Annotated in this window: 39 protein-coding genes; 14 read left to right on the top strand and 25 right to left on the bottom strand. The window is 41.3% G+C overall.

Annotation, left to right across the window (positions count from 1 at the left end):
- Window positions 1-24: 24 nt before the first annotated feature.
- From DPG01_RS13765 to DPG01_RS13755, 3 genes are all read right to left on the bottom strand, one after another.
- Window positions 25-765 carry an SDR family NAD(P)-dependent oxidoreductase gene (locus DPG01_RS13765; RefSeq protein ID WP_086210908.1) on the bottom strand — a complete coding sequence of 247 codons (741 nt, stop codon included), beginning with the start codon at window positions 763-765 and terminating at the stop codon, window positions 25-27.
- Window positions 766-783: 18 nt separating this feature from the next.
- Entirely contained in the window at window positions 784-1077 is a 294-nt protein-coding gene (locus DPG01_RS13760) for a YciI family protein (RefSeq protein ID WP_110975479.1), read from the bottom strand.
- Between the two features lie 84 nt (window positions 1078-1161).
- The gene (locus DPG01_RS13755) at window positions 1162-1719 is read right to left on the bottom strand and encodes an NAD(P)H-dependent oxidoreductase (RefSeq protein ID WP_110975478.1); all 558 of its coding nucleotides are present in this window, start codon (window positions 1717-1719) and stop codon (window positions 1162-1164) included.
- Between the two features lie 183 nt (window positions 1720-1902).
- Here DPG01_RS13755 and DPG01_RS13750 point away from each other — a divergent pair, with 183 nt between their 5' ends.
- Window positions 1903-2802: a LysR family transcriptional regulator gene (locus tag DPG01_RS13750; RefSeq protein WP_110975477.1), complete on the top strand. Its 900-nt coding sequence runs from the start codon at window positions 1903-1905 to the stop codon at window positions 2800-2802.
- Window positions 2803-2853: 51 nt separating this feature from the next.
- On the opposite strand, the gene DPG01_RS13745 is transcribed toward DPG01_RS13750, so the two are convergent.
- Window positions 2854-3273: a MerR family transcriptional regulator gene (locus DPG01_RS13745; RefSeq protein WP_110975476.1), complete on the bottom strand. Its 420-nt coding sequence runs from the start codon at window positions 3271-3273 to the stop codon at window positions 2854-2856.
- A gap of 205 nt (window positions 3274-3478) precedes the next feature.
- On the bottom strand, window positions 3479-4720 hold the full coding sequence (locus tag DPG01_RS13740; protein ID WP_110975481.1) for an NADH:flavin oxidoreductase/NADH oxidase family protein: 1242 nt from the start codon (window positions 4718-4720) through the stop codon (window positions 3479-3481).
- A 586-nt stretch (window positions 4721-5306) separates the two neighbouring features.
- On the opposite strand from DPG01_RS13740, the gene DPG01_RS13735 reads away from it, so the two are divergent.
- Window positions 5307-6560: a saccharopine dehydrogenase family protein gene (locus DPG01_RS13735; RefSeq protein ID WP_416346133.1), complete on the top strand. Its 1254-nt coding sequence runs from the start codon at window positions 5307-5309 to the stop codon at window positions 6558-6560.
- Between the two features lie 218 nt (window positions 6561-6778).
- Here the strand turns inward: DPG01_RS13735 and DPG01_RS13730 are convergent, their stop codons facing one another.
- The 7 genes from DPG01_RS13730 to DPG01_RS13700 all read right to left on the bottom strand — a co-directional run bounded on the left by DPG01_RS13730 (window position 6779) and on the right by DPG01_RS13700 (window position 15209).
- Complete coding sequence (locus DPG01_RS13730; protein WP_086210914.1) at window positions 6779-6892, bottom strand: hypothetical protein; 114 nt, start codon at window positions 6890-6892, stop codon at window positions 6779-6781.
- 204 nt (window positions 6893-7096) lie between these two features.
- Complete coding sequence (locus DPG01_RS13725; protein ID WP_110975474.1) at window positions 7097-10243, bottom strand: efflux RND transporter permease subunit; 3147 nt, start codon at window positions 10241-10243, stop codon at window positions 7097-7099.
- Complete coding sequence (locus DPG01_RS13720) at window positions 10233-11468, bottom strand: efflux RND transporter periplasmic adaptor subunit (protein WP_110975473.1); 1236 nt, start codon at window positions 11466-11468, stop codon at window positions 10233-10235. The genes DPG01_RS13725 and DPG01_RS13720 overlap by 11 nt, the downstream gene beginning before the upstream one ends.
- Window position 11469: 1 nt before the next feature.
- Window positions 11470-12792: a TolC family protein gene (locus DPG01_RS13715; RefSeq protein WP_110975472.1), complete on the bottom strand. Its 1323-nt coding sequence runs from the start codon at window positions 12790-12792 to the stop codon at window positions 11470-11472.
- A 47-nt stretch (window positions 12793-12839) separates the two neighbouring features.
- On the bottom strand, window positions 12840-13268 hold the full coding sequence (locus tag DPG01_RS13710; protein ID WP_004693170.1) for a cation efflux protein, CzcI-like: 429 nt from the start codon (window positions 13266-13268) through the stop codon (window positions 12840-12842).
- Window positions 13269-13333: 65 nt separating this feature from the next.
- Window positions 13334-14242: a cation diffusion facilitator family transporter gene (locus DPG01_RS13705; RefSeq protein WP_004693172.1), complete on the bottom strand. Its 909-nt coding sequence runs from the start codon at window positions 14240-14242 to the stop codon at window positions 13334-13336.
- A 130-nt stretch (window positions 14243-14372) separates the two neighbouring features.
- Window positions 14373-15209 (bottom strand): SDR family NAD(P)-dependent oxidoreductase, encoded by an 837-nt coding sequence (locus DPG01_RS13700; RefSeq protein WP_110975471.1) that lies wholly within the window; start codon window positions 15207-15209, stop codon window positions 14373-14375.
- Window positions 15210-15520: 311 nt separating this feature from the next.
- On the opposite strand from DPG01_RS13700, the gene DPG01_RS18785 reads away from it, so the two are divergent.
- Window positions 15521-15679 (top strand): hypothetical protein, encoded by a 159-nt coding sequence (locus DPG01_RS18785; protein WP_162900279.1) that lies wholly within the window; start codon window positions 15521-15523, stop codon window positions 15677-15679.
- A 203-nt stretch (window positions 15680-15882) separates the two neighbouring features.
- Here the strand turns inward: DPG01_RS18785 and DPG01_RS13695 are convergent, their stop codons facing one another.
- The 10 genes from DPG01_RS13695 to DPG01_RS13650 form a co-directional block, all read right to left on the bottom strand.
- Window positions 15883-16770: a DMT family transporter gene (locus tag DPG01_RS13695; RefSeq protein WP_110975470.1), complete on the bottom strand. Its 888-nt coding sequence runs from the start codon at window positions 16768-16770 to the stop codon at window positions 15883-15885.
- 107 nt (window positions 16771-16877) lie between these two features.
- Window positions 16878-18251 (bottom strand): amidohydrolase family protein, encoded by a 1374-nt coding sequence (locus DPG01_RS13690; RefSeq protein WP_086210921.1) that lies wholly within the window; start codon window positions 18249-18251, stop codon window positions 16878-16880.
- Window positions 18252-18272: 21 nt separating this feature from the next.
- Window positions 18273-19193 (bottom strand): ABC transporter permease, encoded by a 921-nt coding sequence (locus DPG01_RS13685; protein ID WP_110975469.1) that lies wholly within the window; start codon window positions 19191-19193, stop codon window positions 18273-18275.
- A gap of 21 nt (window positions 19194-19214) precedes the next feature.
- Window positions 19215-20315 carry an ABC transporter permease gene (locus tag DPG01_RS13680; protein ID WP_110975468.1) on the bottom strand — a complete coding sequence of 367 codons (1101 nt, stop codon included), beginning with the start codon at window positions 20313-20315 and terminating at the stop codon, window positions 19215-19217.
- Window positions 20316-20338: 23 nt separating this feature from the next.
- Entirely contained in the window at window positions 20339-21901 is a 1563-nt protein-coding gene (locus DPG01_RS13675; RefSeq protein ID WP_228147031.1) for an ABC transporter ATP-binding protein, read from the bottom strand.
- 124 nt (window positions 21902-22025) lie between these two features.
- Window positions 22026-23048: a BMP family ABC transporter substrate-binding protein gene (locus DPG01_RS13670; RefSeq protein ID WP_228147032.1), complete on the bottom strand. Its 1023-nt coding sequence runs from the start codon at window positions 23046-23048 to the stop codon at window positions 22026-22028.
- A 339-nt stretch (window positions 23049-23387) separates the two neighbouring features.
- Entirely contained in the window at window positions 23388-24368 is a 981-nt protein-coding gene (locus DPG01_RS13665) for an isopenicillin N synthase family dioxygenase (protein WP_110975466.1), read from the bottom strand.
- A 76-nt stretch (window positions 24369-24444) separates the two neighbouring features.
- Window positions 24445-25494, bottom strand: coding sequence for a BMP family ABC transporter substrate-binding protein (locus tag DPG01_RS13660; protein ID WP_228157007.1), 1050 nt, complete (start codon window positions 25492-25494; stop codon window positions 24445-24447).
- Between the two features lie 138 nt (window positions 25495-25632).
- Window positions 25633-26118 carry a nucleoside deaminase gene (locus DPG01_RS13655; protein WP_110975464.1) on the bottom strand — a complete coding sequence of 162 codons (486 nt, stop codon included), beginning with the start codon at window positions 26116-26118 and terminating at the stop codon, window positions 25633-25635.
- Window positions 26119-26142: 24 nt separating this feature from the next.
- A complete protein-coding gene (locus DPG01_RS13650) occupies window positions 26143-27198 on the bottom strand; it encodes an aromatic ring-hydroxylating oxygenase subunit alpha (RefSeq protein WP_110975463.1) in 1056 nt (351 codons plus the stop codon).
- Between the two features lie 306 nt (window positions 27199-27504).
- On the opposite strand from DPG01_RS13650, the gene DPG01_RS13645 reads away from it, so the two are divergent.
- Entirely contained in the window at window positions 27505-28428 is a 924-nt protein-coding gene (locus tag DPG01_RS13645) for a LysR family transcriptional regulator (protein WP_086210942.1), read from the top strand.
- A 76-nt stretch (window positions 28429-28504) separates the two neighbouring features.
- The gene (locus DPG01_RS13640) at window positions 28505-29857 is read left to right on the top strand and encodes an 8-oxoguanine deaminase (RefSeq protein WP_110975462.1); all 1353 of its coding nucleotides are present in this window, start codon (window positions 28505-28507) and stop codon (window positions 29855-29857) included.
- Between the two features lie 78 nt (window positions 29858-29935).
- Here the strand turns inward: DPG01_RS13640 and DPG01_RS13635 are convergent, their stop codons facing one another.
- The 3 genes from DPG01_RS13635 to DPG01_RS13625 form a co-directional block, all read right to left on the bottom strand.
- Entirely contained in the window at window positions 29936-31213 is a 1278-nt protein-coding gene (locus DPG01_RS13635; protein WP_110975461.1) for a DcaP family trimeric outer membrane transporter, read from the bottom strand.
- 238 nt (window positions 31214-31451) lie between these two features.
- Window positions 31452-32819, bottom strand: coding sequence for an MFS transporter (locus DPG01_RS13630; protein WP_110975460.1), 1368 nt, complete (start codon window positions 32817-32819; stop codon window positions 31452-31454).
- 282 nt (window positions 32820-33101) lie between these two features.
- The gene (locus DPG01_RS13625) at window positions 33102-34016 is read right to left on the bottom strand and encodes a LysR family transcriptional regulator (protein ID WP_086210932.1); all 915 of its coding nucleotides are present in this window, start codon (window positions 34014-34016) and stop codon (window positions 33102-33104) included.
- Window positions 34017-34131: 115 nt separating this feature from the next.
- Here DPG01_RS13625 and DPG01_RS13620 point away from each other — a divergent pair, with 115 nt between their 5' ends.
- The 9 genes from DPG01_RS13620 to DPG01_RS13580 all read left to right on the top strand — a co-directional run.
- Entirely contained in the window at window positions 34132-35241 is a 1110-nt protein-coding gene (locus tag DPG01_RS13620) for a muconate/chloromuconate family cycloisomerase (RefSeq protein ID WP_110975459.1), read from the top strand.
- Between the two features lie 29 nt (window positions 35242-35270).
- Window positions 35271-35561 (top strand): muconolactone Delta-isomerase, encoded by a 291-nt coding sequence (catC, locus tag DPG01_RS13615; protein WP_110975458.1) that lies wholly within the window; start codon window positions 35271-35273, stop codon window positions 35559-35561.
- A 143-nt stretch (window positions 35562-35704) separates the two neighbouring features.
- Entirely contained in the window at window positions 35705-36625 is a 921-nt protein-coding gene (gene catA / locus DPG01_RS13610) for a catechol 1,2-dioxygenase (protein WP_087527483.1), read from the top strand.
- A gap of 78 nt (window positions 36626-36703) precedes the next feature.
- A complete protein-coding gene (gene benA / locus DPG01_RS13605) occupies window positions 36704-38101 on the top strand; it encodes a benzoate 1,2-dioxygenase large subunit (protein ID WP_110975457.1) in 1398 nt (465 codons plus the stop codon).
- Window positions 38098-38607: a benzoate 1,2-dioxygenase small subunit gene (gene benB, locus DPG01_RS13600; protein WP_110975456.1), complete on the top strand. Its 510-nt coding sequence runs from the start codon at window positions 38098-38100 to the stop codon at window positions 38605-38607. The genes benA and benB overlap by 4 nt, the downstream gene beginning before the upstream one ends.
- Window positions 38608-38695: 88 nt before the next feature.
- The gene (gene benC, locus DPG01_RS13595; protein WP_110975480.1) at window positions 38696-39712 is read left to right on the top strand and encodes a benzoate 1,2-dioxygenase electron transfer component BenC; all 1017 of its coding nucleotides are present in this window, start codon (window positions 38696-38698) and stop codon (window positions 39710-39712) included.
- Window positions 39713-39992: 280 nt separating this feature from the next.
- Window positions 39993-40778 carry a benzoate diol dehydrogenase BenD gene (gene benD, locus DPG01_RS13590; protein ID WP_110975455.1) on the top strand — a complete coding sequence of 262 codons (786 nt, stop codon included), beginning with the start codon at window positions 39993-39995 and terminating at the stop codon, window positions 40776-40778.
- A 53-nt stretch (window positions 40779-40831) separates the two neighbouring features.
- On the top strand, window positions 40832-42064 hold the full coding sequence (gene benE, locus DPG01_RS13585; RefSeq protein ID WP_110975454.1) for a benzoate/H(+) symporter BenE: 1233 nt from the start codon (window positions 40832-40834) through the stop codon (window positions 42062-42064).
- Between the two features lie 27 nt (window positions 42065-42091).
- On the top strand, window positions 42092-42454 hold a 363-nt coding region (locus DPG01_RS13580; RefSeq protein ID WP_162622344.1), incomplete at its 3' end, for a 3-oxoacid CoA-transferase subunit A.

Genomic DNA, 42454 nt, shown 5'->3' with positions numbered 1-42454 from the left:
TTTGAGGCCAAATAAATTGATTCACTAAGCTGTAAAACCACCATCTACAGCATACTCAGCGCCAGTCACAAAACTGGCTTCATCTGATGCTAAAAATGCAACGACCGAAGCAACATCATCAGGTTGACCAAAATACCCCAACGGAATCATTTGGCTCACTTTATCAATATGGGCCTGAGATTCTTCAAAAGATAAATCCGCTTTTTCATAAATTGGGCTATCAATTGGGCCAACTGAAACAGCATTTACTCGAATTTTTTCTACAGCCAACTCTCTTGCCAAAGACTTTGTGATTGCTGAAAGTGCTGCCTTACTGGCCGAATATAGAGCCATGTTTGCAAGTGGTCGTTGGCTGACCGAAGAGCCAATATTGATGACGCTTCCTTTGGACTCCCGCAATAAATCTAAACTTTGACGAATAAACTCCACAGGACCACGAACATTGATATGAAAAATAGCATCAAAAGATAAAATATCTAAGTTTTCGATACTTGCAACGGGAGCAACACCTGCATTATTCACTAAAATATCCAAGCGACCAAAGCGGTGTTTAAGCTCAGCAATCGTGTTTGAAATGTCTTCCAAACATGCAATATCACCAACGACATAGTCAATATTTTGATGTTGACTTGTTTCAACTAAAGGCGCACGTGTTCGTCCCATAATCAAAACTTTTGCCCCTTCATTGGCTAAACGTTCAGCAATTTTTCGACCGATGCCAGAGCCTCCTCCCGTGACCAAAGCGACTTTATTCATTAGCTTCATTTTTATGTTCCATAGGTATTATTTAAAAAGATGAAAATCTTTTGCAATTTTTAATGGAGAAAACTCTTCTATTTCATAGATCGCACACCGATGTTTAACATAAGGGTCTAGTGCCACAATCCGCTCTAATTCATCTTGATTTTCAGCTTGGGCAATAATAACCCCAGCACTGTTTTTTGAGAGATTTCGACCAAAAGTCAAAAAGACTTTATTGTCAAATTGCTGATTTAAAAATTCAATGTGTTGAGCATGGTATTGCTCGCTGATCTCACCGAGATCAACAGAAACATGGATTAAATACATTTGAACCATTTCCAAAAAATTAAAGCATAAGTATCAATTTAAAGTGCTGAGTAAAATCACGCCGTAAAGACTGAATAACTGAATATTTACATCTCAATATAAGTTTTCAATTTGGCGCACTAAACGTTGTGCATGTTCCTGTGCAGCCATAGTCTGTTGCTGTAAACCATCTTCATCTCCACGCGCAAGATAGCTAACACCTGTTGTATAGACTGGTGCTTGTAGGTCTAAATTGCATAATGCAGCAAGACTGTCGAAGGGTGCCAATAGCGTTTCAAGTGAGTGTTGCATGATTGCATTTGGCGCATAAGCAACTTCGGGAGCTCCCGTGGTAAAGGACAAAATCAATTGCTTACCGCCCAATTTCGCATTTGAGCCATGAGAAAAACCATGTAGAAAAACCTGATCTAGCCATTTTTTAAGCAGCGCTGGTAATGCATACCAATGAAATGGAAATTGCCACACAATAATGTCCGCAGCTAACAGTGCTTGTTGTTCAAGCTCAATATCGAAAACTTCATCTGGGTAAAGTTCATCTAACTTACGAATTTTTGCATGAGGGAGTGCAGTTGTTACGTGATTGAGAATGGCGGTATTCGCAACCGAATCTTGTAAATTGGGATGTCCTGAAATTACGAGTATTTTTTTCATCATATTTACCTTTAGAAAATTAAGCCCACTGTTGAGACGCATACAATGCTTGTCTTAACCAGATTGCCACTTAAGCCCACATGGGGTTGAACATGGAATGAATGGTAGTCAGAAAAATTGTGATTGATAAGGTAGGTAATTGGCACTACATTAGTATCTAAAAGTTAATAGTTGTGCATTGATATGAATGGCTCAATTTATAATTATTTGGTTGTATTCCATGCTATCGTCAATGAGGGAAGTTTAGCTGCAGCTGCACGGCAGCTTGAAACTGCCCCACCTGCTGTCAGTAAGTCCTTAAAACTACTTGAGCAAACTATAGGCTTGCCCTTATTTAATCGCACCACACGTCATTTGGAGCTTACAGAAGCGGGACAACATCTGTTTCAAAACACACAAGAACCAATTAAAGCGTTAACAATCGCGCTAGAAAGTGTTCAAGACTTAAAGAGTGAACCTGCTGGTATTGTGCGAATCACAACAGCTCGTTATGCCTATCTAAGTGTTTTACAGCCCTATTTAGGTGAGTTCTATCAACGATACCCACGTATTCAACTTGAAATTGCGATTAACGATGGAACGATCAACATTTCAAAAGAGGGCTATGATCTGGGTATTCGCTTTGGAAATAAAATTGAAGAACATGTGGTAGCACGTCAAATTTTACCCAAACAAACTCAAGGATTATTCGCATCAAAACATTATCTTGAACAGCATGGAGTTCCGCAAAAACCTGTAGATTTAAAACAACATCAGTTAATCGGCTATCGTTTTACAACAGCGAATACGTTTTCTCCATTGCTTTTACAAGAAAATGGAAAAGAAATTAGTGTTGAAATGCCTGTCTCTTTCATTGCTAATGATATAGATGTCAATATGGATGCAATTCGGCAAGGAATCGGTATCGGTCGAATTTTTTTAATAAATTTAAAACAACAGCATGATCAAGAAAACTTTATTCCTGTGCTCAAGCCATACTGGAGAACATTCCCTCCTGTTTATCTCTACTATTTACAAAATAGTCAAAAGTCTAAACGTGTAAGGACGCTCATTGATTTTTTACTGGAAAAAAATACCGTATAAAAACTGCTCTCATTATCTATGCTTTCGCTTTTTTATTATTTAAGTGTTCAACTAAGCCTCACTTTCAGATTCGGCATAGTATGTATTAAGTAGTCGGTGTGCATTTTCTTCGCAGCTTAAGTCTTGGGGCTTATTTTGTATCGAATCAATCAGGATCAGTAAGTTCTTTTTATTTTCAGCCAACATTTTTTGCATTTTCACAATTTCTTGTACTTTGCCATTCAAGGTCTGAATCAATTTGTCATGATTCCAGTTCGCAATATTTGCAGGGATCAACGATTTGATCTCTTCTAAGGAAAAGCCAACTTGTTGTGCCTGCCTAATCAGATACAATTGTTTTAAATCTTCTTCTGAATATTGACGGTAACCATTCGATAAACGCTTAGGTTTAGGCAGTAACTGGATTTGCTCATAATAGCGAATTGTAGGCGTACTCAACCCACTCAGTTTCGACAACTCACTAATATTCATACGAAATACCCTCTTTATATTCAAGTGAACTTGAAGCCTGTGATATACAAAAATCAATCATATTTAAGCATGCGGTAGAGAGTATAGAAAAATATCAGTGAGTTTATTCACGGACTGATATTTCTCACGATGATGACTTTTACACCCTCTTTTAGTCAGGACATAAGCAACTATTTTATGCTATGTGACGTTTGCTCTCTTAGACTTAAACCAAAGCTTTTGCACGGCGTTGCATACGATGACGATATTGCTTAGTACGTTTGCTCATTGCAAGTTGCTGTAAAATCAATGCCCAAAATGGTGATACTTTAGGGTTTGGTTTCTTACCTTGACTCAATTTGCGTAGCTGAAACTTTACAGTTGACAAGTTGGCAACCGAAGCAAGTGCTTTGTTTTCCCACTCTATTGGTTTGAGTTCAGGGGCAAGATTTTGACCTAGTTTCCACGCATTAGGTAAATTTGGCTCTAACGCAAGCGCAGTCCCAATCCCCACCATTTCTACACCACTTTGTATGACCTGCTCAGCCACTGGCTGACGACGAATTCCCCCTGTGACCATAATCGGCATTCGAGCGATTTTACGGATTTCTGTAGCAAATTCTAAAAAGTAAGCTTCACGTGCAAGCGTTCTTCCATCACGGGCTTGGCCTTGCATTGCAGGGGCCTCATAACTACCACCTGAAAGTTCAACCAAATCCACAGCAAGCTCATTCAACATTTCAACCACTTGCTTGGCATCGTCTGCACTAAAGCCACCACGCTGAAAGTCGGCCGAGTTAAGTTTTACCGCAACTGCAAATTGATCAGACACAACTGCACGTACCGCTTTCACAATTTCGAGTAAAATTCGAGCACGGTTTTCCAATGAACCACCCCACTGATCTTGGCGTTGGTTACTGAGTGGTGATAGAAATTGACTGAGTAAATAGCCATGTGCAGCATGAATTTCCACACCCGTAAAACCTGCCTGCTCAGCCAGTTGTGCTGTACGTGCAAACCGCTGAATGACTTCTTCAATCATCACTTCTGTCATTTCAACTGGTGTTGCAAACTTATCCGACATTTTGCCTAAATCTAAAGCTACAGCAGAAGGAGCCCAAGTGTCTTGCCCCATATTCGACTGCATCTGACGTCCAGGGTGATTAATTTGCAACCAAAATTGAGCACCTTTGGCACGTCCAATATTTGCCCATTCTTTAAATAGATCAAGATGTTCGGTATCTTCAAGCACCACCCCGCCAGGTCCTGTCATTGCCCGACTATCAATCATGACATTTCCAGTAATGATCAAACCGACACCACCCTCTGCCCAAGTATGATAAAGATTAAATAAATCTTGTGATGGTGCTTGCTCTAAAGTTGCCATGTTCTCTTCCATTGCCGCTTTAGCAAGGCGGTTTGGAATCGTTGTCCCATTGGGTAGGGTTAATGCATCAAATATGTTCATCATGATCACCTCTTTTGATCTGATAACTACTTTAAGATTAAAGTTAACTTTAATGTCAAGTGATTTTTATACACGATCAAAATAAAAATGAGCAATCTTTAGGTCACTCATAGTTAAAGTGGATTTTGTATCTAGATACAAAATTTTGGATTAGCTTTGCATAATGACCAATAATTCAAAGTCAAAGATTTTAGGGTCACGGTCAACATTTCCTGAAAATACCTGAATACACGTTTAATCTCTCATTTTGATGGGTAACGAATATCTAAGAATGTAATGCCTCCCTGTCTTACTGACATCATTGGCCTCTGCTTAAAGCAGCTAAGATCCAGCACATCTATTGTTAATGGCATAGCATACTGTCAGAAAAAGAAAGGTTATATTGAAATGTCAGCACGTGAAAATCTTTTCTAATGCTGTGATTCATGTAAAAGATTGCGAATAAATAGCAATTTTATGTCTGTAAATATTTACACTTTTCCCGACTTGACATTCAAGTTCACTTAAAGCTTATAGTGTTTATAGCAAACACAGGTGTACTACTGACCTTAAGCATAATTCCATGAGGAGTTTCTCCATGACGGCAATAAAAAACAAAAAATATGATTTGGTGGTATTTGGTGCAACCAGCTTCGTTGGACAAATTTTAACAACTTACCTAAGTGACTACCTCTCAATGCAAGGTGAGTCAGGTGAACAAATTCAGTGGGCAATCGCTGGCCGGTCATCAAGCAAACTCAATGCGTTAAAAAATAAACTTGGTGAAAAAGCACAAAATTTGGACATTATGATTGCAGATGTCAATGATACTGACGCAATTCACACGCTATGTGAACAAACCCGTGTGGTTGTTTCAACCGTAGGTCCTTATGCACTTTACGGTGAACCGATGATCAAGGCCTGTGTTGAAACAGGTACAGACTATTGTGACCTTACGGGCGAAACACAATGGATTAAAAAAATGATCGACAAGTATCAAAGCCAAGCCGAACATTCTGGTGCACGGATTGTACATTGTTGCGGTTTTGATTCTGTCCCTTCTGATATGGGCGTGTATTTTTTACAACAGCAAGCACAGCAACTTTGGCATGCCCCAGCGACCAACGTCAAAATGCGAGTGAAAGTTTTAAAAGGCGGCGCTTCTGGCGGAACGGTGGCCAGTTTAATCAATGTCATACAAGAAGCCGCCGCTGATCCTGCACTACGCAAAGCTTTAGTGAACCCGTACCTCCTTGTACCACAAAATCATACGCTCAGTGCACGTCAACACTATGTAAAATCAGCTGAGTTTGACAGCGATTTTGATGCATGGATTGCCCCCTTTGTTATGTCTGCTGTTAATGAACGGGTTGTGCACCGTTCAAATGCACTTGCAAACAATGCCTATGGGGCAAACTTTAGCTATAACGAAGCCATGCTGACAGGCCAAGGTTGGAATGGTCGTGTCAAAGCTTATAGCTTGGTCGCAGGATTAGGTGCATTCATGCTTGCAGCCGTCACCAAGCCTGTCAGTAAATTGATGGAGCGCCATATGCTCCCAAAACCAGGGGAAGGCCCGACACCCGAGCAACAACGCTCTGGCCGTTTTGATTTGCGATTTATTGGCAAGTCAGATGCAGGACAAAGTCTTCGAATCAAAGTCACAGGCGACCGTGATCCAGGTTATGGGTCAACAGGAAAAATGTTGGGGCAAGCAGCATTAAGTTTAGTTTTGGATCATCATAAAAATGGCGAGAAAACGGGACGAAATGGCGGTTTTTGGACCCCTGCAACGATGTTTGATGAGCGCTATGTTGAACGCTTAAAACAGCATGCAGGTATTGGCTTTGAAGTGATTTAAGTCTTTATCAACTCATTGATAGAAAAGTATGTAAGGCGCATCATGCATTTTAAATACACAGGGTTATGTATTTAGCTGATGATGATTGAAATGCAGACTACAAATAAAAAAGAATGAAGCAACACAGGCCTCATTCTTTTTTGTTGAATCTTAAAAATATCTGTTTGAACATCATACAAAGTATTATTTGTTGCGCCTTTGCATCGTGATGTTTAGCTTTACTTTAGAACATATTCCCAAATAATGAATCCGAGAAAAAATCCAAGAAATGAATATAAAGTAATGATAAAGAATACAAACCAAGCTTTATTTTTTTTCAGTAAAAAGTTCATTTCCAATACCTCAACGCTTTATCTATATTTGTTATTCTAAGGTTTAGGCTATAAATGGACAGATACAGTTCTTTATGAAAAAAATATAACAGACTATAACAGATTTGCCATTTTTAACTCCCAAATGCGATTAGGCTGATATCAAGTAGTATAAAAAAGCATGAGGGGTATATGTGCCTCCCCATGCTTCAGTTGATTAAAGAATTAAATTTCCGTTTCTTTCTTAGCATTCATCCAACGATACAACACTGGCAATAGTACCAAGGTCAATAACGTCGAAGAAATAATTCCACCAATCACCACGGTCGCCAGTGGACGTTGAACCTCTGCCCCTGTGCCCGTGGCAAGCGCCATAGGAACAAAACCTAAAGACGCCACACAAGCGGTCATTAAAACAGGCCTTAAGCGCAAAATCGCCCCCTGCCAAACAGCTTCATGTAAGTGGTATTGCCCTCTTAACTCTTTAATGAAGGTCAGCATGACCAAACCATTTAAGACGGCAACGCCAGACAAGGCAATGAAACCAATACCCGCCGACATCGACAAGGGAATGTCTCTTAACCATAAGAAAAGCACACCACCTGTTAAAGCAAATGGAACACCCGTGAACACCAGTAGGCTTTCTTTAATGTTATGGAAAACAGCCATCAGCAAAATAAAGATCGTCAATAATGCCAGTGGAATCACAATCTGCATTCGAGCCTGTGCCGAAGCCAGATTTTCAAACTGACCACCATATTCAATCCAATAGCCACTTGGTAGTGGATACTGCTTCAGTTGAGTTTGTACCTCTGTGACAAAAGAGCCCAAATCACGCCCTTCGACATTCGCAGTGACAATCACACGACGTTTGCCATTTTCACGGCTGACTTGATTGATGCCATCCATCATTTTTACCGTGGCAATATCGGTGAGTAAAATACTGCCGCCATTTGGAAGTTGTATTGGCAGTTGCGCAATCCCACTGACACTACGGTCTTGTTCACTGAGTCGAATCACAAAGTCAAAACGGCGGTCGCCCTGTAAAATTTCACCGACATTTTGTCCGCCAATGCTTGCTGATACATAATCTTGTATGGTTTTGACACTTAGGCCATATTGCGCTGCCAAGCTTTTATCAATTTCAACATTAAGCAAAGGTAAACCCGACGTTTGTTCAACTTTGACTGCGGTACTGCCTGAAACTTGTTGAATCAATTTACTGATTTTTTCAGCTTCCGCATTTAATACTTGCATGTCATCACCAAAGATTTTGACACCGACATCACTACGTACACCCGATATTAACTCATTGAAACGCAGTTCAATTGGCTGAGAAAACTCACTGTTGTTACCGGGCAATGTCGCTAAATACGCCTGCATACGGCTACGCAGTTCATCCAATGTTTCTTTCGGGTTTGGCCACGCATCACGGGGTTTTAACATGACATAACCATCTGAAATATTTGGTGGCATTACATCGGTCGCCACTTCAGCCGTGCCTGTTCGCGCAAAAATAGCATGTATTTCAGGGAATTTCTTCAGAAGTAGCTTTTCCGTATTTTCCTGAATACGAAGTGATTCTTCTAAGCCTGTACTAGGGGAACGCAGTTGCTGTACAGCAAAGTCACCTTCACTCAGTTGCGGTGCAAACTCACTGCCGATCCGCGTTGCGAGTAAACCTGTTAATACCAATAAGCACAGTGCAAAGGTTAAAACCACTGCTTTGTACTGATAGGCACAGTCCAATACTCGCTGATATCGCTCTTTTAACCACAACATCCAACGGCTTTCAGTTTCTTTAATGTCACCTTTAACAAAAAGTGCAACAGCCGCAGGCACAAAGCTGATCGACAAAATAATGGCCGCAACCAGTGCAAGTACAACCGTCAAAGCCATTGGGTGGAACATTTTGGCTTCTACGCCAGTCAGTGCAAAAATCGGTAAATACACCACTAAAATAATCAGCTGACCAAAAATAAGTGGACGACGAGCTTGGCGCGCTGCTAAAAATACTTCTTTAAAGCGTTCCGACTGAGTTAACGGTCGTTTGAGCAGTTGTTGTGCATGGGCTAAACGGCGAATACAGTTTTCAACAATTACCACTGCGCCATCAACAATAATACCGAAATCCAATGCCCCTAAACTCATCAGGTTGGCACTGATGTTCTGTTGTGCCATGCCTGTTAAAGTAAACAGCATAGACAGTGGAATCACACAGGCTGTAATTAACGCCGCACGAATATTACCCAAGAATAAAAACAGGATCACAATCACCAAGATTGCGCCTTCAATCAAGTTCTTTTGCACCGTTTTAATGGCTTTTTCCACCAAAGTTGTGCGGTCATAAACTGTTTCGATTTTAACGCCCTGCGGTAAACTGCTTTGCACCTCTTGAATTTTGGCGTCTACAGCTTTAGACACCGTTCGACTGTTTTCACCCATCATCATCATAGCGATGCCGAGTACAGTTTCTTCGCCGTTATAGGTTGCGCCTCCTGTTCTGAGGTCATGATCAATTGAAACCTGCGCAATATCCGCGACACGAATGGGGTTCCCATTTGGGCTGGCAACCGTTGTATTTTCAATGTCTGCAAGACTGTTGAGTGTCCCTGGCACACGAACTGTGAGCTGCTGACCATTTTCCTCAATAAAACCTGCCCCACGGTTTTCATTATTTTCCTGTAAAGCGATTTGCAGTTGGCTCAAGGAAATATTCAACTGCTGCATACGGTTTAAGTCAGGAGCAACCACGTAGGTTTTGTTAAACCCGCCAATACTGTTGACCTCTGCAACCCCTGCAACACGTTGCAATTGCGGACGAACGATCCAATCTTGGATCTCCCGCAAGTCCATCGCGCTATAAGCTGTACCATCGGCTTTTTTGGCATTCGGTTCAGCTTTAATGACCCATTGATAAATTTCACCTAAACCCGTCGAAACTGGCGACATGGTTGGAGAAACATCACTGGGTAAATCCGCTTTGGCTTCTTGTACCCGCTGATTAATCTGCTGGCGTGCCCAATAGATATCTGTACCATCCTTAAATACGATGGTGACTTGGGATAGACCATAACGTGAAATAGAACGAGTCAACTGTAAATCTGGAATACCCGCCATTGCCGTTTCAATTGGATAGGTAATCCGCTGCTCAACCTCCAGTGCGGTAAAACCATTGGCTTGGGTATTAATTTGTACTTGCGTATTGGTAATATCGGGCACTGCATCAATCGGCAGTTTTTGATAGCTGTATACACCAACCGCAATCCAAGTGCAGACAAAGAGCATGACCCAAATGGCATTTTGAATAGAGAACTGAATAATTCGTTCAAACAAACCCTCAGGCTTGGGTAAATCATGATTAGTGTGCATGATCAGCCTCGCCTTTTTCGAGTTCAGATTTAAGAACAAAGCTGCCTTGACTGACATAGCGTTGTCCTGCTTTTATACCTGAAACGACTTCAATCCATTGACCATCATTTGACGCTTGTCCAAGTACAACAGGCTGTGCTTTCAAATGCACTTGCCCTTTTTGTTCAGCGTCGACCACAAATACTGACGTTTGACCTTCAATGTTTTGAATAGCACTTTTATGGACACGAAGCGCTGTTTTGGAACTGGTATTGTCTAAAAAGATATTCACCAAAACATTTGGACGTAATTCAGCCGCTTGGCTTTTTAATTTAGCGCGTACCACTAAGCGCCCCGTTTGGGCATCGGCCTGAGAGGTTAAGCTTTGGATGACGGCTTGATATTTTTGCTCAGAGGCATTTGGTTTAAACGTTACACTTTGATTGGTTTGTAATTGACTCGATAACTGTGCAGGCAGATTAAACTCAAGCCATAACTCTTTAAATTGTTCAATCACAAAAAGCTGATCGGCCAATTGTACGTTTTCACCCACCACGATATCTTTTTGGCTAATCACCCCTGAGATGGGCGCTTTAATGGCAAAACGACCATTTACACCACCTGTTGCCCCCAGTGCATTTAAACGGCTTTGCACGGATTGCACAGTAATCTGTGCCTGTCGGTAAGCATTTTCTGCCCGTTGGTAGTCTTGTTTAGCTGAAATACCCTGTGACCATAACTGCTGTTCACGCTGATAATCTTGACGTGCCAAGTCCAAACTGGCTTGAGCCATCCGTAAATTGGCTTGTTGATCAATCAGTTCGGGAACGGACAGTACAGCTAAAGTTTGTCCTTTTTGTACGTTTTGACCAAGCTCCACGTTCACCTGCTCCACATGCCCACCAAAGTTTGGCGAAATGTGGGCTTGCTGATCGGTATTCACCACAAGCTTTCCAGGTAAAACAGTGACTTGAGACACCACGCCTTGTTGAGCTGAAGCGATTTGAATGCCTTGCTCTGTCAATTGCTGCGCTGTCAGTTGAATCTCACCTTCCTCAGCATGTCCTTTTTCTGCCTCGGGCTCATCCGCATGTTCAGATTCTTCATGTTCTGCATGTGCATGTTCATCGGTGGTTTTATCTTTTGAGCTAAACCAAATTCCTATAGCAATCAGGAGCGTTACTAGAAGCAAAAGCCCAATCATCAATGACTGTGATATTTTTCCAAGTTGGTTCTTCAGTTGCATATTATTGTGCTCCGCCAAGGATGAGGTCTTGTATTTGTGCGATTGAGTTTTTACTAATTTGGCTATAAGCATCTGAACTACTGATCTGTTCATAGCTGGTGCCGAGGCTAAGCGCTTCTGCGGTCAATGCGGTCTGCCATGCTTGACGCAATAACTGTAACTGCCCAAGACGTATGCTTTGTAGTTGCGAGTTGGCTTGTTGAATGTCGGTAATAGACAGCTTTCCGGCTTTAAAACCTTGTAATGTACGTACTTGTACTTGTTCTGCCAAAGTTGTTTGTTGACTGATCGCACCGAACTGCTGTTTTAGTCCTTTGAGCTCATGCATGGCATTGGCAATATCTAAAATTTGCTGCTTTAACTCGCGCTGTTGCTGCTGATTCAACAAGCTTTGCTGACGCTGGGCCATCGGAATGCTGTATTGCTGACGGTTAAAGATATTCAGCGGAATATCCACGCCAACACCTAATGTGGTATCGCTATTTTCATTCGGTGCTTGACTCCGTTTCATGCCGACATTTAAGGTCGGATTGGGACGGGCCTGCACTTTTAAACTTTCAATGTTTAAATTGGACTGTTGAATGTTCAGGGCATATAGCTTTTCCAACCAACCTTCAGCAATATAACGCTGTACTGTGGCTTCACTTTGATCTGGCCATGGCATGGTGGTCGCATTGAGTTGAATATCGGCTTTGGTTTCGCCCCAAAGGTTTGAGAGTTGACGCTGTGCTACTTGTTCAGCCAGTATTGCTTGTTGATATAAACGTTGCATATCTAAGCTTTCGATTTGCGCACGTTCATAGTCAACCAAAGCAATACTACCCGCCTGATAGCGCTTTTTGGCACTGTCTAAATTGTGTTGACTCACTTTGAGCTGTGCGACATATAGCGATTTTTCAACTTGTGCTAAAGCCAACTGCGACCATGCAAATTTCACCACCAATTGGCTTTGTGCTGTCCACAGTTGTTGCTGTAATTGGCCTTGTTGGTGTGCTGTTTCTGCGAGTTTTTGATTGAGCTTACGCTGTCCAAAAACATCTAAAGGTTGGCTAATGGCAATACTGAGTTCACGATCGGTATTTGAACCAAAACCATCTTGATTGATATTTAAGCTAGGGTTTTGCCATAAACCACTGTTTTTGATGTTCAGCTCTGAAATGCTTTGACGCTGTTGCCCAATTTCACTTTGGTTCTGATAGCGCTCTACTTTTGCCAAAGCCTCATCTAAAGTCTTGACTGGTTCGGCAAAGCTCCATTGCATCGTACCTGTTGTTATGCCCACAGCAAGAGCTTGGCGTATAAACGCCTTGAATTGATTCGACATGTTTTTTCCCACTAATTTTTAGAAGAAGTGGTGGGAAATGTTTTAGGCTACCCCACCATTAGCGGGGAAAGTTCAGGAGGAGGATGTTGCCCCAATAAATCAGGGGCTTGATAGGCATTGTGCCAAAAAAACTGCGGACGCTCACGAACTTCAAACGCGAGCGGCATTTGATAGTTTATTTCTTTCGGAATAATCAAATGTGCCATTGAAGGCAAATGATCTTGATGGTCTTGATGGTCTTCACCCAATTCAAACTGATCATTTGCCGTTTGAGTATGGCTATCGGCACTGCTTTGCTGGTGTGCCTTATCATCAGACACACACAAGGTGGTTTGATGATGCCCAAAATGAAAATTTTGTTGCGTCACGACTTGAGTTTTTTGTTCTTCATGGACGCAAAAAGCTGCCGCCACGTTCCAAAGACTTTGGAACATGAATAAAGCAACTAAGACGCTAATCCACGTGGTAGAACGCATAATGTCGTACTGAAATAAAGTGACGCTATTGTAAAGCCTAGACTAAGTCTAAGGTCAAGTCTTTTTTAATGACTATGTTCATGTTGGTGTGGATGGCATTCATCTTCTTCAATCTGCAAAGTCACTTGCGTAATCCCATGCTCATGCCCCAATAACTCCACAGCTTGGTGGTATAAAGCTCTCTGATCTACATCAGGTGCAATCAAATGCGCTGTTAAATGCACATTCTTAGAGGTAATGGCCCAAACTTTAAGCTGGTGAATACCTTGTACACCCTCTAAAGCCAGCAAATCATTGCGTAAAGATTCGATATCAATTTCACTTGGTACACCTTCGAGCAAAATATTGATACTTTGTTTCAGTAGCACCCAAGTTCTAGGTAAGACCCAAAAGCCAATCAACACCGCAATAACGGTATCTACCCACATCCAACCTGTGAAATAAATCACCAGTGCGCCAATGATCACACCCACAGAGCCCAAGGCATCACTGAGCACTTCAAGATAAGCCCCTTTCACATTTAAGCTGTCTTGACTGCTCGACACCAAAATCTTCATTGAAATCAGGTTAATGATTAAACCCAGAACCGCAACAACCAACATACCCAAGCTTTGAATTTCAGGTGGCTGACTAAAACGCTGATAGGCTTCATATAAAATGTAAATGGCTACCACAAACAACATCATGGCATTAAACAAAGCTGCCAAGATTTCAAACCGTTGATAGCCAAAAGTACGTTTATCATCGGCAGGTTTTTGCCCAATTTTGATGGCTGCTAAAGCAATCGCTAAAGCAGCGGCATCGGTAAACATATGCGCTGCATCGGACAATAAGGCTAAGCTTTGTGTGATAAATCCTGCAACCACTTCCACAATTAAGAAGGTGAACGTCAGAGCAAGTGCAATGGTTAATTTCTTGGCATTTTTTGCAGTCACTTCAACATGGCTGTGATCATGGTTATGAGAACCACTCATGTAGGACTCCTTATCATTTTATTTAACGGAATGCTTTAGCATTGAAATCGAAGCTTTTTTTAATTTAAAAATTACTCGATTTAGTATACTCGGTTAAAACAATAAAATCATCTTTCATGTGAATACGTCTTTATTTACGGCGTTTTTTCCCTGTCAAAAAGCTCATGGCCTGCGTATAGCCTGTTGGTGTAATACGCTGTACCAGATCGATAATTTTGGCATCTGTTCCAATTAAGACACGGCGCTCATTTTTTTTCACAGCCTTTAAAATGGACTGTGCTGCCACATCTGGCGGAGTTTTAAGCATTTTGTTGAAAGAACGGCTAGCACGCTCAGGGTTCATACCTAGCGTACGAATACTGTCACTCATTCGAGCACTATTGGCGATATTGGTTCGTATACCACCTGGGTGAACACAAGTCGCACTGACACCACAGTTTTCTAGGTCTAGTTCTTGACGTAGTGCTTCGGTAAAACCACGAACAGCAAATTTTGTCGCATTATAGGCACTCTGGGTAGGCTGTGCAGTGAGTCCAAATAAGCTTGAAATATTCACAATATGCCCAGCACCACTTTTCTTTAAGTAGGGTAAAAAAGCTTTGGTTCCATACACCACACCCCAAAAATTGATTTTAAAGATCCATTCCACATCTTCATAGCTCAAGCCTTCAACAGTACTGGCTAAGGCAACACCTGCATTGTTGAAAATTAAATTGATCTGGCCAAAGTCTTGTTCACATTGTTTGGCCCAGTCCTCAACAGCTTTGCGGTCTGAAACATCTAGTTTTGTAAGTGTGACCGAAACAGGATAATCTTTGACAAGCTTTAATGTTTCTGCCAAACCTTGCTCATTGACATCACTGAGTGCCAAATGCGCACCTTGTTTGGCTAATTGAATAGCCAACTGCTGTCCGATACCAGAACCTGCCCCCGTGATCGCAGCAACTTTATTCTCAAAATTTTTCATCATGCTCTCTAGCTATCATTTTAAACTTTATGCTTAGGTCAATTAGGCTAACTCTACACATACAAAGTACCACTGCATTTAATGTACAAAAATTTAGATCATGAATGAAATGGAATTCTCTCATGGTTCAGTATGTATAAAATTCATAGTGAATATTCTTTCACTTTTGCTTAACAGGCAATAATGAAAACCATAACAGTTCTATATATTTGCCAATACGCTGTTATATTTTTTTAATCATGTTCTGTATCTGTTTCATGCTGTCTGTGCTTTGCATAATGTACACATCACCTCAGTTGAGTGCAGTAACCATGAAAGATCTAGACCCTAAAAAACCAGCAAAATATGCGGATAGTTCTATTTCGGACAAAGCATTTAAAAACATGATTATCTGGTTTGCTATTTATTGTGGACTATTTTGCTTGGGCGTTATTTTTGTTATTGGAGCAGATAAAAACTATTTGTCTTAAAGCAAAGCCATATAGTTGGAAAACATGTCTGTAGGCTAAGATGAGAGTTTCAAATCTACATTTTGACTTTATCTATACTGGTACGAGCTTAAGCTACAAATCCGTTTAAGCTCTTCACACGCAGATAGAATATGGGTTAATTCCGTATCCCATTTATTTAGTATAGCCAATGTCATTACAAATAAATGACAAAGCTTTATTGATTAAGCCCAAATCACTAGAAATGCAGCAATCACCACCAAAATAATGCCTAAATGTTCAGCTCGTGCCAATTTTTCCTTAAAGAAAAAGGCAGAGATCAACATACTAAAAATGATCTCAACTTGCCCTAATGTTTTAACAATTGGAACGGACTGCATACTCATCGCACTAAACCAGCCCAATGAAGCAAGGAAACTACATAAACTGACGCGAAATGTAAGTCCCACTCGCTGCCACATCGCCCATAAAGTAGCACGACGAAATATACCTAAGTAAATTAAGAGCAATGAACACTGTGTACCAATCACACAGATAAGAACCCACGCCGCACGGTGAATAAACGGTAAATTAGTGAGTTCTAAACTGGCTTCACGTACCAAAAGCGAGGTGATAGCAAAACATAAGCCACTACCGATACCTATACATAAGGTCTGTAATGAAAAATCGGAAAAGCCGCGACCTTTGGACATGAGGAATACTGCAAAACCGCCAATCACGACTCCTACCCAGCCTAAAATGCTCAAGTGATCAGATAAAAAGATAACTGCAACAATTGCTGCCAAAATGGCCTCACTTTTAGCAAGCCCAACACCAATTGCATAGTTTTTTTGTTTAAATAACTGAACCATTAATGCAGTTGCTGCAATTTGGCTAATTGCAGCAATAAAGATATAAGTAGCAAAACGTGGATTAAAATGAACAACTTCAACAATAGGTTGAAAATGATAAAGACTCACGATGTATATAAATGCCAAAGGTAAAGCAAAAATAAACCTTGCGAGTGTTACACCATATACATCGACAGTCGTACTGAGTTGCTTTTGGAAAGCATTTCGCCAAGCCTGCATAAATGCAGCCATAAGCGTAAAAAGAATCCATGTAACTCCCATCAAGCACCCAATATGTCATTACTTATAAAACATAATTTACCTGCTTAAAGGCAGAACATGTACTTTATTTTCATGACTTATTCTTATGTGATGAATAACTTAAGTTCTCATCCAATTTCACGTTGTAACTCATTGACAGCATTCCCACGAAGACTAAGCCAATCTTCACGTCTTTTAAACAGTAATGGCGCTGCTCGATTCACCTGATCAATTAAATGCTGTAAGTCAGCATTCATTAGCTTGCCATTTTGTACGACTGTTTGACCTGCCACCATGGTCATGACAACATCTTGACCCTGAACTGCATGTACTAAATTATGATGTAAATTGAATAATTTCCCTTCACCAATTAAAGGGGTCATTCGTGGCGTTGCTGTTTTTATTGCAATAATATCTGCCTGCTTCCCTGTTTCAATAGAACCGATGCTTTCTTGCATACCTAAAGCTTTAGCCCCAAGAGTTGTCGCCATTTTACATACAGACCATGCATCTAGTGCGGAAGCATCTAAATTTGCAAATTTTGCCAACAATGATGCTGTTTTCATCTCTTCAAACATATCTAAATTATTATTTTCTTTTTCACCATCTGTTCCCAAACCAACCGCTACCCCTTTAGCTAACATTTCTCGAATAGGTGCTGCACCTGATGCTAATTTCATATTCGATATTGGATTATGTGCCACTCCCACCTGATAGTTTTTTAAGATGTCGATTTCTGTGGAGTTAGCCCATACACAATGCGCCAATAAGCATTGCGGTGCATCGAGTAAACCAAGTTGTTCTAAGGTTTGAATGGGGCGTTTATTATAGCGTTTAAGGTTTTCTTCAACATCAAACTTACTTTCATTACTATGCGTATGAAAGCCTGTTTGGTAGTCCTGACATAAGTGTTGTATACGTTTTAATGCTTGCTCCTCTGCATAAAATAAATGCTCCAAACCCACCCAAACATTGATACGACCATTTGCACCTTGATGCCACTGCTGAATCAACACTTCATTGCTATGCAACGTTTCAAAATAATTATGATCAGGATGCTCTGCGACATAAGGCACCAGTACTGCACGAATACCTAGTTCCTTGGCAGCTTCAGCACTGCCATCCATAAACCGCCACATATCTACAATCGTTGTTGTGCCAGAAAGTAGCGCTTCCGCATAGCACAGATAAGATGCCATTTTCGCATCTTCAGGTAATAAAACCCGGTGCATTGGGTCGATAAACTGCTGTAACCAGTCCCATACAGGTAAACCTTCGGCAGTACCTCGCAGTAAACCTGAGTGACAGTGTGTATTCACAAGGCCTGGCATGAGCACAGCATCTGCATAATGTTCTACCACTAGATTAGGGAATTGAGCACGGATCTCTTCCAGTTTACCAACCTGCTGAATCAAAGTACCCTCTACTACAATGGCACCATTTTTGATGCAATCCAAATTTTGATTCATGGTGAGTACATAATCTGCACTTAATATTTTCATAGCTTTCTCAATGGATCCAATTTAAGGGGTAAATGTTTTGCCAAGTGATGCAGGTAAATTCAGCTTCAACAGTTTTTTATCTCGAGAAATCACCACCAAGACCACTATCGTTGCAACATATGGCAGCGCGGACAAAAGCTCATTGGGAATGCTTAAACCCAATGCTTGAGCATGAAACTGTAAAATTGTCACTCCACCAAAAAGATAAGCACCCAACATTAAACGTGCTGGTTTCCAAGCAGCAAAAACCACTAAAGCAATTGCAATCCACCCGCGCCCCGCAACCATGTTTTCAATCCACATTGGGGTATAAACAGTCGATAAAAATGCCCCCCCAATACCTGCCATTGCCCCACCAAATAAAACAGCACAGTAACGAATACCTAGAACGTTATAACCCATTGCATGTGCACTTTCAGGTGACTCCCCAACTGCTTTAAGTAACAGCCCTAAACGCGTCTTTGCCAAGACCCACCAAACAAATACAAAGGCCAAAATGGATAAATACACCACATAGTTTTGTTGAAATAAGATGGGGCCAATCAATGGAATATCTGACAATACATGTATATTTAAATTTTGTAGTCCAGGTAAAGCCGTACTGACATAGTTCTGTCCAATAAATGCAGAAATACCGATACCAAAAATAGTAAGGGCTAAGCCACAAGCAGATTGATTGGTACTGAGTGAGAGTGTAAAAAATGCAAAAATCAAAGACATCAACATCCCAGCCAAAGCCCCGACTAACAATGCGCTGGCTACGCTGGCCTCATACTGGGCTGCAAAAGCAAAACCCGCAATTGCTCCGACCAACATCATGCCTTCGACACCTAAGTTAATTACCCCAGTACGTTCAGCAACTAACTCCCCCAAACCAGCAAAAACCAGAGGAGTTGCAGCTGCAATCGTACCTGCCAAAATAGCGGTTACTTCTATACTCATAATGAACTTTCCTCTCTAAGTTTAAGCAACAGTTGGGTCAGTTTCTGACATCTTTGGTTTGAGCTTCTTTTTTGCAAACCGATAACGTTTTTCTATCAACACATCTGAAGCTAATAAAAAGAACAGCAATAGACCTTGGAAAATTCCTGTAATAGCAACAGATAATTGCAGTTCCATTTGCGCCATTTCACCGCCCAAATAAAGTAAAGCCATTAAAAAACCAGAGAGTACAATTCCAATAGGATTTAAACGACCTAAATAAGCCACGATGATGGCTGCATAACCATAGCCTGGTGAAATGTTTGGATTTAACTGTCCAATCGGTCCTGCAACCTCGCAAAGACCTGCGATACCCGCCATAAAACCAGATAACCCTAAACTAAGCCAGACCGCTTTTTTTGATGAAAAGCCAGCATATTTTGCAGCCATCGGTGCTTGACCACTGACTTCTAACTTATAAGCACTCATGCTTTTTTTAATAAATACCCAAAAAATAACCACAGCAAGAAAGGTAATAAAAATCGAGGCATTCACACGAGTACCTTCAATGACAAAAGGCAAAGTCGCACTTTCATTGAACATGACTGATTGTGGAAAGTTCATACCATCTGGGTCTCGCCACGGCCCATTCACCAGATATAACAAAACAAAAAGTGCAACATAGTTCATCATTAAGGTCGTAAGGGTCTCTTCTGCATTAAAATGTGTTTTCAAAAATGCAGGAATCAGTCCCCAAAATGCACCACCAATGGCCCCCATGACCACCATTAAAGGGAGGATCCACCAACCTGTATGGTCATGAAATAAAATTGCAATTCCGCCACCAAAAATAGCCCCCATAGTCAGTTGACCTTCGGCACCGATATTGAATAGTTTTGCGCGAAAGCCAATCGCTAAGCCAAGTGCGATGAGAATTAATGGGCTGGCTTTAACGGTGAGCTCACTGAGGTTATATAGTGAAGTTAGCGGTTCAACAAAAAAGATATACAGTGCGCGCGCAGGATCTACCCCAAGCATCAGAAACAGTAAGCTACTGACCACCAGCATTGCACTCAGTGCAATAACAGGTGATAACCATTTCATGACTTGAGAAGGCTTTTCTCTAGGTTCTAATAAATACATGTGACTACCTTTAGATGAAATGGTTAAGCTTGAACTTGTTGTGAATGAGCTAAATCTACAGTGTGTGCAACACTGGTAATCCCTGACATCAACAACCCAATTTGTTCTGCATTGGTACTACGGGTCTGCATAGGTTCGGATAGTTTTCCAGCAGCCAATACACAAATGTAATCACTAATTTCAAACAATTCTTCGAGCTCTTCAGAAATCACCAAAATCGCAACGCCTTGTCTAGATAAATCAATCAATGTTTGTCGAATAAACATTGATGCTCCTACGTCAACGCCCCAAGTGGGTTGAGAAATAATGAGAACTTTGGGCTGTTGTAAAATTTCTCGACCCACGATGAATTTTTGTAAGTTACCACCTGAAAGTGAGCGTGCTTCTGCTTGTGCACCAGAAGCCTTTACACTAAATTTTTCAATACATTTTTCTGCAAATAGTTTGGTTTTTTCAAAGTTAATCAGTCCAAATTTAGTCAAACCCTGCCTAAATGCAGTCAATAGCGCATTTTCAGACAGTGTCATATTGGGTACAGCACCTCGCCCTAAACGTTCTTCGGGGACAAAGCCTAAGCCCAAATCACGACGTGCACCTGCGGATATCTTGCCGACATTTTGCCCCTCTAGATAAATGCTGCCATTTGTGGTTATTTTTTCTCCAGAGATTAAAGACAAAAGTTCTGCTTGACCATTGCCCGAAATACCTGCAATACCGAGGATCTCTCCCGCTTTTAAGTTCAGGCTGATATTTTCTAGCGCAACACCGAAAGGATCATCTGTGGGTTGATTTAAACTCGAAACCTCAAACAATATTTGCTTCTCACCTAGATATTCATCGTGAATATACGTAGGTAACTCACGTCCAATCATTAAACGCGCCAGATCACTGGTACTATTTTCTTCTGGTCTAACATGGCCTGTAACTTTACCATTTCGTAAAATGGTTGCTTCATCACATAACTCTTTAATTTCATGAAGTTTATGACTGATATATAAAATAGAGACACCTTGTGAAGCGAGTAATTTCAATGTCTTAAATAATTGTTGAACCGCTTGTGGAGTAAGTACTGAGGTTGGTTCATCTAAAATAATGAGGGAGGGGCTTTGTAATAGACAGCGGATAATTTCCACACGTTGCCGTTCGCCCACTGAGAGTGAATACACTTCACGGCGCGGATCAACAGGTAAACCGTATTGTTCAGATACTGCAATGATTTTTTCATTGAGCGTTTTTATGTCAATTTTCTCATCGAGACCAAGTTGAATATTTTCTGCAACAGTTAAAGTCTCAAACAAAGAGAAATGCTGATAAACCATGCCAATGCCCAATTTTCTCGCTGTCGAAGGGCTATCTATTTTGACTTCTTTACCATTCCAAAGAATTTGGCCTTCATCGGCTTTGGTCGCACCATAAATAATTTTCATGAGTGTGCTTTTTCCAGCACCATTTTCGCCTAAGATGGCATGGATTTGACCCGCATGAACTTTGAGATGAATTTGATCATTTGCACGTAGCGAATTATAACTTTTGCAAATATTAATTAACTCTAAGCGAGTACTTGCTTGTTGAGGTTCTCTATGCATGACCTTAGTGATATGACTGTCTGGTGTATTCATGATTGTGATGCTCTTTCGAATCTCTGCATTGAATGTCCATTCAGCTCGTATCGTACTAAATGGACAAAACCGTGACGTCTCAAACGATGCGTTATTTCGGAAGTGAACCTTCTACACCTTTGACGTAATAGTTCATTTTGCTCAGCGTCGCATCATCTAAAGTTTTTCCTTTGGCAATCACCAAACTGCCATCTTGTTTATAAATCGGTCCTGAAAATGGGTGAAGTTTGCCTGAATGAATGTCATCACGTACTTTGAGTGCTGAGGCTTTAACATTGGCAGGAACAGAAGGTCCAAAATTTTCAATATTGACTGCACTTTGTTTGACGCCATACCAAGTTGCACTTGGTTTCCATGTTTTATTTGCCACTTGAGTCATGGTTGGAGTATAAATTTTTTCCCAATGCAAAACCGATGCAGCCAAGTGTGCTTTAGGGCCAAATTTACTCATATCAGAGTCCCAGCCAAAGGCAAAAACACCCTTTTGTTGAGCCGCTTGTACAACTGCTGGCGAGTCAGTGTTTTGCATTAATACATCTGCTTTTTGTGAAATTAAGGCCAGTGCAGCATCACGTTCTTTACCTGGGTTAAACCAAGAGTTCACCCAAATGACTTTCGTTTTCACTTTTGGATTAACACTTTGTGCACCCAATGTGTAAGCATTGATATTGCGCACCACTTCGGGGATTGGGAACGAGGCAACTACACCGAGCACATTCGATTTGGTTTTTTGACCAGCGACGACTCCAAGCATATACGCCCCTTCATAAGTCCGCACATCATAGACCCCTAGGTTTTTACCCTGTTTGTAGCCAGTTGCATGCATAAATACAGTATTAGGGAACTGTTTCGACACTTTCTCCATGGCATTCATATAGCCAAAAGAAGTTGCAAAAATTACTTTATTACCTTGTTGTGCCAAATTACGAATCACACGTTCTGCATCAGCCGTTTCGGGTACATTTTCGATATAAGACGTCTTATATTTTCCAGCCAAGGCTTTTTCCGCCTTGATTCGTCCTTGATCATGTGAATATGTCCAACCATGATCGCTGGTCGGGCCAATATATACAAAAGCAGCTTTATCTACAGCAAATGCCTGTGTAGTCCCCATCAACCCCAATAGACTTGTGAGTACTATTTTTATAGCTGTTTTTTTCATCGAAAATTTATTTTCTAAACATTTTGACATCATCGGCTCCTTAGGTTTTAACCTAAAAATATATTGACTCGATATAAATGGATCTTTCATACCCTCTTTCTAATAATTAGCAATATTCGTTCCAACTATTTAGAAAAATAGAACTGCACCACTATAAATATATTTATTATTTTAATAATTTTTCAATAAAATAAAAAACCACCATTAATAATGGTGGTTTTTTATTTTAAATACACATCAGTTATTATTTATATAAAATAAATTTTATAATAAAAAGTAAACATAAGGATTTTATTCATAAACAGGAATTTCTTGTGGTTTTACATCAAACGAACGTTGATACATCTCCTCCATATGTTCTCCTGCCGTACATGACGTGTAACTGGAGCGCTCTCCCTGCTGAATTGTTCCAGGAAGTACATCAATTTGTGTGAAATAACTCGGACCATAGAAAAATGGAATGGAATAACGTGACTTTCCATTTGAATATAAGTTTCGAACTCGATGTGGATTGGACTTATATAAGCCATTGGTCCATCTTGGAATTAAATCACCCAAATTCACCACAAAGGTATCAGCAATCGGTGGTGCAGAAACCCAAACGCCATCAGGCATACAGACATCTAGGCCGCCCAAATCATCTTGCGCTAAAATGGTGATTGAACCCCAATCTGTGTGCGCACCTGCACCAAAAGTATCAGCAGCGGCATCTTTCGGATGAGCGGGATAGCGTAGCATTCTTAGTGTTACCATTGGATCTATACAGCATTCATCAAAATAATGCTCTGGCAAATTTAATGATAAAGCCAAAAGCTGCATAATTCTCTCAGAGAGCCCCATCATGGCATCAATATATGCTTGGCAGAACGCCTCAGTTTCAGGCACTTCCGTATGCGGCCATTGATTTAAGCCATAATTTTGATATTTTGCGACCACAAAAGGATGATCTGGAGCATAGTTCTTACCACAATAAAATCCTTCTTTAATGTCGGCCTTAGCAGTAAAGTCGAGCTTTTGCGCTGCAATTTCCTCAAAACCTCTATGACTTGGACTATTATTTTGGTCATACTTTTTTTTGACACTTTGAGGTAAATCAAAAAGCTCCTTTGCAAGTTCAAACTGCCGTTGCACCAAAGCCAAATCTATCGAGTGATTTTTCACATAGAAAAAGCCTGAGCTCATTGCAGCAGTTCGGATTGATCGCACAATGTCATCTAACTGATTGGCATTTAGGTGGAAAGCATAGTGAAGATCTATAACAGGAATACTCATATTTAACCCTCATGTGTAAAGCCCAGAGTGTGCCATACAGCTCTAGGCGATTATTTTTTGATTTAGTCATGACTATTTATTTAGGTAGTGAGCCGTCTACACCCCTGACGTAATAGTTCATCTTGCTGAGTTCTACATCTGTCAGCGTTTTGCCTTTGGCTATAATTAAACTGCCATCCTGTTTATACAACGGTCCTGAAAATGGGTGAATTGCCCCTGTTTTGAGTGAGTCTCGAACTGCTAGCGCTTTATTTTTTTCAGCGGTAGAAACTGCTACTCCAAAATTTTCAATATTCACTGCATTTTGTTTCACGCCATACTTATAAGCAGTTGATTTCCAAGTTTTATTCTGAACCTGTTTCATCACTGGCTCATAAATTTTTTCCCAGTGTAATACAGCTGCTGCCAAATGAGCTTTTGGTCCAAATTTGCTCATGTCTGAGTTCCAACCAAATGCATACACCCCTTTTTGCTGTGCAGCTTGCACCACAGCAGGAGAGTCTGTGTTTTGCATGAGCACATCTGCTTTTTGTGCAATGAGTGCCATTGCAGCATCACGCTCTTTTCCTGGATTAAACCATGTATTTGCCCAAATCACTTTGGTGCTCACCTTTGGATTTACACTTTGTGCACCCAGTGTGTATGCATTGATGTTTCTAACAACTTCTGGAATAGGAAATGACGCAACAACTCCAATGATATTAGTCTTGGTTTTCTGTCCCGCTAGCACGCCCAACAAATAGGCCCCTTCATAAGTTCTAAGCTCATACACCCCTAAGTTTTTAGCTTGCTTATAGCCAGTTGCATGCATAAATACAGTATTAGGAAATTGCCTCGCAACTTTCTCCATAGCATTCATATAACCAAAAGACGTTCCGAATATGACTTTATTTCCTTGTTGTGCAAGATTACGAATCACCCGTTCAGCATCGGCTGTTTCGGGTACATTTTCGATATAAGACGTCTTAAATTTACCTGCCAATATTTTTTCTGCTTTGATCCGCCCTTGGTCATGTGAATATGACCAGCCATGATCACTGGTCGGCCCTAAATAAACAAAAGCGGCTTTATCCTGTGCATACACGGTATGACTCATCCATGTCCCAGCACTGACACAAAACAACATAACACTTTTTAATAATCTTCGTTTTAAATGCATTTTTGTTCCACCATAGATTATTTAACTAAGTAAAAATTATTATCAACTCTAAATGATTGCATTATAAAAAATCGACAATCAACCAAATTTAAATAAATAATAATATTATCTATTGGCCCAAAAACTCATTTGCAGATCTACTGTTTCTTTTTCAAGTTCAAGAATTGGACCAATTAAATCAATATTTTTTTGCCCATGAGAAAATATATATTGTGAAGAAACATTCATGGTTGGGTTCTCATTATGATTACCTGTACACACTAAAAGTTTTTCCTCTGTCATGGCATAAACCACGCGTCCAATATTTGCCCAGTAAATCGTACCTGAGCACATGCAACATGGCTCTACAGCTGTATATAGTGTGCAGTTCCATAAATATTCTGGTGGATAATTGGTTGCAGCCACACGTGCTAAGGTCGACTCTGCATGATTTACAGTGTCAATATTGCACTGAGTTAACAGGACAGTCTCATGGTCAGGTGCAACCAATACTGCACCAAATGGGTGGTGCCCTAAACTGATTGCACGCCTTCCAACATCATTTGAAAGCTGTAAAAATCGAATAATCTGTTCATGGCTCGGCTGATTCACAATGATCTACTCCATTTCTAAAAACTAAACGATATAACGCTTACTTAAACCCCACTCCGCCAGAATACGACGATATGTGGTCGAAGAACGGTCTGCTTCAAAGTGCGCCTCCATACCAATATCAAGTGGTAGCTCTTCTGGTTTTTGGCTTTCAACCATGTCTTGATCTTCTGCAAAAATTTGTGCATTAAAGGCGTAAACAGCTTCTAAGTCTCCAGTGGTATCAAAGTTACGGGTCAGTGGTACAAATAAACGGGTTTTATTGTGCGAGACTGGGCAACAGGCATTTAAAATTTTCAACACCCCTTTTTCTGGGAAATATATGGTCAGGATCGCTGAAAATGGTGGATAAACATCAAATACCCGCTTCCATAAAAATCCTTCAGGTGCTAAATGCTGCATGCCATGTGGGTAATTGCTGACATCACTGAGATATTCCGTATGTAAGCCATAGTCTGTTCTTACTGTTGAATACTTTTGCACCACAGGATTATCGGCATCAGCAAAGGAAGCACTATGTACCCAAGCAAAATGAGCGACATCAATAAAACCTTCAAGTTGACGTCCACTTGAACCACCGATATCTACATATGGCGGTAAAATTGCTTGATGTTCACCATGATCCCATGTATCTAAATTTGGGAAATTCGCATCTGTTTCATTGCGACCAAATAAACTGGTCCAGATCAGACCATACCTTAGAACCACAGGAAATTTAGTTAGAGAAAAACGGTCTGAAATTTGGGTTAATTCAGGTTGCGCAGGAATTTTGACGCACTTGCCATCAGTATTGTAGTGTAAGCCATGATATGGACAGACTAAGTCTTCGCCTTTAACCCAGCCTTTAGTCAAAGGTACACCTCGATGTGGACAGATATCTCGAACTAAATGAATACTGCCACTTTCCGTTTTATACAACGCCATCTTGACGTCTAAAAGAATGACTTGTTGCGGTTTATCTGTAACATCCTGAATGCGCGCTACTGGATACCAATGCTGCGCTAAAATATTCCAATCCGTTGGATCAAAGTCGCTGCCATGCGGTTGACTAAAGAGATTAAGCACTGGAATCGCATTCATATTTAACTCACAAAAGGTTCTTTATTTCATCAATTTATCTATCAACAAGCTATTTTTTCCTCGTTGATAAAACCGTTGTATTTCATTAAAAAATAAAGATTTTTATAACATTCTGTCTATTAGAATGTTTCGTACATTTCATTCTAAAAATAAGAACACCTTTTGTTTGCACATAGCGCATAACTCTGAGATTTTGCAGTTTTTGGCATGGAAATCGCTTAATTCTTATGATTGTTCCGGTCTAGGAAAATGCTCAATCATTTTCTACCTTGCTTTTAAACATACTTGGGGTATATCCATTTGACGATTAGCACTCCATTTTCACGTTTTTCAGACTATTTCATTGCTGTTGCCAGAACAGGAAGTCTAAGAAAAGCCGCAGATCAACTTTACATTTCAGTGTCTGCAGTCCATCGCCAAATTGCTCTTGCTGAAGAAGAGCTGGGAGTACCATTATTTGAACGCTTGCCCAATGGCCTAAAGCTCACGCTTGCAGGTGAAATGTTATATGCTGACCTTTTAAAGTGGCAAAAAGAATTCCAAATGACACGAGTCAGGTTTGATGAAATTCAGGGCTTGTCACGAGGGAATATTGAGTTAGGATTAATTTCAGCATTAAGTGATGGTTTCGTGCTTGACTCTATTGAGTATATTTACCAGCAATATCCTTGGATCAATTTTAATATTCAAATTCAAGACAGTGATCAAGTTGCAAAAATGATTGCCAATGCCGAAATTGATTTTGGTATTTTGCTGAATCCCAAAGAACATCATCATCTAGATGTTTTGGCATTTATCGAAATCCCACTCGGATTTGTCATGTCCAAACAACATCCATTAGCTAAAGCCCCAAAAATCAATTTTTCAGATACAGTTAGCTTTAAGCATTTAATTCCGTGCGCACCACTCATTATTCATGACTATGCCAACGCATTGTATAAGCACCATAAATTTACGCCATCGCAGAAAACAGAGTGCAATGATATCCATATGTTGACATCACTGTTAAAACGTAATTTGGGCATTGGCTTACTGTCGTATATTGATGCATATCCCCTCATCCAAAATGAAAAGCTAATTTTTAGCCCAATCCATGAAAAGGGGCTATATCCTCTCACTATTGCACTTTGTGTTGCGCCTAAAAGACAAATTTCACGCATTTCTCAGGTCATGATTAAGCATTTAGTTGAGCAAATGGAGAAAGTCAAAAACAGTATGACGCTACTCTAATTTTTTGTGTTGATAAATTATAAGCTTGGTATGAAAGTTGCTGTAGTTCTATCAAATAAAATATTTAGGTTGATCTATGGCTTCAATATGGATTAAAAACCCAATGGCTATTTATACTGCAAATGCATTTGATGCGCGTGGGGGACTACTGATTTCAGATGGGAAAATCACTGAGCTGATTGCTCTAGGAGCCAACCCTACTCAACCCTTTGAAGAAATATTTGATGCCAAAAATCTTGTCATTACGCCAGGGCTTATTAATAGCCATCATCATTTTTATCAAACTCTAACTCGGGCTTGGGCTCCTGTTGTAAATGCGCCACTTTTTCCTTGGCTGAAAACCCTTTATCCAGTTTGGGCCAAGCTTAATCCAGAGCAACTGCATTTAGCGACACAAGTAGCTTTGGCAGAACTTGTGCTTTCAGGTTGTACCTTCGCAGCCGACCACCATTATTTATTTCCAGAACAATTAACTGACGCGATTGATATTCAAGTACAAGCTGCACAACAAATTGGTTTACGAGTTATGCTCACTCGCGGTTCAATGAGCTTAGGCTCAGATGCAGGTGGTTTACCACCACAACATACTGTTCAAGAAATAGATACTATTTTAAAAGACTCTGAGCGTCTGGTTCAACGCTATCATCAGCGTAGTGAAGACGCCATGGTGAATATTGCACTTGCACCTTGCTCTCCTTTTTCTGTGACACAAGATATTATGCGCGAAAGCGCTAAACTGGCGGATTTTTACGACGTTCGTCTACATACCCATTTAGCAGAAACCCTTGACGAAGAAAACTTTTGCATGCATATGTTTGGTATGCGAACCGTTGATTATTTAGAAAGCGTAGGCTGGCTCAATAGCAGAACATGGCTGGCTCACGGTATCCATTTTAATGCCGAGGAAATTACACGCTTAGGACAAGCCCATGTCGGAATTTGTCATTGTCCGCATTCTAATATGCGTCTAGCTTCAGGTATTTGCCCAACCTTTGAGCTCATACAAGCAGGTGTTCCTATTGGACTTGGTGTGGATGGTTCTGCTTCTGGCGATGCTTCTAATTTGATACTTGAGACGCGTCAAGCTATGTATTTACAGCGTTTAAAATATGGTGCCGAAACCATCACGCCTGAGCTAGCTCTTGGCTGGGCAACAAAAGGGTCAGCACAACTGTTGGGGCGTGAACAGCATTTAGGGCAAATTGCTGTTGGCTATCAGGCAGATCTTGCTTTTTATAGTCTAGATGAACTTCGTTTTTCAGGTGCACATGATCCACTTGCTGCACTATTGCTTTGTGGCGCTGATCGAGCAGAACATGTAATGATCAAAGGTCAATGGATCGTAAAAAATCAAAACCTAGTCTCGGTAGATTTAGAACGCTTACAAGCTGAACATCGTATTGCAGCTAAACAGTTATTAGCCGCTTAAAAACCGAAACATTGAATAAAAAATAAGAACTGAAGGATTATTCCTTCAGTTCTTATGCGCGAAGTTTCACGTCAAAGACTAAAAGTTATAAATCGCAACCAAGTTCACACGGTTGTCTTCACCTTTCTTACTGCCATTTGCCGCAGGTGCAAACGCCTCACGCTCACCGTAGACATACTCAATCCCAAGACTAACAGGCTGAACAGGGCTATAGAATAAATTCCCCCATGCCTGCCATAAGTTTTTATTGATTTTGGTATCATCAGCGACGGCATCAAGATAGTCCTGATTTTTATCAAAAGTCATATAACCATAAGCTAACGTGCCGCGTAACTTGTCATTAAACTTCTGCGTTAAACCGACAGTAATTGAGTCAAACTCACTTTGTTCAATACTTGTACCCGTTGAAACAACACCCGAGTTGGTAAAGGATACAAAGCTGCTATCGCCTTTGACATGATAATAATCGGCTTTTACCGAAGTGACCGGAGAGATGTCAAATTTGGCACCAACACCTACGCCATACGCCCACTTTTCTTCATTTTGAATGCGTTTTTCATGCGCCATTGCACGTCCACTGACTGATAATGCATCGTTAAACTTATGGTTCAGTCGTCCGGTAAATGCAGGCATACGTTGGCTAATGCTACTATCTTTCGGATCTTCCACGGCTGCAACTAAGTTGGTATTTGGCGTGAATTTATGAGTATAACGCACTTGAGGGGTACGTTTAATTGAAGCACCCACATAAGCCAAAGCATCAATCGTTTCAGGGATATAGTCTGGGGTTGCAAAGTTTGACCAGGTTTGACCAATTAACCAGTTCCCATAATTTAAATACGCATGACGAATACGTAAATTATCAAGGTTTGTACCGCCTAAAAAGTCAACCTCAATTTTAGCGTTTAAGTTCTGATCGGCCATGGGTGCCTTAAAATCCAAACCTAATCGTGTTGCTGAAAGTGTTGATCTTAAACGATCGCTATTTTCAGCATTACCCTCTAAAGGCACACTATTGATCTGATTATAGGGCATATCACGAGCACCACCTTCAGCCTGATACGATGCGTCCATACGAACATTACCGTATAAATTGAACTCTGCCCCACCTTTGGTTAAACCCAAACCCGTTTTTTCAACCGTCTTAGGCGCTGTTGACACTTGTCGCTCAACAGCACTCAGTTGAACAGCTTGCTGCTGTTGTTGCTGAGTGTACTGTTGAAGCATTTGTCTTAACGCATTTACTTCATTTCTCAGTTGTTCAACTTCTGTCGTAGTATTGCTTTGCGCATGTAATGCAGCGCTACTGAACATAGATAGTGTGACAACTAAAGCATTCTTCTTAAATTGTTTCATTTAACACGGGTCCTGTGTATATAAGTCTGTCCTGACTTTTACTCTTAATATTTTGGATCTCTTTTTCACTGCTGTTATTCAACGCAATGCAATTTTTTTAATACTTTAAAATTAATCTTTTATCGCATTAAAACTGCGTTAAAAACAACTTATAAAAAAGCATATTGATTCTAACAGTTCGTTCAGTTTTTAACATGAGCCTACTACTAATGCACTAGACTCATGGGTTCAATATTATTTAATTGGCCGTGGATTTAGCTGCATCAAACACTTGTTTTGATTTAGCTTTTTCACCATCAACAGATACTTTTAAATTCACCATAAATACGGCTAAAGCCGCAATCACACCAGGTATCGCAATCACGAGAAAATTCATTTGATGTGGCAATTCAAAAGTTAACAGTGCACCTGTCAGTACAGGTCCAACAATTGCGCCAATCCGTCCTATGCCTGAAGCCCAGCCCATACCTGTAGAACGCACTGCTGTTGGGTAGAACTGTGCAACAAAGGTATACAGTAAAATTTGTGAGCCAATAGTCGCTGCACCTGCAATCGCAATCAAGGTATACAGCACCATTTGCGGGCTATTGAAGCCAAGTAGAATCAGTGCAATAGCACCTACAGTGAACATCGTCGTTAAAACTGGTTTTAAGTGGAAACGGTCTGCGAGCGCACCACCGCCAATCGCGCCAACCATACCGCCAATATTTAAAGCAAATAAGAAAATCATACTTGCACCAAGCGAATAGCCTGCTTGAATCATGAGTTTTGGTAACCAGCTTCCAAGCGCATAGACCATGAGCAGGCACATAAAGAATGCCACCCAAAACATCATGGTGCTAAAGGTTCGACCTTGTTGGAACAATGCTTTTAATGGTGCATCATCACCTGCAACCGCATCATTCAATTTAAAAGTGGTCTCTGGTTGAATGTCTTGTTCAGGTGCAATCTTTCGCACAATTTCACGGACTTTTTCAGTTTCGCCTTTTTTAGTCAGGAACATTAAAGATTCAGGTAAAAACTTCCAAAGAATCGGTAAAGCCAGAAATGGAATGATGGCGATATAGAACATGATTTTCCAACCATAGTCTGTTACCAACCATGCACCCAATAAAGCTGAGGTCATCCCGCCAATGGCATAACCACTGAACATAACCGCAACAAGTGTGCTACGAATGCGCTTTGGGGCATATTCAGTCATGAGCGCGACCACGTTTGGCATCACTCCCCCAATGCCGAGCCCTGCAAGAAAACGTAAGATACCAAACTCAATAGGATTGCTTGCAAATGCGCCTAGAAAAGTGAAACCACTAAAAATAGCCACACAAATCATAATGGTCTTTTTACGGCCCAATTTGTCAGACAACGTACCAAAGCTCATTGCACCGAACATCATGCCAAACAAGGCTGTACTCGCAAGTAAGCCTGCTTGTACTGCACTGAGTCCCCACTCTTGCATCAGAAGTGGCAATGCCACACCGTAGATGACTAAATCGTAACCATCAAAAATAATAATCAGTAGACACCAAATGAGCACACTCCAATGAAAGGGCGTAAATTTGGCTTCATCGACCACCGTGTTGATATTAACTGGATTTGTATTCACTTTAAGCCTCCTGCTTGCGAATGTTCTGTTGCTGTGCACATTGCAGTAAAAGTGACTTTCTTGTCCAAAACCGAATAACTCTATATTTATACCTTTAAGGTCGGTTACTCATTTTATTGTTTATAATTAAATACATATATAAATGATTGAGCATGAAATCGGTTAGAAATAATCTTCTTTGGCCGACAAAATGCCATAAAAAAAGCCACCTGCTTAGATGGCTTAAATCACATATTTTTAAATATATGCATAGTTTTAACAGTTAAATTTGAGACTCAAATTTTAAATAAAAGCACGGTCATATTTGATCGCTTCGAGGTCATAAACCTGATAAATACAATCAAATAGCGAGCGAATATCCTCACTTTCATCCATAGAGCGAATCGCAAGAAAAATTGGGCTTCTTGCTGCATCATCTAAGATTGGAATGTAGTTCAAATGCGGGAGTTGAATGGTTCTTGCACTTTCTGGAACTACACAAATCCCTTCTCCAGCGGCGACCAAACCCAGTGCTAACTGTATTTCACGAACCTCTTTTAAATGTTTCGGTTCGAGCCCATATTCTGAAAATAGACTTTGTACCTGAGTCGAAAAATTTGGCTTTGGATGACTTGGATAAAGAAATAAATTTTCATCAACCAAGTCAGACAGGTAGACACCCTGCTTGTGTGCCGTTAAAGGGTGACTAGAATGTGCCGCTAACATTAACGGTTCTTCACGCAGTAAAACCCGACGCACAGCAGGATCGGAAATGCGTAAACGTCCAAAACCAACATCAATACGCCCTTCTTTTAAGGCTTGAATTTGGTCTTTGGTACTCATTTCAATCAATTCTATTTTTAAATGCGGCTGTTGCTGGCGAAATAAATACACAATTTTAGGCAATAACCCATATAACAAAGAACCCACAAAGCCCATCGTTACCGTTTTTTCCACCAAACCCACCCGCTGAGTCATGGTTTTTACTTCTTCGGCATTAGACAAAAGTTTAACCGCATGTTGATAGAAGAATTGCCCTGCTTCTGTGGTCTTGAGTGGGCGGCTACCACGTTCAAATAATTGCACTCCTAACTCAGCTTCCAGATTCTGTATCTGACGGCTAAGCGGGGGCTGCGCTATGAATAATTTTTCAGCAGCTTTGGTAAAGCTCTGCTCTTCTACAACAGCTACATAGTAGCGGAGGTGTCTCAATTCCATGACCTTTGATACCTTTAAGATATATTAAAATGCTAATTTGATCTTCGACAGTTCATATTTATTCTTTTAAGGTATATCACATCAGGTACACAACGCAAGGCTGCGCAGAGTTAAGATGTATAAATCTATAGAAACCTTACTCGTCGAAATCCCCACTATTCGCCCGCACAAAATGGCGGTAGCGACTATGCAAACGCAAACGCTTGTTTTGGTGAAAGTTAGCACTGAAGATGGCTTTGTCGGCTGGGGTGAAGCAACAACGATTGGCGGACTGGGCTACGGTGAAGAAAGCCCTGAAAGTATTAAGACCAATATTGAAACTTATTTTGCACCTTTATTGAAGTCCCTTAAAGCTCCAAACATCGCACAAACCATGCGTGCTTTGAAAAAGAACATTAATGGTAACCGTTTTGCCAAATGCGCAATTCAAACCGCCCTGCTAGATATCCAAGCACAACGTTTAGATTTACCCCTGTCTGAAGTATTGGGCGGGCGTTTGCGTGACAGCTTATCTGTGCTCTGGGTATTGGCATCTGGTGATACTGAAAAAGATATTGCTGAAGCTCAAAAAATGATTGAGGCGAAACGCCACAATATTTTCAAACTTAAAATTGGCTCACGTCGTGTAGAAGAAGATGTTGAACATGTTCTTGCAATTAAACAAGCATTGGGTTCAGACATTTCCATTCGTGTCGATGTGAACCGTGCATGGTCTGAGCTAGATGCGATTAAAGGCATTCAACTGTTACAAAATGGTGGTGTTGACCTGATTGAACAGCCCTGTGCAATCGACAACATTGATGCGATGCAGCGTTTAACACGACGTTTTGATCTTGCCATTATGGCGGATGAATCGCTCATGGGGCCGAGCTCAGCCTACCGTTTAGCCAAAACTAATGCGGCCTCTGTTTTTGCAGTCAAAGTGGCTCAGTCTGGTGGACTAATCGAAGGTCATGAAGTCGCAAAGATTGCCAACTTAGCAGGAATTGACCTATACGGCGGCACCATGCTTGAAGGTGCAGTCGGCACGATTGCTTCGGCACATTTGTTTTCGACCTTTGAAAATTTAGCTTATGGCACCGAGTTATTCGGCCCACTGCTGTTAACCCAAGATATTTTAAAAAACCCACTTCAATACACTGACTTCGCCTTACATCTACCCCAAGGCAAAGGGCTCGGTATTGAGTTGGATGAAAACAAGATTGATCAGCTGCGCCGCGCTTAAGCGACGTCTTAACCGTTTAGGAGTTACACATGCTTTTTCACGTACGTATGGATGTAAACCTTCCACTGGATATGCCTGCTGAAACTGCCAGTGAAATTAAAGCAGTCGAAAAAGCATATTCGCAAGAGCTACAAGCTCAGGGCAAATGGCGACATATTTGGCGCATTACAGGTCAGTACTCAAACATCAGCATTTTTGATGTAGACAGCAATGAAGAGCTACACAACATTTTGCAAGGTTTACCCCTGTACCCGTATATGAATATTGAAGTGATGCCTTTGAACAGACATCCATCGTCTATTCGCGAAGATGATCGCTAATTTAAAAAGATTTAATGCAGTTTAATCACTGGAAACTGATGAATGATCCAGTGAAAGAAATTAACAAGGAGCGTGGCAGCTAGCTTTTCAACCTATTCATAAAGCCAGCCACCACACAGCAAACATACTTAAGGAGCAATAGTATGAATCGTCAACAGATTGATGCACTAGTCAAAACAATGAATGTGGATACAGCAACAGGCCCTGTAGACGCACGTACTCAACAAATTGTAGTTCGCCTATTAGGTGACTTATTCCAAGCAATTGAAGACTTAGATTTGAGTCAAACTGAAGTTTGGAAAGGCCTAGAATACTTTACGGATGCAGGCCAGGCCAACGAACTCGGGTTACTTGCAGCGGGGCTTGGCCTTGAGCACTACCTCGACTTACGTGCAGACGAAGCCGATGCCAAAGCAGGCATTACAGGCGGAACACCACGTACCATCGAAGGTCCTTTATATGTAGCTGGTGCGCCTGAATCAGTTGGTTTTGCACGTATGGATGATGGTTCTGAAGAAGGCAAAATTCCGACCTTGATTATTGAAGGGACTGTGACCGACACGAATGGTCAGATTATTGAAGGTGCAAAAGTTGAAGTTTGGCATGCCAATAGCTTAGGTAATTACTCTTTCTTCGATAAGTCCCAATCAGACTTCAATCTACGTCGTTCAATCATTAGCGATCAAGATGGTAAATACATTGCGCTCACCACGATGCCTGTCGGTTACGGTTGCCCACCAGAAGGGACAACTCAATTTGTATTGAACAAGTTAGGCCGTCACGGTAACCGCCCTTCGCACGTACATTACTTTGTATCTGCGCCAGGCTACCGCAAGTTAACCACCCAATTCAACATTGAGGGTGACCAATACCTGTGGGATGACTTTGCATTTGCAACCCGTGAAGGCTTAGTGGCTACCGCTGTCGATATTACCGATGAGGCTGAAATTGCGCGCCGTGGTTTAACAGGTCCATTCAAACACATTCAATTCAATGTTGAACTGGTGAAAGACCAAGCGGCTGCACCATCAACTGAAGTTGAGCGTCGTCGCGCTAGCGCTTAATTACCCTTGGAACCGAAATAGCCACTGCAAAGTTGCATTTCGGGGACTTCCTCACTTTTGGAAAGTCGGAGAACGGACATGCCACGTATCCCAGTTATTAATACTAGCCATCTCGATCGTATCGACGAATTACTTGTCGACAACTTTGAAACAGGCGAATTCAAACTTCATCGTTCAGTCTTTACTGATCAAGCCCTTTTTGACCTAGAAATGAAATATATCTTCGAGGGTAACTGGGTTTACTTGGCACACGAAAGCCAAATTCCAAATAACAATGACTATTACACGACGTATATTGGCCGTCAGCCTATTCTGATTGCACGTAACCGTAATGGTGAACTCAATGCCATGATCAATGCCTGTTCACACCGTGGTGCACAGCTTTGTCGTAATAAACGTGGCAATAAAGCAACCTATACATGCCCTTTTCATGGTTGGACATTTAACAACTCTGGCAAACTTTTAAAAGTTAAAGACCCAGCAGATGCAGGTTATTCAGACTGTTTTAACCATGAAGGCTCACACGATCTGAAAAAAGTTGCACGTTTTGGCAACTATAAAGGTTTCTTGTTCGGTAGCTTAAATCCGGATGTTCCCTCTTTAGAAGAATACTTAGGCGAAACCAGCAAAATCATTGACATGATTGTGGATCAGTCTGAACAAGGTCTCGAAGTTTTACGTGGTGCATCTACCTACACTTATGAAGGCAACTGGAAACTGACTGCGGAAAATGGCGCAGATGGTTATCACGTTTCCGCGGTACACTGGAACTATGCAGCGACCACTCAACAGCGTAAAGAAAAACAAGCGGGTGACAACATCCGTGCCATGAGCGCAGGCGCTTGGGGTAAACAAGGCGGTGGTTCATACGGTTTTGACAATGGTCACATGCTGCTTTGGACACAATGGGCGAACCCAGAAGACCGTCCAAACTTCCCGAAAGCCGACGAATACTCTGAAAAATTTGGCGAAGCAATGTCGAAGTGGATGATTGAGCGCTCACGCAACCTTTGTCTGTATCCAAACGTCTATTTGATGGATCAGTTCGGTTCACAAATTCGTGTACTCCGCCCGATTTCAGTCAATAAAACCGAAGTCACCATTTATTGTATCGCGCCTGTGGGTGAAGACACGGAAGCACGTACGCGCCGTATTCGCCAATATGAAGACTTCTTCAATGCATCAGGTATGGCTACACCCGATGATTTAGAAGAATTCCGTGCATGCCAAGCAGGTTATGCAGGCATTGAGCTGGAATGGAACGATATGTGCCGTGGTTCAAAACATTGGATTCATGGCCCAGATGATGCTGCCAATGAAATTGGTCTAAAACCAAAACTTTCAGGTGTAAAAACTGAAGATGAAGGCCTCTATCTTGCACAGCACCAACACTGGTTAGACATGATGAAAATTGCCATTGCGAATGAAAAAGCACTGGCTGTTGAAACTGCAAATGAACAAGGAGAAGTGGCATGAATGCTCCGACAACACTCAATACGGTTAGCATCGAACAAATCAGTCAGTTTTTGTATCAAGAAGCACGCTTTTTAGATGATGAACAATGGGACGATTGGCTTGCATGTTATGCCCCTTCTGCATCGTTTTGGATGCCTGCATGGGATGACGACGATACCTTGACGACCGATCCGCAGTCTGAAATTTCACTGATTTACTACCCAGACCGCCAAGGTTTAGAAGACCGTGTGTTCCGCATTAAAACTGAACGCTCCTCTGCGACTATGCCAGACACACGTACTTGTCACAATGTGAACAACATCGAAATGATTGAGCGTGATGGCGATAAAGTTACTGTCCGTTTTAACTGGAATACGCTGAGCTTCCGCTACAAAACCAGTTATAGCTACTTTGGTATGTCGCGTTATGAAATCGACTTTTCAGGTGAAAAACCACAAATTTTAAGCAAATACGTGGTACTGAAAAACGATTATATCAACCAAGTGATTGATGTTTATCACCTCTAAGTTAGCCACACATCCTTAGTATGCTTTCAGCCAAATGGAGTTTTGGCTGAAAGTTCCAAGTTTCAAAGTTTTTAAAGGATATTCAGCCATGTCAAACCACAATGTTGCACTTCAATTTGAAGATGGCGTAACGCGTTTTATTACCGTGACTCAAGGTGAGTCTTTATCAGATGCCGCTTACCGCCAAAAAATTAACATTCCGCTAGACTGCCGTGATGGTGCATGTGGAACTTGCCGCGCTTTTTGCGAATCTGGTAGTTATGACATGCCTGAAGAGACGTATATTGAAGATGCGTTAACACCAGAAGAAGCGGAACAAGGCTATATTCTGGCTTGCCAATGTCGCCCAACCTCGGATGCTGTATTCCAAATTCAAGCGTCATCTGAAGTGTGTAAAACCGAAATCCACCAGTACCAAGGCACATTAGTTGCTGTTGAAAATTTATCAGAATCGACCATTACTTTTGATATTCAGCTCGATGAAGGCCAACCTGACATTCACTTCCTTGCTGGTCAATATGTCAACGTCGGCATTCCAGAGACAGCAGAAACGCGTTCATATTCATTTAGCTCGAAACCGGGCAACCGTTTAACTGGTTTCGTGGTCCGTAATGTGCCGAATGGCAAAATGAGTAGCTTTTTAAGTGGTGCTGCCAAAGCGGGCGACAAAATGACTTTTACTGGTCCATTTGGTAGCTTCTACTTGCGTAATGTGGTTCGTCCTGTGGTTATGCTTGCAGGCGGTACTGGTATTGCACCCTTTATGTCTATGTTACAAACTTTAGAAGAAAAAGGCGCTGAACACCCTGTTCGTTTAGTGTTTGGTGTCACTAATGATTTCGACTTAGTGGCTTTAGAACAGCTCAATGCCCTCCAAGCTAAACTTCCATGGTTTGAATACCGTACCGTGGTTGCAAGTCCAGACTCTGCACATGAGCGTAAAGGTTATGTGACTGGGCATATTGACAATGAATGGCTCAATGGCGGTGATGTTGATGTCTACCTCTGTGGTCCTGTCCCTATGGTCGATGCTGTTCGAGGTTGGTTAGATAGCGAAGGCATAAAGCCTGCAAACTTCCTGTTTGAAAAATTCTCTGCAAACTAATAGATCACCCAATATTTAAGTCATAGAAAAAATGATACGCAAAAACGTCATTCGCAATTGTTCGAGGCCAGACTGCTTGGTAAAAAAGCCTTTTCTGCGAGAAAGATATCAAGTAATCGGTTTCTGACGAGTTTTGCAGTTTTGCTTACTTTTCCCAAAAGGAAAGTAAGTCCAACCAAAGGTTAATCCGGTAAGTGATATTCAAATGTTAGGACGCCGGCGTGCCAAATTTATAAATTTAGAAAATCATCTTTATATCGGATGATGAGTGAGTTCAAAAATGGCGTTAAATCAAAGATTTTTAAACAAAGTCGTGATTGTGACTGGTGCCGCTCAAGGCATTGGTCGCGGTGTTGCACTCCAAGTGGCTGAAGAAGGTGCGCAAGTTGTCTTAGCTGATTTATCCGACTATGTAGATGAAACATTAGCAGAGATTGAAGCACATCAAGGCGACGCTATAACAGTCAAAGCCAATCTTGAAACCTTTGCAGGCGCACAAAGTGTTGTAGATAAAGCACTTGAAATCTATGGCCGTGTTGATGTACTCATCAATAATGTCGGTGGTGCGATTTGGATGAAACCCTTTGACGAATTTTCTGAAGAAGAAATCATCAAAGAAGTGAATCGTTCATTATTTCCAACGCTATGGTGTTGTCGTGCAGTTTTACCTGAAATGATTAAAAATCAGAAAGGTACAATTGTAAATGTGTCTTCTATTGCGACTCGTGGCATTAACCGAGTGCCTTATTCGGCTTCCAAAGGCGGGGTGAATGCCCTTACTGCATCACTTGCTTTTGAACATGCCAAAGATGGGATCCGAGTGAATGCAGTTGCGACAGGTGGAACCGAGGCACCGCCACGTAAAGTGCCACGTAATGCAAATCCACTGTCTGAAAATGAAAAAGCATGGATGCAACAAGTGGTCGATCAAACCATTGATCGTAGTTTTATGAACCGTTATGGCACGATTCAGGAACAAGTCAATGCGATTGTATTCCTTGCTTCAGATGATTCGTCATATATGACAGGTACAGTGGTTCCTGTAGGCGGTGGCGATCAAGGCTAATTGATCGTCACAAAACTTTATATACAGGATCATGTCTGCATGGAGGCAAATGAATGGCTACCCTGTTTAAAACTTTGAAAGAAGATTGGTCTATTTCAGCCACTGTCGCAGGTTTTTTGGCGGTGCTGATTTCCTATTCAGGACCACTCATTATCTTCTTTCAGGCTGCGCAACAAGCTCAGGTTTCCCCGACCATGATGATTTCATGGATTTGGGGTATTTCTATAGGGGCAGCCGTGGCAGGGATCTTCCTTTCCATTAAGTTTAAAGTCCCTGTGATTACCGCATGGTCTGCACCAGGTACGGCTTTATTGGTCACCCTGTTCCCGAATATTAACCTGAATGAAGCTGTAGCCGCTTATATCACCTCAGCAGTGGTAATTTTCCTGATCGGGATCAGTGGTTACTTCGATAAATTGTTGAAATGGATTCCGCAGTCGGTTGCAGCAGGCATGATGGCAGGGATCTTATTTCAGTTTGGTTTGGGTCTTTTTAGTGCAACTAACAGTATGCCGATTATTGTATTTAGCATGCTGTTTGTCTTTTTAGTCGCAAAACGAATTTCACCACGCTATAGCATGCTTTGGGTACTGCTTTCAGGTGTAGCCTTGAGCTTTGGGCTTGGTGAAATGAATGCGGTGAGTTTAGATTTCCAACTTGCTATTCCTCAGTTCATTAGCCCTGAATGGACTTGGCACTCCACCTTAAACCTTGCCCTGCCTCTGATTTTAGTCAGTCTGACGGGACAGTTTTTACCGGGCATGGCCATCATGAAACTGAGTGGTTATGACATGCCTGCTAAGCCAATTATTACGACTACCAGTATTGCGTCTTTAGCTGTTGCATGTGTCGGTGGTATCACCATTGTTTTGGCGTCCATTACCGCTGCACTGTGTATGGGCAAAGATGCGCATGAGTTAAAAGAAAAGCGTTATATCGCAGGCGTTGCTAATGGCATTTTCTATATTTTAGGTGGTTTGTTTGCAGGCAGTATCGTTCTGCTATTCAGCTTGTTGCCGAAAGAGCTTGTTGCCGCTTTGGCTGGCTTAGCCTTATTGGGTGCAATTTCAACCAATATCGCTGTAGCCATGAAAGATGAATCTCAACGAGATTCTGCACTCATTACCTTTTTAGCTACAGCTTCAGGTATGCACTTTTTGGGTCTAAGTTCCGTTTTTTGGGGCATCGTTATTGGTTTAACTGCGCATCTGATTTTAACCAAACGTAGTCCTGAAGTTTCGGCTTTAGCTTCAACTCCAAGCTCCAATTCAAGTTCCAAAAGTTAATTGGTACGCTGTGCCTAGGACAACATTATGATTGATAAAAGTTCAGCTTCTTTAACAGAAGCACTTTCGCAAATAAAGGATGGTTCCACCATCATGATTGGTGGTTTTGGTACAGCAGGACAACCTGCTGAACTGATCGATGGCTTAATTCAACTCGGCATTAAAGACCTCACCATCGTTAGCAACAATGCTGGTAATGGCGACTATGGTTTAGCCAAGCTCCTCAAAGCCGGTGCTGTGAAAAAAGTCATTTGTTCGTTCCCGCGTCAGTCCGACTCTTGGGTCTTCGATGAACTCTATCGTGCAGGCAAAATCGAATTGGAACTGGTGCCTCAAGGTAACTTGGCCTGTCGTATCCAAGCCGCAGGTATGGGACTGGGTGCTGTGTTT

It is taken from the genome of Acinetobacter sp. WCHAc060042, assembly GCF_003231195.1.
Classification (GTDB): Bacteria; Pseudomonadota; Gammaproteobacteria; order Pseudomonadales; family Moraxellaceae; genus Acinetobacter.
Note: the sequence above shows the minus strand (reverse complement) of the source record. Positions and strands in the feature narration are given on the sequence as shown.

Coding starts and splice junctions, on each gene's coding strand:
- benB (WP_110975456.1), top strand. CDS start 38,098: ATGAATGCTCCGACAACACTCAATACGGTTAGCATCGAACAAATCAGT.
- DPG01_RS13765 (WP_086210908.1), bottom strand. CDS start 765: ATGAAGCTAATGAATAAAGTCGCTTTGGTCACGGGAGGAGGCTCTGGC.
- DPG01_RS13710 (WP_004693170.1), bottom strand. CDS start 13,268: ATGCGTTCTACCACGTGGATTAGCGTCTTAGTTGCTTTATTCATGTTC.
- DPG01_RS13685 (WP_110975469.1), bottom strand. CDS start 19,193: ATGAGTATAGAAGTAACCGCTATTTTGGCAGGTACGATTGCAGCTGCA.
- benC (WP_110975480.1), top strand. CDS start 38,696: ATGTCAAACCACAATGTTGCACTTCAATTTGAAGATGGCGTAACGCGT.
- DPG01_RS13740 (WP_110975481.1), bottom strand. CDS start 4,720: ATGAACATATTTGATGCATTAACCCTACCCAATGGGACAACGATTCCA.
- DPG01_RS13705 (WP_004693172.1), bottom strand. CDS start 14,242: ATGAGTGGTTCTCATAACCATGATCACAGCCATGTTGAAGTGACTGCA.
- DPG01_RS13625 (WP_086210932.1), bottom strand. CDS start 34,016: ATGGAATTGAGACACCTCCGCTACTATGTAGCTGTTGTAGAAGAGCAG.
- catA (WP_087527483.1), top strand. CDS start 35,705: ATGAATCGTCAACAGATTGATGCACTAGTCAAAACAATGAATGTGGAT.
- DPG01_RS13755 (WP_110975478.1), bottom strand. CDS start 1,719: ATGAAAAAAATACTCGTAATTTCAGGACATCCCAATTTACAAGATTCG.
- DPG01_RS13730 (WP_086210914.1), bottom strand. CDS start 6,892: ATGAACTTTTTACTGAAAAAAAATAAAGCTTGGTTTGTATTCTTTATC.
- DPG01_RS13675 (WP_228147031.1), bottom strand. CDS start 21,901: ATGCATAGAGAACCTCAACAAGCAAGTACTCGCTTAGAGTTAATTAAT.
- DPG01_RS13725 (WP_110975474.1), bottom strand. CDS start 10,243: ATGCACACTAATCATGATTTACCCAAGCCTGAGGGTTTGTTTGAACGA.
- DPG01_RS13760 (WP_110975479.1), bottom strand. CDS start 1,077: ATGGTTCAAATGTATTTAATCCATGTTTCTGTTGATCTCGGTGAGATC.
- DPG01_RS13640 (WP_110975462.1), top strand. CDS start 28,505: ATGGCTTCAATATGGATTAAAAACCCAATGGCTATTTATACTGCAAAT.
- benE (WP_110975454.1), top strand. CDS start 40,832: ATGGCTACCCTGTTTAAAACTTTGAAAGAAGATTGGTCTATTTCAGCC.
- DPG01_RS13690 (WP_086210921.1), bottom strand. CDS start 18,251: ATGAAAATATTAAGTGCAGATTATGTACTCACCATGAATCAAAATTTG.
- DPG01_RS13650 (WP_110975463.1), bottom strand. CDS start 27,198: ATGAATGCGATTCCAGTGCTTAATCTCTTTAGTCAACCGCATGGCAGC.
- DPG01_RS13745 (WP_110975476.1), bottom strand. CDS start 3,273: ATGAATATTAGTGAGTTGTCGAAACTGAGTGGGTTGAGTACGCCTACA.
- DPG01_RS18785 (WP_162900279.1), top strand. CDS start 15,521: ATGAAAGATCTAGACCCTAAAAAACCAGCAAAATATGCGGATAGTTCT.
- DPG01_RS13695 (WP_110975470.1), bottom strand. CDS start 16,770: ATGGGAGTTACATGGATTCTTTTTACGCTTATGGCTGCATTTATGCAG.
- catC (WP_110975458.1), top strand. CDS start 35,271: ATGCTTTTTCACGTACGTATGGATGTAAACCTTCCACTGGATATGCCT.
- DPG01_RS13620 (WP_110975459.1), top strand. CDS start 34,132: ATGTATAAATCTATAGAAACCTTACTCGTCGAAATCCCCACTATTCGC.
- DPG01_RS13700 (WP_110975471.1), bottom strand. CDS start 15,209: ATGAAAAATTTTGAGAATAAAGTTGCTGCGATCACGGGGGCAGGTTCT.
- benA (WP_110975457.1), top strand. CDS start 36,704: ATGCCACGTATCCCAGTTATTAATACTAGCCATCTCGATCGTATCGAC.
- DPG01_RS13660 (WP_228157007.1), bottom strand. CDS start 25,494: ATGTTGTTTTGTGTCAGTGCTGGGACATGGATGAGTCATACCGTGTAT.
- DPG01_RS13715 (WP_110975472.1), bottom strand. CDS start 12,792: ATGTCGAATCAATTCAAGGCGTTTATACGCCAAGCTCTTGCTGTGGGC.
- DPG01_RS13670 (WP_228147032.1), bottom strand. CDS start 23,048: ATGGGGACTACACAGGCATTTGCTGTAGATAAAGCTGCTTTTGTATAT.
- DPG01_RS13750 (WP_110975477.1), top strand. CDS start 1,903: ATGAATGGCTCAATTTATAATTATTTGGTTGTATTCCATGCTATCGTC.
- DPG01_RS13635 (WP_110975461.1), bottom strand. CDS start 31,213: ATGAAACAATTTAAGAAGAATGCTTTAGTTGTCACACTATCTATGTTC.
- DPG01_RS13720 (WP_110975473.1), bottom strand. CDS start 11,468: ATGCAACTGAAGAACCAACTTGGAAAAATATCACAGTCATTGATGATT.
- benD (WP_110975455.1), top strand. CDS start 39,993: ATGGCGTTAAATCAAAGATTTTTAAACAAAGTCGTGATTGTGACTGGT.
- DPG01_RS13665 (WP_110975466.1), bottom strand. CDS start 24,368: ATGAGTATTCCTGTTATAGATCTTCACTATGCTTTCCACCTAAATGCC.
- DPG01_RS13680 (WP_110975468.1), bottom strand. CDS start 20,315: ATGTATTTATTAGAACCTAGAGAAAAGCCTTCTCAAGTCATGAAATGG.